The organism is Methylobacterium sp. J-001, from assembly GCF_022829565.1.
Lineage (GTDB): Bacteria > Pseudomonadota > Alphaproteobacteria > Rhizobiales > Beijerinckiaceae > Methylobacterium.
In genome coordinates this window covers 1-56,202 of sequence record NZ_JAKSYN010000093.1, presented here as the reverse complement: position 1 = coordinate 56,202, position 56,202 = coordinate 1, and the positions used below count along the sequence as shown (strand labels likewise).

Here is a 56,202-nt window from a genome sequence, read left to right as displayed (position 1 = left end):
CCAACGTCTGAGCCGCCACGAACGACAGCATCTGACCGGAAGCTGCCGGTCGGCTTCCAAGAAGGTCCACCGGTTGAGCGTACGGACTGCTACTATTTCAACTCGGCCGCTCAAGCTGCCAACGGCGATTCTCCAACGCTGTTGTTCTAGGGGCGACTTTTATCCGGCGTGGAAGGCTACGCTCACCGCAGCCGCGTTGCGTCGATGACCAGGAAGTACTGGCAAGCCTCCGCCCCGAGATTGGTGAAGGCGTGCCCGGCATCGGCCTCGAAATACAGGCTGTCCCCTTCCTCGACCACGAGGGACCGCTCTCCGATGACGGCGCGCAGGCGCCCCTTCAGCACGAAGATGTATTCCGAGACGCCCCTGCGGTGGGCCACAAACTCCCCCGCCGTCGCCCCCGGCGGCAGGGTGTTGAGCACCATGTCGATCCCCCGGCCCGGCAGGACCGGTGAGAGGCAGCGGCGCAGGAAGCCCGATTCCTCGTCCCGCAGCACCGGCTGGCGGGCGGCGGGGATCAGCAGCACCTCCCGGTCGGTGGCCGGCGACATCAGGCGCGAGAAGGTCACGTCCAGGGCCTCGGCGAGCCGCGAGAGCACCGCCGTCGATGGCACCGCCTCGCCTCGCTCCACCTTGGAGATCATCGAACGGCTCACCCCCGAGCGGGCGCTCAGCGCCTCCAGGGAGAGATCTCGCTCCTTGCGCCGCCGCCGGATTTCTTCGGCGAGCACCTGGAGCTGCGAGCGGGCCTCCGCGTCGGCCTGCTCGCGCCGCCCCTCTGTCATGACCGTCATCGGCACGTCGTCCTGGTCCCCCGGCCAGAGCGCTCCCACGTTCCCGGAAGCTCGCGGGAGGGACTTAGCACGACCGGCGCGGCCGTGTCCGCTGGACCGAAGCGTTCGGTTGGCACGCGGCTTGTATCACCTGGAGTGGAAATTCCTCCTGCAAAGTGGATGTCCGACATGCTCGACACCGCCCTCCCGATGGATGGAACCCTGCTGGCCGCGCAGGATCCCGTGACCCCTGCGGACCGCCGCCAGATCGTTTGGTCGAGCGTCATCGGCACCACCATCGAGTGGTACGACTTCCTGATCTACGGAACGGCCAGCGCACTGGTGTTCAATAAGCTGTTCTTCCCCAGCATCGATCCGGTGGTGGGGACCATCGCCGCGTTCGGCTCCTACGCCGTGGGTTTCCTGGCGCGGCCCCTCGGCGGGGCGGTGTTCGGCCATTTCGGTGACCGGGTCGGGCGCAAGGCCATGCTGGCCCTGACCCTGATGATCATGGGCATCGGCACTTTCCTGATCGGCTGCCTGCCGACCTATGGGCAGATCGGCATCCTGGCCCCGGTCCTCCTCGTCGCCCTGCGGCTGGTCCAGGGCATCGGGATCGGCGGCGAATGGGGCGGCGCCGTGCTGATGGTGGTGGAGAGCGTGCCGCAGGAGCGGCGGGGGTTCTACGGTAGCGTCGTCCAGCTCGGATACCCGATCGGGGTGATCCTCTCGATCGGCGCCTTCGCGCTGACCGGCCTCCTGCCGGAGCAGGCGTTCCTGTCCTGGGGCTGGCGGGTGCCGTTCCTGGCGAGCGCGCCGCTGGTCCTCGTCGGCCTGTTCATCCGCCTGCGGCTGCACGAGACCCCTGCCTTTCGAGCGATCAAGGCAAAAGCGGCGACGGCCCGGCTGCCGGTGATGGAGATCCTCACCGAGCATCCGGGCCTGTTCCTGAAGGCGGTGGGCCTGAAGGTCTCGGAGATCGCCTATGTCAGCGTGGTGACCGTGTTCTCGATCTCCTACGTCACCGGCCAGCTCGGGCTGTCACGCGGCGTGATCCTCAACGGGATCCTGATCGCAGCGGTGATCGAACTCTTCACCATCCCGGCCTTCGGCTGGCTGTCGGACCGCTACGGCCGCAAGACCTTGTTCGTGGCCGCCTGCCTGTTCTCGATCGCCTTCGCTTTCCCGATGTTCCAACTCCTCGACACCCGTAACCCGACCACCATCGCCCTGACAGTCGCGGTCGCCCTCAGCTTCGGCCAGGGCATCATGTTCGGGACCGGGGCCGCCTGGATGTCCGAGATGTTCCACGCCCGCTTGCGCTACAGCGGCGCCTCCCTCGGGTTCCAGGTCGGCGCGGCCCTGAGCGGCGGCTTCACCCCGCTGATCGCCGCCGCCCTCCTCACCTGGAGCGGCGGGGCGACATGGCCGATCTCGACCTATCTCATCGTCCTCGCCTGCGTGACGCTCGTGGCCACCTACCTGGCACCCGAAACAGCCCGGCGGCCCATCGACTGAGCGAGGTGACGGCCGCATCATTGATGCAAAACCCTACGACCCTTTTGTGGACATTCGTCCACTGCGGTGGAATATAAATCAGGCAAGAATGCCTCGAAGGAGGGCGGCTTTGACCCGAACGATCATCGCTACGGAGGCCGCCGCGCCGGCGGTGGGACCCTATGCTCAGGCCACCCGGGTGGGCGACCTCGTCTTCGCCTCGGGGCAGCTGCCGATCGACCCCGCCACGGGGGCGTTCCCGGAGGGGATCGAGGCGCAGACGCGCCGCTCGCTTGCCAACCTAGCGGCGGTGCTGGAAGCCGGGGGCGCCAGCCTCGCGAGCGTGGCCAAGACCACGGTGTTCCTGAAGAACATGAACGACTTCGCCGCGATGAACGCCGTCTACGCTGAGCACTTCCCAGAAGCCGCCCCGGCGCGCTCGACCGTAGAGGTGGCGCGCCTGCCGCGCGACGCCCTGGTCGAGGTCGAGGCCATCGCCCTCGCGACAGGACCCGCCCGATGAGCACGACCGCGGCCCCTCCCCATATCGAGGCCTTCGCCCACAAGGTCGGCTCGGTCGCCCACGGCGTGCCCGGTGGCGCCACCGGGTGGCAGGGCAGCCTGCTCCACATCCACATTGCCCCTGCGGCGAGCTACGAAATGGAGGAGCTGACGGAGGCCCGCTGCGTCGCCGGCCGGGGCATCGAAGGCGACCGCTATTGCCTCGGCACCGGCACATACTCGCCCAAGGCCGACACCCGCGAGGTGACGCTGATCGAGCACGAGGTGCTCGACGCCCTCGCGCGCAACGATCCGCCGCTTCAGGATGGGCCGATCCACCTGGCGCCCATCGACCACCGCCGCAACCTCACGGTACGTGGTGTGCCCCTCAACCACCTCGTCGGCCGCCGCTTCCGGGTGGGCGAGGTGATCCTGCGCGGGGGGCGGCTGAACTTCCCGTGCAAATACCTTGAGGAACTGCTCGGCCTCCCCGTCTACCTGCCGCTTTACAACCGCTCCGGCCTCAATTGCGGGATCGAGCGCGGCGGCATCATCCGGCCGGGCGATCCGATCACCCTGGTGGAGTAAGGCGATGTCCGCCCGCATCGTCATGAAGCTGACGGTCGTGGAGGCCCTGGCCACCACACCGGAGGTGGTGCGCCTCACCCTCGTCCATCCGCAGCGCCCTCAGTTGCCCGCCTGGGAGCCCGGCGCCCATGTCGACCTGCGCCTGCCGGACGAGCGGGTGAGGCAGTACTCTCTTTGCGGCGACCCCGCCGACCGGAGCCGGTACGTTCTAGCGATCAAACGCGAGGAGGCGGGGCGTGGCGGTTCGGCCTGGGCGCATGCCCACCTCGCCGCCGGCACAACCGTCCCCATCTCGCATCCGCGCAACCATTTCCCCCTGGCCGCCGGGGCGCGCCACCACGTGCTTATCGGCGGCGGTATCGGCGTGACGCCCGTCGCCGCCATGGCACGGCACCTGGCCGCGACCGGGGGCGACTTCACACTCCACCTCTGCGCGCGCTCTGCCGCGCATGCCCCCCTGCTGGAGGAGCTGCGCGCAGTCTGCGGTGAACGCCTGCACTGCTGGTACACTGCGGAGGGCCGACGGCTCGATCCCGCGACGCTCGGGCCGCCGGAGGACGGCGCCCACCTCTACGCCTGCGGACCCCAGCGTCTGACGGCGGCGGTGCAGGCGCTGGGCTGGCCGGCGGAGCAGGTGCATGTCGAGCATTTCGCGCCTCTGGTCGATGAGGGCTACGTGCCCGAACCCTTCGATGTGCAGATCGCCTCGACTGGCGCGACCCTGCATGTCCCCGCCGAAACCTCGCTCCTGGAGGTCCTGCGCCAGAACGGGGTCAAGATGCCCTCGTCCTGCGAGATCGGCGTGTGCGGCGCCTGCGAATGCGGCTATCGGGAAGGCGACGTGATCCACCGCGACGTCGTGCTGCCCCAGGCCAGACGCCTAGACCACCTGATGCCCTGTGTCTCCCGAGCCCGCGGGACCGTGACGCTCGCCCTCTGATCACTTGCAGCGCGACCCCGGCTCATTGACCGGGGCGCCTCAGCCCCGGCACGGGCCGCTCGTGATGAAGGCCACCGTCTCGGCCATGCCCTGAACGAGAAGATGCAGTGCCACGAGCTGAATCGCCTTGCCTTCAATGAGTGAGCGACCGCCGCTGGCTTTGTCGGACGGGCGCTTCGAAGCGAGTCCGCTTTCAAGTTCGGCGGTGACGCGGTCAGATGGCTGCATTGGGCGCCAAGCCGAACGATCGCTTTTGCGCCCATCGGCGATCCGGCATGGCGTAGTCTGGCCAAAAGCTGTCTGTCCGGTTTCTGGCAACCGGTGGCGTGAAGCAGACGGGTTGAATCGCTCCCGCTTCCAACGCAGCGGCGCCGAGATGTTGCTGTCACGCAGCAGGAACTTGGAGCCACTACGATGCACGGCCCCCCCGCCGGTTGAGGGCCAGCGCCAGGAGCGTGCAGACCGCCCCGGAGAGGAGGTAAGCCCCAACTGAGACCAGCCCAAAGGTGCTTGCCATCAGCAGGGCGACGAGCGGCGCGAAGCCGGCGCCGATGAACCACGCGGCTGTCGCCGTCGTGCCCGCGCCCGTGTAGCGATGCCGAGACGAGAAACTGTCGTTTAACGCACCGGAGGACTGACCGAAGGCGAGCCCCAGAAGCCCAAAGCCGAGCAGCACGTAGGTCCATTCGCCCGCCAAGCCGCTGCCGAGCAACTGGGGGGCGAAGCCGCTGTAGGCGGCGATCAGGATGGCGGACAAACCAAGCACCGTTCGGCCGCCGATCCGATCGGCTATAAGCCCGGACAAGGCGACAGCCAGCAATCCGACGGCCGCCCCGGCAAGCTCGATCACCAGGAAGTTCAGCGGAGCGTCGCTAGACGTGAGGACCACCCACGAGAGCGGGAACACGGTGACGAGATGGAACAGCGCAAAACTCGCCAGGGGAGCGAACGCGCCGAGGATCACAGTCCGCCATTCCTCGCGGAACAGGCCGGCCACAGGGGACGGCTGGAGCTCACGGCTCTGGTACAAGCGTTCGAATTCGGGAGTCGAGATCAGCCGCAGCCTGGCGAACAGCGCCACGACGTTGATCACGAAGGCGACGAAGAACGGGTACCGCCAGCCCCAGTCGAGGAAGTCCGCCGGTCTCAGCGTGAGAAGCAGAAACGCGAACAGGGCGCTGGCCACGAACATCCCGATGGGCGCGCCGAGCTGCGGGACCATTCGGAACCAGCCGCGCCGCTCCGGCGGTGCGCTAAGCGACAGGAGTGCAGGCAACCCGTCCCAGGTGCCGCCCTGGGCGAAGCCCTGCCCGATCCGCAACACGGCCAGAATAACCGCTGCGACACCTCCGACCTGTGCGTAGCCGGGCAAGAACGCCATGGCGGCGGTCGATCCCCCAAGTAGGAAGAGCGCGACAGTCAGCTTGACCCCCCTCCCGTGCCTGCGGTCGACCCACATGAACGCGAGCGCGCCGAAGGGCCGAGCGACGAATGCCGACGAGAAGATCGCGAAGGAGTAAAGCGTGCCGGTGAGCGCGTCGGCGTAGGGGAAGATCAGCGACGGGAACACCAGTACCGAGGCGATCGCGTAGACGAAGAAGTCGAAGAACTCCGACGACCGCCCGATGATGACGCCCACCGCGATCTCGCCGGGCCGGATCCGATGCTCCCGCGCGTTGACGAGGCGGGCGTCGCGCTCCAGCGGCGTCGAGCTCGCGGCACTGGCGGTCGTGGCTGCCATTCGTTCGATCCTCCCCTCCACCCCGCCGCGGGGCCTTGTTCCGGGCGCCCGCAAGACATCAGGGCCGGCCACCAACCATAGCGGCTGAAAATCCAGCGCGGTTTGACCGCGGTCAAAGTCGACCGGAAGCTCGGCGGCTATTCGAAGGGCCATGCCCAGCCCAGCAACCAGCCTCATGAAACGGGCCACCGGCCTCCCACTCCTCGTCCTGCCGCTGCTGCTCAGCGGCTGCGACATGGTGGTGTTGAACCCGACCGGCGATGTCGCCTATCAGCAGCGCAACCTGATCCTGTTCTCGGTCGGTGTCATGCTGCTCATCATCGTGCCGGTGATGGTGCTGACCGTGCTGTTCGCCTACCGATACCGGAGCGGTAACCCGAACAAGATCTACGATCCCAGCTTCGACCATTCGACGACGCTCGAACTGGTGATCTGGTCCTGCCCGCTGCTCATCATCATCGCGTTGAGCGCGGTGACCTGGACGAGCACCCACCTGCTCGACCCGTTCCGCCCACTGGAGCGCCTCGCGCCGGGCGTTCCCGTTCCGCCGAACGCCAAGCCGCTGAACGTCCAAGTCGTGGCGCTCGATTGGAAGTGGCTGTTCATCTATCCCGACCTCGGGATCGCGACCGTGAACGAGCTGGCACTGCCGGTGAACGTGCCGGTGCGCTTCTCGATCACCTCGACGGACCAGTTCAATACCTTCTACGCACCGACCCTCGCCGGCATGATCTACGCCATGCCGACCATGCGCTCGGAACTGAACGCGGTGCTTAACAAGCCCGGCGAAAGCTGGGGGTACTCGGGCAACTACACTGGCCGTGGGTACTCCGACATGCGCTTCAAGTTGCGTGGCGTCGAAGGGGCCGATTTCGACCGCTGGGTGGCGGACGTGAAGGCAGCCGAAAGCGGTTTGGAGTTGTCCACCCTCGTCGAGCTGGTCAAGCCGAGCGAGAAGGTGCCGGTGATGCACTTCGCCTCCCTCCAGAATGGCTTGTTCGACCGCGCGGTCAACCGCTGCATCGAACCCGGCAAACCGTGCATGATCGACGTCATGCGGCGGGACATGCAGGCGAGCGGCGGACATCCGCACCATGCGCACCCGGCCCCCGCCATGCCGCCGGGCCGCGAGGCGCAGCCGCTGACCGGCATCAAGCCGAAGTCTGCGCTGGAGAAGTCACCCGACGAGAAGGGCACGAGCCCGAACGTCACCAAGCCGGTCGAGCCCGAGACCCCCGGCCAGCTTAAGCCGGGCGATGGGCGCAACCGCGACCTCCAGTAGCCCGACATCGAGCTCTTTGCCGCTCCCGGGGCGCAGAGCAGGCCTAATCTCTCGTCCACGGGACCATCATGACCGAAACGACACTCAAGACGATCTTCGGCCGCCTGGGCTGGGAGTCGTTCCCGATCCACGAGCCGATCCTGTTCGGTACCTTCGTCGTCGTCGCGCTGCTGGGCCTCGCCATCGTCTGCGCGGCGACGTGGTTCCGGCTCTGGGGCTATCTGTGGAGGGAGTGGTTCACGAGCGTCGATCATAAGAAGATCGGCATCATGTACGTCATCCTCGGCATCATCATGCTGCTGCGCGGCTTCGCCGACGCACTGATGATGCGGGTTCAACAGGCGATCGCCTTCGGGGCCAACGAGGGCTACCTGCCCGCCCACCACTACGATCAGATTTTTACTGCCCATGGGACGATCATGATCTTCTTCGTGGCGATCCCGCTGGTGGTCGGCCTGATCAACTTCGTGATGCCGCTCCAGATCGGCGCACGCGACGTCGCCTTCCCATTCTTGAACAACCTGAGCTTCTGGCTCACCGCGGCCGGCGCGGTGCTGACGATGATCTCGCTGTTCATCGGCGAGTTCGCCCGGACCGGCTGGCTGTCCTACGCGCCGCTGGCCGAGCTGTCCTACAGCCCGGATACCGGCGTCGACTACTATCTTTGGTCGCTGCAGATCGCGGGTGTAGGTACGACGCTGTCGGCGATCAACATGGTGGCGACCATCATCAAGATGCGCGCGCCCGGCATGACCATGATGAAGCTGCCGGTCTTCTGCTGGACTGCGCTGTGCTCGAACGTGCTGGCGATTGCCATCTTCCCGGCGCTCACGGTCGCGTTCTTCCTGCTGATGCTCGACCGCTACGTCGGGACGAACTTCTTCACCAACGAGCTCGGCGGAGCGCCGATGATGTACTGGAACATGGTCTGGATCTGGGGTCACCCCGAGGTCTACGTGCTCGTCCTGCCCGCGTTTGGCATCTACTCGGAGATCACCTCGACCTTCACCGGCAAGCGTCTGTTCGGTTACACGTCGATGGTCTACGCGACTGTGGTCATCACCATCCTGTCCTACTTGGTCTGGCTGCACCACTTCTTCACGATGGGGGCGGGCCCAGCTGTCAATAGCTTCTTCGGCATCGCCACGATGGTGATCTCGATCCCCACGGGGGCAAAGGTCTTCAACTGGCTGTTCACGATGTACCGCGGCGACATCCGCTTCGAGCTGCCGATGATGTGGGTGGTGGCCTTCATGCTAACCTTTGTGGTCGGCGGCATGACCGGCGTGCTGCTCGCGATCCCGCCGGCGGACTTCGTGCTCCACAATTCGCTCTTCCTCGTGGCGCACTTTCACAACACCATCATCGGCGGCGTCGTGTTCGGGCTGTTCGCCGCCATGGTCTACTGGTTCCCCAAGGCGTTCGGGTTCAAGCTCGACCCGTTCTGGGGGAAGGTCGCCTTCTGGGGTTGGGTGGTGGGCTATTGGGTCGCCTGGACGCCGATCTACGTGGTCGGCCTGATGGGTACCGCCCGCCGCGTCCACCACTTCGACGACCCGAGCATTCAGCCATACTTCGTCATCGCCGCGATCGGGGCGCTCATCATCCTCGTCGGCATCCTCGGCTTCGTGATGAGCATCGTCATGGGCTTCGTGAAGCGCGAGGAGCTGCGCGACACGAAGGGCGACCCGTGGGGCGGCCGGACGCTCGAATGGTCCACCTCGTCGCCGCCGCCAGCGTACAACTTCGCCTTCCTGCCCGTCGTGCACGACCTGGACGCGTGGTACGACATGAAGGCGCGCGGCTACCAGCGGCCCGCGGACGAGTTCCGCCCGATCCACATGCCGCGGAACACCGGCACGGGTGTGATCCTCGCCGGCCTGTCGCTCGCCCTCGGGTTCGGCATGGTCTGGTACATGTGGTGGCTCGCCGCCCTGACCTTCGTCGCCCTGCTCGCCTTGGCGGTCGGACACACCTTCAACTTGAAGCGCGACACCTTTATTCCGGCCGCCGAGGTCGCGGCGACGGAACGCGCGGCAGCCGCTGGCCGTGAGGGCTTGAGATGACCCATCGCACAACCGACGCCCGCGAGGTCGCCATTACCTGGCACCACCTGGATCCGGACGATCACGACCATGGCGGTGGCTCCACGGTCCTGGGCTTCTGGATCTACCTGATGAGCGACGCGCTTATCTTCGCCTCGCTGTTCGCGATGTTCGGCGTGGTGAGCACCAGCTACGCCGGCGGTCCCGTCCCACGGCAGATTTTCGATCTGCCGCTGGTCGCCCTCAACACGGCGCTCCTGCTCGCTTCGTCCATCACCTTCGGACAGGCCATGCCGCACATGGAGGCGGGTCGGATCGGCCCGACGCGGCTCTGGCTCGCGGTGACCGGGCTGCTGGGCGCCGCCTTCGTCGGCGTCGAACTCTACGAGTTCTCGCACCTAATCGCCGAAGGGGCCGGTCCGCAGCGCAGCGCGTTCCTGTCCGCCTTCTTCACCCTGGTCGGGACGCACGGCGCGCACGTCACCGTCGGGCTGATCTGGGTCGTGACGATGCTCGTCCAGATCAGCCAGCACGGGCTCACGAGCGAGATCAGGCGCCGGGTCGTGTGCCTGTCCATGTTCTGGCACTTCCTGGACATCATCTGGATCGGCGTCTTCAACTTCGTCTACCTGTATGGAGTGATCCGTTGAGCACCCGTCCCGTCCATCTCGCACCCGAGGGTCATGGGGCCGCTCACGGGTATGGCAGCCGCCGCGGCTACCGGATCGGCGTCGCGCTCTCGATCCTGCTTACGGTCGTCCCGTTCTGGCTGGTCATGTCCGCGGCGCTGCCTGATCCGGCGGTGACGGCGGCAATCATATTCGCGCTGGCACTCGTCCAGATCGTCGTCCACGTCGTCAGCTTCTTGCACCTCGATACGCAGTCGGAGGACGGCTGGACGTTGCTCGCCTTCTTGTTCACGGCCGTGATCGTGGTGCTGACGATCGGCGGCTCGGTGTGGGTGATGTACCACCTCAACACGAACATGATGCCGATGCCGGATGGCGCCATGTCGACGATGCGCTGAGCCGGTCAGGCGCAGCCGTGACGGGGGAGACTTCTAGTAGCGGCCGAGCTGCGCCCGGCTCATCAAGCATGTATCCGCCGACGCCGGCATGACCACACGAGTGTGCGTCAGGAGATATCGATGATGGCGCCAGACACATCTAGCGACAGCCCGATACACGCCTCGGGACAGTCGTGCGTCATTCAGGAAGCAGACCTGGATCGTATGATGACACGTCACGAGCAGCTAGCGTGCCTATGCGATCTGTTGGAAGCCTGTGCCGACAGCTTGCCCGTCTGGCCGACGGACACACAGGCTGAACGGCTGCGCCTGGCGCTCGGCGCGTTCGTCGAGGGAGAGAGGGAAGGCGATGCGTTCATCACCAGGATCTTTGGGTGGGCGGGGCAGGATCCGCTGGCGGCGGCATTGATGCGCCACGTCGATGCACGCCACACCGATGACCTCGTGCACGCTGAGGACCTGATCGCAGCGCTGCAAGCGGGGCCGGTGCCGAACGGCAGGATCTCGGCCGAGACTTTCGGGTACATGCTCCGCTGCTTCTTCGCGGCGGGCCGCCAATCGATGGTTTTGGACGAGTTTGCGGTCCTGGCACTCGGCCGCGATCACCTGACGGCCAGCGGCCAGTCGCTGCTCTTCGACAGCCTCTGCCGGCGGGCGAGTTGACGCCTATCGGGCCGCCGCCCGAGCACGAAGCGCATGTGTATCTTTGATCGTCACCGTCCGATTGCCCGAGAGGGCGAGCACGCCGGCGCCCTTCAGCTTCGTGAGTTGTCGGCTCACCGTCTCGATCGTCATCCCGAGCACGTCTGCCATATGACCGCGGGTCATCGGCAGATCGAAGGTTGCCGGTTGGTCCGATCCCGGTCGCCGGGCACATCGCTCCGCTCGTGCAGCCATGTCGATGAGGAGTCCGGCCACCTTCTCACCGGCCGAGAGGCGGGCCAAGCTCAGCATGCGACCGCGCGCCTCCTTCAGCGCTCGTAATGTACGCTGGAGCAGGAGGTTCTCCATCGGCGCGTGCTCCTCCAGAAAGTGCTCGAAGGGCCGTCTCTGGACCGTACACAGTTCCACATCGGTCAAGGCCGTGACGGTGAAGGCGTGCTCTTCTGCGTAGGGCTCACCGACGAAATCGGCCGGGTAGAACAAGCCAACAATTTGCTCTCGTCCGTCGGCCGTGGCGGCGACCATCTTCATGACGCCCGACAGCAGATTGGCACAGATCCGGCTCTCGTCGCCCGCCCACATCACGGTCTCGCCCGCCGTGACGCAACGGCGCTGGCACAGACCGGTGAAGGCGATCACACCCTCGTCGTTGAGGCTGCTGCACAGCGCGTGTTCGCGGACGGGGCAGTTCGCGCAGATCTCGGTCGGCACCGATCCAATCCTTGAAGGTGACAGCAGGCAGGCGTGCTGGCCGGGACCTGCGTGAGATGAGATGCGTGGATCGTCGGTCACGAGCTTGCACCCGCACCCCAGGGCGGGTCGACATGGTCACCGAAGTGGGCAGCAGGCTCGCAGTGCCCGGCGCCGCCTACGACAAGCCGAGCTTGCGCGGGGATGGCTGGGACGGTTGGGCTTGCAGGTCGGGCATCGGTGTCTCCGTGATCAATTTCTCCGAACTGATCCCGTCGGGCCGCCGGGTCCTTGTCTCAGATCAAGGCAACAGCTCCAAATGTCAGGGCGTCCGCGCGCCGAAGCATTTTGGCTGCGTTATCCACCGAGGCGTTCAAGTCGGGGCATGTCGAGCAGGCGGACCCCGCCAGGTACGATCAGGATGAGCTTCTCGCGGTCTAGGCGTGTCAGCGTGCGGCTTACCGTCTCGATGGTGAGGCCGAGATGGTCGGCGATGTCCTGTCGGCCCATAGGCAGCTCCAGCGTCACCGAAGTCAGGCCGATGCGCGCGTAGCGTCCGCGCAGGGCAACCAAGAAGCTCGCGACCTTCTCCTCGGCCCCACGTCGGGCGAGCAGCAGCATCAGCTCCTGCGCGAGGCCGAGCTCGTAGCCGGCGCGCTCATGCAGGCGCTGCAGGAGATGGGGCTTTCGGACCATAAGATCTTGGAACGCACGGCGATCGAAACGGCAGACGGTGACGGGTGACAGGGCCTCGGCGGTCACCGTCTGCCGCTCCGTCAGCACGAGGCCGAGGAAGTCCCCGACAAGAGCGAAGCTCATGACGTGGCGGCGTCCGTCCGGAAGCAGGCGCGAGAGGCGTACGGCTCCCCTGGTGACGTTGTAGACGGCCGTGGTTTCCTCGCCCTGCGAGAAGAGAGTCTGACGCGCATCGAGCACGACGTGCCGGCTGAGCAATTCGAGCTCGTTCAGTTCCTCTGGTGTGAGTGCGGAGCAGACGCTCACGAGGCGAACTTGGCAGTGGGTACAGCCACCCTCGGTGCGTCCATGCCGACACGGATGCCGCTCAGGGCCGCAGGTCTCGCTCGGCATCAGCCACGTCTCGGACTTCCTCACGGAATGACGAGCTTACCCGATCCACTCTTGAAGCGCACAATGGAAACCCGCCGCATCATGCGCACGGCACTTATGCACCCTGATCGCGCGCTGTGTCATCCCAAAGCCCCGTCTCTGTCCCAAACGGGTATCTGAGCGGTGCAGTGAAATGCGCCAGCTCCACGACCTCGCAGGTATCGGCTCGCAGCCGCCAGTCCGAGATGCCGAGGGCTCGGCAGAAGAGCGCTTTGGCCTCCCAAACTGCGCTGACGTCCGATCGCGCGCGTAGCCGCGTGCGGCGTTGCACGATGCACCGATCGTGCCCGGCGCCATCCAGGACGATCTTGTGAAATGTGATGAGATATTCGCGCATGAAACCTCCCCGCATGGGACGTTTCAAACCTGCCGAATTTATCTGACTACGCTTTGATCTGAAACAATGCACCCACGGGAAGCAGCCGGCTGAAGTTGGCCGAAAGCGGGAAAATCCGCTTTCAGGCGTAGGGCTACTGGAACCGGACATTCTGGCGTAGTTCGATCGACTGGCTTTGCAGCCCTACGAAGAACGCGATTCTCCAGCAACGTCTGCCACGATCACCGCATGTTCGATTTGCAATTTGGTGGAACGAGCGCTGCGATGGCTGCGGGGCGTTCCCCACAATGAAGAGCCCCCCTGGAGGGTCCGGGAGGGTTGTGGCAGGCTCCTTAGTGGGGAAGCTGCTCATCGGTGAGAGCGGACCACACCATCGCGGCGGCGGCGAGGGCCGCTAGACGCAGTTGCCCCACTGTTACCTTGTCGCGCGTATCGGCCGCCGTCAGAACGTACCTGAGATTGGAGTTTCCTTCATCGAAGCCTGCGACGAGGCGCAGGGCCGGGACGCCGTGCCGCGTGAAGTTGGCGTGGTCCGAGTTGGCCATTGGCGGCAGGAAAGTCCCGACGGGCACGCCCGCCGCGCCGGTGGCTCGCTCAGCCCAGGCCGCAAGGCCTGGAAGGCCGCTGCACAAGGCCGTCAGACGGCCGGAGCCGGCGACCGAATCGAGGTTGATGTTCAAGGCGAGGGTCTCGCGCTCGGCCTCGGGCAGTCGGTCTAGATAGACCCGCGAGCCCGTCAGGGCCCATTCCTCGGCGCTGAAGAAGGCGAGGCGCAGTCCGCGCCGGAAATGCCCCGCATGAGGGGCGAGCGCCCGCGTCACGGCAAGGGCCGCCGCGACACCGGTGGCGTTGTCCATCGCGCTCTCGGCGAGATCGTGTCCGTCGAGATGGGCGCTCAGCACGACAGTCTCGGCGGTTTGCCCCGGCAGGTCGAACAGGATCGCCTCCGTGCTGGCTGCGAACTCCGTTGCGACGATCGTGAGCCGGGCCCGGGCGTAGCCCGCTCCTGTAGGCGCGAGACGTGCAGCGGCCTCTGGCGTGATCCCGAGGGCGGGGATTCCGTCTTCCCGGCCCCGGCCGGATGATCCCGCGACCGGGCGTGTCGGAAGGGGTCCGGCGATTAGGAAGCCCACGGCACCCGCCTCCCGCGCCCAGGCATATTTCAACCGGCGGTGGATGTGCCCAGGCGCGAACATGTATTCGTGCCGTACCAACGCGATGCGGCCCGCCAGGAGGGGAGCAAGCGCGGTGAACTCTGCCTCGGTGCCTCGCCCAACATCCACGACCTCCGCCTCCAGCCCGGAGGGCGGCGTGGCGACGGTGCGCACGAGGGGATGGCAGCCCAGCGGAGCGGTCCGATCCCCCTCGACGCGTTCCAGCGTGGCGGAGGATGACCGCCAGCCGTCATAGGGCGTCGGGACGATCCCGGCCGCGCGCCCCGCCGCCTTCTCGCCCAGGCACCGGAGGAGGGCTTTTGCGGCATCCTCCGATGATGTGCCTGCGAGGCGTCCGCCACAATCACAGATCGCCGCGAACTCGTCCGGCAGGAGGCGGTCTGACAGAATCGAGGCCGCGACGGAGGAGGGGAGAGGCTGCGTCACGAACCGTGCTCCATCAGGTAGGGCCGAACGTGCCGGTCGATCTCCCCAGCGAAGGCCTCAGCGAGACGGGAGAGGCCGCTCTGCGCCGGCTTCAGCACGGCCACCTCGTAGACGATGCGCGGGGTGAACGGCCGGAGGACGATGTCGGGCGCCGCGTAGCACGCCGCGCTGATCGGATCGACCAGGGCGATCCCAGCACCCTCTGCCGCGAGGTTCAGCGCGGTCGCGAAGAACTCGCACCGGACCATGATCCGCAAATCCGCCCCGTGCGCGGCGAAGGCCTGAGCGATCGCGGGAGTGGTGCCGTGCGCGGGAAGCAGCCCGATCATCGGCACGCCGTCGAGCAGCGCGGGGGTCAAAGTCTCGTGCATCGCCAGGGGATGATTCGTCTTGAGAGCTGTGACCGCCGCGAAGCGATACCGGCGGACGACACTGTCCTTTTTGTCGAAGGGCGGCTCGGCGATGCCCAAATCGAAGGCACGGGCCGCAACGAGATCCCGGATCTCGAGCGAGGAGCGAGTCAGCAGGTTCAGGCGGACGTCCGGCCGCGTCCGCTGGAACTCCGCGACGATGCGGGGAAGCCAAGCGATTCCGGGGCTCGGGTTGGTGGCGACCGTCAGCGAGCCGCGGGCGGTGGCGGCTATGGCGGCGGCCGCATCGTCGAGTTGCGCGACGCCGGCGAGGGCGCGGACGGCCTCTCTGTAGAAGAGCATCGCCTCCGACGTGGGCACCACCTGCCGGCCGTCCCGACGGAAGAGAGAAAAGCCGACCGCCCGTTCGAGGCGTGCCAGCCCGGCGCTCACGGCCGGCTGCGTGACGCCGAGAGCGCGAGCCGCCGCCGTCAGGCTGCCGTTCTCGATGATCGCAGTGAAAAGTTCGATCTGGCGAAGATCCATAACTATGATTTATCGAGCGGCAATCGACTCGCTGGCAAGCCTAAAATTCGAGCGTGACAGACGCTCCCTGATCGCCTCAATCTGCCACCATCACGAACGGTGATGAATGATGGTGGCTTCGGCGCGACGGGTTCTGGTGGGTCAGGAGATCGGGAAGGCGTTCGGGACGCACCGCGTCCTCGATGCCGTGGATCTCACCCTGCACGAACGGGAGGTGGTCTGCGTCATCGGGCCGAGCGGCTCGGGCAAGACCACGTTGTTGCGCTGCCTTGCCCTCCTCACGGCACCGGACCAGGGCCGCGTGCTCATGCACGATCAGGTCGTCGCCAGCAGTAAGGCGGACCGCTCCGTCGCGCGGGCCGCCCGCGCCGTGCGGTCGGACGTCGGCATGGTCTTCCAGCACTTCAATCTGTGGCCGCATATGACCGTGCTGGCCAATGTCATCGAGGCCCCGATCCGCGTGCGGGGGCTGATGCGCGACGAGGCCGTCGCCCGGGCCGAGGCGCTGCTCGCCAAGGTCGGCCTGTCCGACAAGCGCGATGCCTATCCGGGCCGCCTCTCGGGCGGCCAGCAGCAACGCGTGGCCATCGCCCGCGCCCTGGCCATGCGCCCGGCCGTCCTCCTGTTCGACGAGCCGACGAGCGCGCTCGACCCAGAATTGCGGCGCGAGGTTCTGGCGGTGATGCGCGACCTCGCCGGCGAGGGGATGACCATGATGGTCGTGACCCACGAGATGGGGTTTGCCGAGAAGGTCGGCAGCCGCGTCGTCTTCATGGATGGCGGCCGGATCATCGAGGAGGGCGAACCTAAGGCCTTCTTCGCCGCGCCCCACACCGACCGCGCGCGCCGCTTCCTGGCACAGTTCGAGGACTGACCGACACCCGCATTCAGACGGAGGATTGCACGATGACACGTCGTTTCACGGGGTTCCTCACGGCCGTCCTGACCGGGATCGCCCTTCTCGGGGCGATTCTTCCCGCTGACGCCCAGCAAACGCAGTCGCATCTCTACGACATCACCAAGTCCGGCAAGCTGCGCGTGTGCACTTGGCCGCTCTACTACTCGATCTCCTTCCGCAACCCCGCGACCGGTGAACTCGAGGGGATCGACGCCGACCTGATGAAGGAGTTGGCAAAGGACATGGGCGTCAAGCTCGAAGTCGTCGAGACGGCTTTCGGCACATTCATCGCTGACCTTCAGGCCAACAAATGCGACATCGGCATGTTCGGCGTCGGCGCGACCATGAAGCGGGCGCAAGCCGTCGAGTTCTCGAGGCCGTACCTCGTGACCAACGTCTATGCGGTGGTGAAGGGGGACGGCCCGATCAAGCAATGGGGCGACATTGACAAGAAGGGGATCACCGCCGCGGTCACCCTCGGCTCCTACATCGAGCCGTTCATGCGCGGCTACTTGAAGAACGCCGCCGTCAACGCCGTGGCGCCGCCGGCCACCAGCCAAGCGGAACTGATGACGAACCGGGCCGACGTCATCATGAGCGACTTCCCCACCGCCCTGCGCATGAAGAAGGAGTTCCCCGGCGTTACCTACCTGCTGCCGCCGGAGAAGCTCGCGGTGACGCCCTACGCCTATGTCGTCGCGCCGGGCGACCAGATCTGGCTCAACTACGTCAATCTGTTCGTCGACACGATCAAGCTCGACGGGCGTCTCGCCAAGTTCGCCGACAAGAACGGGCTCGGCCCGATCGTCGCGCCGTAGGCCGCCGGCGATGGGCACCTATCAATTCCGCTGGGACGTGATTCCGGCGAATCTCCCGTTCCTGCTGTCAGGCGTCCAGACGACCCTCATCATCTCGGGGCTGACCCTCGTCTTCGCGACGGCGGGGGGGCTTCTGGTCGCGGTCATGTCGAGCTCTCGCTTCTGGCCCCTGCGGATGATCGCCCTTGTCTATGGCGAGATCATCCGCAACACCCCGATCCTCGTGCAACTCCTATGGGCCTATTACGTCCTGCCGATCCTTCTCGGGATCCGCCTCGATGCCTTCGCCGCCGCTGTCCTCGGCCTGTCGATCTACTCGTCAGCCTTCATCGCCGAGGTTTTCCGAGCGGGCATCCAGGCTGTCCCGGTCGGGCACCGGGAGGCGGCGCAGGTCCTCGGACTCACGCCGGGCCAGAGCTTCGTCCGGATCGTTCTTCCGCAGGCGGTCCGCCTGATCCTGCCGCCGCTCGCAGCCAATTTCGTGCAGCTCATCAAGTACTCTTCACTTGCCGCGGTGATTTCCGTGGGCGAGATCACCCGAAGGGGTATGGAGCTATCGTCATCGACCTTCCGTCCGCTGGAGATATTTACCTTCATTGCGGTGATTTACTTCATAATTTGCTGGCCGCTGACACAGTCAATCCGCATCTGGGAGCGCCGCCTTGCCGCGCGCTGACATCGCCGCCCGCCGCGCCCTCGCCACCGACCGTGCCTCCGAGGTGGCCGCCATCGCCCGGCGGCTGATTGCGGCCGCGTCCCCGAACCCGCCTGGGGACACCCGCACGGTCGCCGAGGTCGCTGTCGCCTGCATCCGCGAAACGGTGCCCTCGGCCGAGATCGCGCGGCACGAGAGTGCGGAGGGCATCGTGAACGTGGTTGCCCGGGTTCGGGGCGCGGGCCCTGGCCGGCGGGTCATCCTCAACGGCCATCTCGACACCTACCCCGTGGGTGAACCCGGCGCTTGGAGCGTCGATCCGGCCGGCGCGACCATCGATGGGCTCCTGTACGGACGCGGGGCCGCCGACATGAAGGGCGGGATCGCCGCCTCCATCGTCGCCCTCGCCGGGCTTGCCGACGTCGCGGACGCATGGCCTGGCGAAGTCGTTCTCACGCTGGCCGGAGACGAGGAGACGATGGGCCCCCTCGGAACCCGGTGGCTGCTCGACACCGTACCCCACGCGACGGGGGATGCGGTGATCATCGGCGATGCCGGCTCGCCGCGCGTCCTGCGCTTCGGCGAGAAGGGCTTCCTCTGGATCGAGGTCGAGGCGGTGGGCCGGCCCGCCCACGGCGCCCACGTCCACCTCGGGGACAATGCGATCGACCGGCTGCGCAGGGCGCTGGACCGGCTCGGCGCGGCCTTGGCGGCGGTGCCCGTGGTTGCACCGGCCGCCGTGAGCGAAGCGATCGCGCGGTCGCGTCCCATCTCCGAGCCCCTGGCCGGGGCCGGCGAGACGGACACGCTCGGCCGGATCACCGTCAATCTCGGCCGGATCGAGGGTGGCACCTCGCCCAATCTCATCCCGTCCCGGGCCCGCGCCGCCCTCGACATCCGCCTCCCCGTCGGCGTGGCGGCGGAGGCGGTCGAGACCGCGATCCGCGGCGCCCTCGACGATCCGGACCTGACGGTCCGGGTGCTGCGGAACTTCGCGCCGAACCATACCGACCCGAACCATCGCCTCGTGCGCCTGTGCGCCGCCGCCGCCGGGGACGTGGTGGGTGCCCCGGTCGCGGTGAACATGCGGGTCGGCGGCTCGGACGCCCGTTGGTTCCGGATGCGGGGCATCCCCACCGTCGTCTACGGGCCCACCCCCCACGGCATGGGCGGCCCCGACGAGTTCGCCGCCATCGCCGAACTCGGGCAGGTCGCCCGCGTCCACGCGCTCACCGCCTTCGACTTCCTGAGGGACACACAGCCTTGACCGAACCGCTGTTCACCGCGCCGGAAACCTTCATGGGGCTTCCCGCCGGGAGCCCCGGTCCCGGATGCCGGGCGGCGATCCTCGGCGTCCCGTTCGACTGCGGAACGCACGCCTTCCGGGTCGGGGCGCGGCAGGGTCCGACCGCCGTGCGCCGCCAATCCGGCCTCATCCGCCGGTTCCACCCCTCGCTGGCGGATGTCGACGTGCTGAGCCTCCTCGGCGCCGTCGATTGCGGCAACGTCGCCCTCACGCCGGGGCGCATCGACGACGCGCTGCCCCGGATCGAGGCGGCGGCCGGCGCGATCCTCGATGCGGGGGCCGTGCCGGTCGGGATCGGCGGCGACGGTTCGGTATCGCTGGCCCTCATGCGAGCGGCGGGGCGCCGCCACCCGGGGCTCGTCGCGCTCCATATCGACAGCCACACGGACGCCTATCCCTACGAGCCGGACGACCGCTACAACGCCGCGACGCAGTTCACGAACGCCGCGGAGGAAGGCTGGGTCGACGCCTCCCGGTCCTGGCATGTGGGGGTGCGCGGGTTCACCTATTGCAGCGGCGTGCTCACCCACGCGGCCCATCTCGGTTTCCGTGTCGTGACCGCGGAGACGTTGCTGCGGCGGGGCTTCGCGCAGACCATGGCCGAGTTCCGCAGCACCGTGGGCGAACGGCCGGTCTATCTCTGCTGGGACATGGATGTCTTCGATCCGTCCGTCGCCCCCGGCGTCTGCACGCCCACCTGGGGCGGCCTGACGGCGCGGGAGGGAATCGAGCTGATCCGCAGCTTGAGCGGCCTGAACATCGTGGCGATGGACTTCAACACCGTGAGCCCGCCGCAGGACGTGAACGACATGGCCGCGCATCTGTGTGCGCACATGATCATGGAGGGTATGCTTCTGCTGGCCCGCCGGCACGACCTGATCCAGGACATGGCCTGAGTATCGTCGGCCCGACCAGCCGGGTGTGAGAGATCGCCCTTGGGGGCCATGCCCTGAGGAGAGGCGATACCGGCGGCATATGGAGGGGTTGCCCCCTCCCGCAGTGGGCGAGCACGCCTGTCTTCCAGAGCCTGCGGTCCGGCACGGGGGATCGTAGACAAAGCACGGTCCCGCTCGTGCCGCATGCAGCTTACCGATGCGCCGCTTGCGTCCAAGCCGATCCCCGGCCTTCCGGGGGATGACCATACGCGGGGCGCGATCCTTTGCCCTCAGGTCAATGATGCAGGCCGCCATGCGTTCGGACACGCCCTACGATGTCATCGTGGTCGGGATTGGCGGGATGGGCAGTGCCGCGGCCTGGCAGTTGGCCAAGCGCGGTCAGCGCGTGCTCGGGCTGGAGCGATACGACATCCCCCACGCCATGGGTTCGTCCCACGGGATCAGCCGGATCATCCGTCTACCGTACTATGAGGATCCGGCCTATGTGCCGCTCCTGCACCGGGCCTACGCGCTGTGGCGGGACCTCGAGGCGGCGACGGGCGACGAAATCCTGGTGATCACCGGCTCCATCGACGGCGGCGCCGAGGAGAGCGATGTCTTTCAGGGCGCCCTGGCTTCGGCCCGGCTGCACGACCTGCCCCACGAGGTCCTCACTGCCAACGCGGTCAACGAGCGGTTCCCGGCCTACCGGCTCGCGGAGGGCATGCGCGCCGTCTATCAGCCCCAGGGCGGGCTCGTGGCCAGCGAGCGGGCGATCGTCGCCCACGTCCGGGCTGCGCAGGCCCACGGCGCGGAAATCCATGCTCGCGAGCAGGTTCTCGACTGGCAGGCGACCCCTGGGGGCGGGGTCGTCGTGCGGACCGATCACGGCACCTACGAAGCCGGGCGGCTGGTCCTGACGGCGGGGGCCTGGGCGGCGGACCTCGCCGCGCCCCTGGCCGGTCTTGCCGTCCCGGAGCGCCAAGTGCTGGCATGGCTCCAGCCACAGGAGCCCGCTTGGTTCGAGCCGTCGCGCTTTCCGGTCTTCAACCTGCAGGTGCCGGAGGGGCGCTACTACGGACTGCCCGTCTATGAGGTTCCGGGGTTCAAGTTCGGGCGCTACCATCACCTTGGGGAGACCGGCGCCCCCGACGCCGTGCGGCGGGAGCCGGATGCCGCCGACGAGCGCCTCCTGCGCGACTTCGCGGAACGCTACTTCCCCGCCGGCAGCGGACCGACCATGGCTCTGCGCGACTGCATGTTCACCAACACCCCCGACGAGCACTTCATTCTCGATCACCACCCGGAGCATCCGCAGGTCGTGCTCGCCTCGCCGTGCTCGGGGCACGGCTACAAGTTCTGCTCAGTGATCGGCGAGATCTTGGCGGACCTTGCCAGCGGCGACGGGCGGACCCGCCACGAGATCGGCTTCCTCGGCCTCGACCGGCCGGGCCTGCGCCCCGCCGGTCGGTAGTGCCGAAGGCGTCACGGGAAGGGAGCCGGCCGGGAAGGGAAAGAGCCGGGGCCTATACCCGCGGCGTGACCTCGAACAGGCAATGGTCGTGTGTGCCCTCCGCAGCGCAGTAGGCTTCCCGGGCCTGGAGATGCAGCGTCCGGCCCGAGGCCGCCGCCGCGTACTCGAGCGAGCCTTCGAGCCACGCAGCGAACATCGTGCAGACCTTGCGGCCGAGACGTCGGCGCTCCTCGTCCACGAAGGCCGAGTTCCGCAGGCGGACCGAAGCGGTGCCGGCGCCAAGATCGACGTCCAGTACCTCGAACTGACCCCAGCCGCGCTGGGTGATGCGCCGCATGTAGTGGTGGAAGGCCTCGAGGCCGTCCAGCCCGTGATGAGCAGCTTCCTTCTCACACCAATGGTAGGCCGAGCGATGGCCTGCGGGCCGCAGCACCTCGGCCAGCCGTTCGTGCCCCAGCTCCGTCTCAAGGGCAAAGTGGTTGTTGAGGAAGAAGTGCTGCGGCACCAGGATCATCGGCAGCGCATCGACGGACCAGCGCCCGGTGGCGTCGTCGACGTGGATCTCGACCTGCGGCTTGCCCATGGTCCTCACGCTCCCCACACGTCGCGCAGGAGCGCGACCCAGTTGCCGCCGATGACCCGTTCGATACGGGCGTCCGGCCAGCCACGGCGCTCCATCGCCGCCGTCAGGTTGGGCCACTCGCCGATGGTGCGCAGACCCTCGGGGTTGATCACCTCGCCGAAATCAGTGAGCCGGCGGCCATAGCCCTTGTCGTGGGTGATCCAGTCGAAGAACGGCCGGCCGTAACCCTGCGTGAAGTCGGTGCCGATGCCGACCTTGTCTTCGCCGCACAGGTTCAGGACGTACTCGATCGCCTCGACGTAATCGTCGACCGTCGATTCCGGCCCGCGCCTGAGGAAGGGCGGGAACATGGTCACGCCAACGAACCCGTCCCGCTCGGCAATGAAGCGTAGCTGTTCGTCGGATTTGTTACGCGGGTGCGCCTTCAGCCCGGCCGGAAGGCAATGGGAGTAGGCAACCCGTTGCTTCGAGGCGACAATCACGTCCTCGCTGGTCTTGGGACCCACATGCGAGAGGTCGGCTAGGACGCCGAGCCGGTTCATCTCGGCCAGCACATCGTGCCCGAAATCGGAAAGGCCGCCATCCCGGCTCTCGTAGCAGCCGGTGCCGACGAGGTTCTGAGTGTTGTAGGCCATCTGGATGATGCCGACACCGAGTTCCTTGAACAGGCCGAGATAGCCGATCTGGTCCTCGATGCCGGTGATGTTCTGCCAGCCAAGGATGATCCCGGTTTTCCCAGCCTCCTTGGCGGCCCGTATGTCGGCGGTGGTGTAGATTTGCGTGATCAGGTCCGTATGGTCGCGTAAATACGTTTTCCAGCGCATCACGTTGCGCATCGTCTCCGTGAAATTCTCCCAGACGCAGCAGGTGCAGTTCGCGGCGGTGAGCCCAGCCTTCCGCATGTCCTCGAAGACCGGTCGGCCGAAATCAGAGATGATCAGGCCGTCGATGACGATCGATCGGTCGTGCAGGTCGGACGGCATGCGCGGTCTCCGCTGGGGCTTCCGGGGTTTGGGTCGTCCTTGATCGACCCTTCTGTCGCACGACAGCTAGGACGTTTCCGTCATCGCATCGGTACGCACGCGCCTCGCTCCACGGTGGCACCGATGGCGCATCCGTTCAGGGGCCAGCGCGCTTGCGTGCTAGTCTGCTTATGGCCGCGCTGCCTAGTCTGCCCTCGAATTCAGACGGAGAGGCGGAATGGGTCGGATCATGCGGCGGTGCCTCGCGGTGGCGGCGGCGGGCACACTTCTCATTCCAGGATGGGCCGAGGCCAAGGACACGGTGAAGATCGCGTTCGTCGGTCCCCTCACCGGCCCGAACTCTCCGCACGGAATCGGTGCCCGCAACTCTGCCGAACTTGCCGTGAAGCTGTTCAACGCCGATCCGGCCCACACCTACCAGTACGAACTCGTCGTCCAGGATGATGAGTGTAAGCCGAACGTCGGCGTGCAGGTCGTGACAAAGCTCGGGTCAGACCGGAGCATCGCGGCGGCGGTGCCGCACTACTGCTCGGCCACCGCTATTGCCACCGTCGATGTGTTCCACCGCTTCAAGCTGCCGATGGTGGTGTGGGCGGCTGTGCTGCCCGAAATCACCTATGCCCACAAGTACCCAGAAATCCACCGGGTGAGCGGCATCCTGATCGGCCAAAACCGGGTCGGTGCGCAGTTTATGAAGGAAAATGGTTACAAAACCTTCGTCTCATTCGCCGACTCGACCGATTACGGCAAGTCGATGAACAAATATTTCACCGATTTCACCAAGGAAAATGGTGGAACCATTCTCGGAAACTTCGCGGTCGCGCCCGATCAACAGGATCTCAGCGCCGAACTGACGAAGATCAAGGAGCTTAATCCAGAGGTGATATATTTCGGCGGCCTTACGCCGCTGGGAACGCGCTTGCGGACCCAAATGGACAAGCTCGGCATCAAGGCGCAGCTCGAAGGCAATTCGGGGATCATGGGCGATGCGTTCATCAACGCCGTCGGGCCGGATCTCGCCGAAGGCACCGTGACCTTCTTCGATTCGCCGCCCCTCTCCAAGATGCCCGGCGGCGCGGCCTTCACTGAAAACTACAAGGCGGCGGGCTACCGGGAGCCGCCGGAGGCCTACGGCCCCTTCGCCTACATCGCCACCCACCTGCTGATGCAGCAGATCGAGGCGGTGGGGCCTGACCGGGCGAAGATCACCGCGGCGCTCGGTGACGTGAAGGACGTGCCCTCGATCGTCGGGCCGATCACCTTCGACGACCACGGCCAGAACATCACGCCGCTCACCACGAAGTACGTGGTGCAGGACGGAAAGTGGGTGGTCTGGGAGGACAGCGAGTACGCGAGCGGCAAGCGCAAGTTACTGCACCGCTGAGACCGAGCGATCGGAGACATGCGGTGAGCGCGATCGGCCAGTACGTCCTCAACGGGCTCATGCAGGGGACGATCTACGGCCTCGTGGCGATGGGGTTCACGATCTTCTTCGGTGTGATGAACGTCATCAAGTTCTCCCATGGGGACGTGATGACGTTCGGGGCCTTCGGCGCCCTGGTCGCGGCGACTGCCGCCGCCGCCGCAGGGCTGCCGACGAGCGTGCAGATCCTGGCCGCCGTCTCGACGGCCGTAGGTCTCGCCGCGCTCCTCGGCGCCGGGATCTCCCGCCTCCTGATCCTGCCCCTGCGCTCCGCCCCGCCTCTTAACCTGCTGCTGATGACGATGATGGTCGGCACCGTGATCCGCGAGGCGATCCGGCTGTTCTTCCCCAACGGCACCAATTCGCAGCGCTTCCCCGCCCTGCTGCCACCTGGGGGGGCGACCGTCGGTGGTGTCTTCGTCCGCTACGACGGGCTGATCCTGATCGTGGCCGGGCTCCTGCTCATCGCCCTCGTCCACCACATCATCAACCGCACCCGCTTCGGGCTCGCGATGCGGGCGGTGGCGGAGGATCAGGAAACCGCCCGAACGATGGGCGTCAACTTCTTCCGTGTCGTCCCCCTGACTTTCGCTCTCGGTTCGGCGACGGCGGGCTTCGCGGGGGTGATCTCCGGCCTGTACTATAGCGAGATCAACTACGGCATGGGCCTGTTGATCGCGGTGATCGGCTTCAGTGCGGCCATCGTGGGCGGCCTCGGCAATCTCTGGGGGGCGATCCTCGGGGGCTACCTCTTCGCCGGCCTCCAAACGGCGGTCGTCGCCGCCCTGCCGGCCTTCAGCGAATACAAGAACGTCGTCGCGTTCGTCGCCGTCATCGCCCTGATCACGTGGCGCCCCACCGGGCTGCTGGCCGAGCGCGCCAGCGAGCGCGTCTGACCTTTCCTCCCGCCCGGATGACGTACCGATGCTGATGCGCCACCGCTCCACCCAAGACGAGGTCCCCCGGGACGCACTGTCAATGGCGGCCGGGGTGAGAGCCCGGCGGACTTCGGATTTCGCGGTCTTCGCGGCCGTCGTGGCCGCCTGTGCCGGGGCGGTCGCCTTCCTGGTCCATGCGGAGGACCAGAGGCTCGTCCTCTCGACGCTGGTGGCCTGCGGGATTGCGTGGTTCGCCGCCGCCCGGTTCCGGGTGATCGCCGCCGTGGAGCGCGGCGCCGCCGGTCATCCCTGGCCGACGCGGCTCGTGCTGGTAGCGGCCTGCCTCGGCATCCTCGTCGTGCTGCGCGATGACAATTTCGGCCTCCTGATGCTGGCGACGGTGCTGATCTACGCCACGGTGTGTCTCGGTCTGACTATCCAGCTCGGCTATGCCGGCCTCTCGAATTTCTGCGCCGCGGCCTTCCTCGGCTGCGGTGGCTATACCGCAGCGGCCCTCGGCCAGGCCGAGGGAATCGCCATCCCGGACCTCGCGGGCATCCTGCTCGGGGGCGCCGTCGCCGTCGCGATCGGCTCGCTCCTTGTCCTGCCGCTCCTGCGGACACGAGGCCACTACGCCGCCCTGACGACCCTGGCCTTCGGCGTGATGTTCAACGTCTTCCTCGACGCCAACGAGATGCTCGGCGGACCGCAAGGTTTGAAGCTCGCGCCGATCACGTTGTTCGGCTGGGACTTCTCGAACGACCTCAGCCTGTTCGGCATGACGTTCTCGTTCTACGCCAACTACGTCCTGCTCTGCCTCGCCCTCACCGCGGCGGCCCTGGCGCTCGTCGGTCTCCTCGATCGATCGTGGATCGGCGTCCGTCTCGACGCAGTGCGGCTCGACGAGGTCGCCGCCCAGGTCTTCGGCCTGCGGATCGCCCGCTGGAAGATCCTCGCCTTCACCCTGGGTAACGTGCTCGCCGGGATGGCCGGGGCGATCTACGCCAAGATGACCGGATTCATCGCCCCCAACAATTTCACCCTCGGCGACTCGCTGATGATGGTGTCGATCGTCATCCTAGGCGGGATTGGCAACCGCTGGGGGGTACTGCCGGCCGCGCTGATCGTCGTCCTGCTGCCGGAGAAGCTGCAATTCATCCAGGAATACCGGCTTCTGCTCTTCGCGGTACTGGTGATCCTCGTCCTCGTCCTCAGCCCCGGCGGCCTGTTGCCCCGCCGTACCCGGACCCTCGTCGCGGGGCGTCGGGCATGAGCGTCCCGGCGGCAGCCCCCGCGATCCTGGAGGCGAAGGGCCTGTCCGTCCGCTTCGGCGGCCTCTTTGCCCTCAACGCCCTTGACCTGACGGTCCGGCGCGGCGAGGTGTTGGGTCTGATCGGCCCGAACGGCTCGGGCAAGACCACCTTCTTCAACGTGACGAGCGGCATCTACCCGGCGGCGGCCGGCACCATCGTCCTCGATGGCCGCGACATCACCCGCGAGCCCGCCCACGCGCTCGCCGGGCTCGGTCTCGCCCGGACCTTCCAGCGTTCGCGTCTGTGCCTGCCGCTCTCCGTCTTCGACAACATCGCGCTCGGCGCACAAGAGCGTCTACCGCAAGGTGTGATCGACAATCTTCTGCGCCGCCGCACTCTGGCGCGGACTGTCGCGGCCCTCGCCGAGGAGGCACGGGATCTAGCCCGGTTGTTCAACCCGGACCTCGCCCAGCGTCTCGACGAGCCGGCAGTCGCCCTCGGCATGATCGACCGCCGCCGGGTCGAGATCTGCCGGGCCCTCATCGGACGGCCGAAAATCCTGCTCCTCGACGAGCCCTCCGCCGGCATGACCCACGACGAGACCAACCAGCTCATCGACGAAATCCTCGACGTGCAGCGCAGCCGTGGCGATCTGACCGTTATCATCGTCGAACACGAGATGGGATTGATCGAGCGCATCACCGACCGCTGCGTCGTCCTCAACTACGGCCGCAAGATCTGCGAGGGCCGCTTCCGCGAAGTGGCCGCCGACCCGACCGTCCGCGAAGCCTATCTGGGGCATTCATGACCGCGCGCCTGACCATCGACGGCGTCTTCACCACCTACGACCGTGTCGATGTCCTCGACGACATCACCCTCGAGGTGGCCCCTGGGCGGATCACCTGCATCCTTGGCTCAAACGGCGCCGGCAAGACCACGCTGATCCGTTCGATCCTGCGTCTCACACCGCCGCACCGGGGCTCCATTTCCTTCGATGGGCGCAAACTCGACGGGATGCAGACGCACGATGTGGTCAGCCTCGGGATCGGCTGCATTCCCGAGGGCCGGCGGATCTTTTCCAAGATGACCGTCGAGGAGAACCTGCGGCTCGGCGCCTACCGCGTGTCGTCCGAGCGGGAGATCCGGCGTCGGCTCGACGGCGTGCATGCCGTCTTCCCGCGTCTCGCGGAACGGGCACGTCAGCTCGCCGGGACGATGTCCGGCGGCGAGCAGGCCATGGTGTCGATCGGCCGGGGGCTGATGACCGATCCGAAGCTCCTCGTGATCGACGAGCCCTCGCTGGGGCTGTCGCCGCTCTTCGTGCAAGAGAACTTCAATGTGATCGCCCGAATCAATGCGACAGGCGTCACGGTCCTGCTCGTCGAGCAGAACGTGAACCAGACCCTAGCGATCGCCCATTACGGCTATGTCCTATCCGGCGGGCGCATCGTGGCGCAGGGCTCCTCCGCGACGCTGCGGGACGACCCCGAACTACAACGGGCCTATTTCGGCGCTGTGAACTGACGCCAGCGTCCCGCTGTTCGCTCGCCCCTGGTCCGCCTCTTGCAGCAGGAGGCCGACCGGATCACAGTCCGGGCAAACGCACCGGATGGCATGACCACACCCCGGACAAAGCCGACCACACCCCTGCAGGCGGCGAGCCGTCGCAAGCTGTCGCTCGGTTTCGTGTTGCTGCCCCACTTCACCCTCGTGGCCTTCTCGACCCTGATCGACATCCTGCGCCTCTCCGCGGACGAGGGGGATCGCAGCCGACCCGAGCGCTGCTCATGGAGCTTGCTGGCCCCGGACCTGGAGCCGGTGACGTCGAGTTGCGGGATCCAGGTGAAGCCTTGGGAGACGTTCTCCGATCCGACCCGGTTCGATTACATCGTCGTCGTTGGCGGGCTGCTTGACCGGGAGCCATACAACTCCCGGACCCTCGCCTTCATGCGAGAGGCCCATTCTGCCGGGGTGCGCCTCATCGGCATCTGCACCGGCGGCATCGCCCTGGCCGAGGCGGGGCTGATGCGCGGCCGCCGCTGCTGCGTTAGTTGGTACCACTTCACCGATCTCGTCGCGCGGCATGACGATGTGATCCCAGTTGCGGACCAACTCTTCGTGGAGGATGGCCCGTTCATCACCTGCGCGGGCGGTCTCGCCAGCCTGGATCTCGGGGCTTGGCTCATCGACCGGCACCTTGGTCCGGGACATGCTCAGAAGAGCTTGCATATTATGGTCACCGACCGGGCTCGTCCCGCAGCCGGGGCTCAGCCCCAGCCGCCGAGCGCCGGGATCGTCGAGGACAACCGGGTCCGCCGGGCGATGCTGCTGATCGAGCAGAATCTCAGCACGCCTCAGCGGGTCGAGAAGATCGCGCAAACCGTGGGACTGTCGAAGCGACAGCTCGAACGGGTCTTCCGCAAGCTCGTCGGCAAGAGCGTCCAGGAATACTCACGAGACCTTCGCGTCCTCTATGGACGCTGGCTCCTGGCGAACTCGCCGCAGACCATCACGGAGGTCGCCACGGAATGCGGGTTCTCGGACGTATCCCACTTCAACCGCCTGTTCCGTCGCAGCTTCGGATGTTCGCCATCGACCATGCGTCGGGGTGACAGCCAAAGTTCGGCGCAGGCGTCGGAGGAGTGGGACAGCCTGCGGGCGTTTGCCGGATCTCCCGACAGCCAGGGCGATTTCCACCGTTACCTAAACGACGAACCGGCCGGGGTTCTCGGGATCGATCGGTTCCTGAGCTGTGAGCGGCGTCCCTACGCCCAGTAGCCCCCAGGCGGGGCTGGCGATTGGCTGGACGGGGTCGCCGCCGGCGCATCCGACGTCGGCACACAATCAAGGTCCCGACATGCGGACGGCGCTGCAGTGGCAATCTGCGATCCTGTCCTGCGCCCCCCTGGTGAGCCTGAGCAACTCCGCTTGGGCGCAGCGCGTGCTGCGGATCGGCATGACCGCCTCCGACTTTCCGCTGACCACGGGACAGGCCGAAGTACGGCGGCGAGAACGGTAGCTCATGGTGAGCTCAAGTCTGCTTAGGAGACGCCGCGGAAAGCGAGCGAATGGCCGGGATGGGCGCAAAGCGGAACGACCGGTTTTGCGCCCATCGGCGATCCGGCATGGCGTAGGTTGGCCGTAAGCGGCCCGTCCGCTCCTGAGAGGCTCTTCTGTAGAAGCAGACACCCTCCTATCGATCCCACTCGTCGAGGTTCGCCGAAGACTAGAAGAGGATCCCTCATCAGATTCGATCCCGGCCGGCCATTAAGTCTGGGCCGGCCGGGACTGAGCCTCACCCCTCCTTGAAGCCGTATTCCGGCGTGTCATCGTCGTTGCCATAATACTTGTACGGTAGGAACTTGCCCGACATGGTCAGCTTCACCCGGTCGCCCTTGTTGTTGGCCTCCCGGGCCATGTCCATGTTGAAGTCGATCGCCGACATGATGCCGTCGCCGAATTCCTCCTGGATCAGCTCCTTGAAGGTGGTGCCGTAGACCATCACCAGCTCGTAGAACCGGTAGATCAGCGGGTCGGTGGGCGGCATGGACGGGATCGAGCCGCGATAGGGCGCCTCGTTCAGCATCCGCTCCTCCGCGACGGTGAGGCCGAAGAGCTCGGCCGCCCGCTTGGCCTGGGCCTTCGGCAACTTCATCTGGCCCATGCAGGCCGCGGTGATCAGGAACGGCGAGAGGCCGCCGATCGCCTCGTGGATATGGGCCCAGCTCCAGCCCTTCTCGCGCTTAATGTCGAGGAGCTTCTCGGTGAGGTCTTCACGCTTCATAGGTTCTCTCCGGCTTGGAGCCGCCCCGGTGGAGCGACGCGTTTCTGAGGTCAGCATCGGACGGCCAAGGCGCGACGAAGCGCCTGTTCCCGTCCCGCTTCACGTGAGAGCGCGGTCCCGGGCCCAGGCCGTTGAGGGGCAGCGCGGTTTTGTGCCCGTGGACCGGAAGGGGTAAGCTGGCGTGGGTCAGGCCCGGCGGGCGGGTGGCTCGGCCGTGATCGCCGCGGCATCCGCATCGCTGAGCGCGGGCCGCACGACGGGCGGGTGGCGCGGGTCGTAATCCGCCGGCATCGCGTCGCGCAGGGTCTTAGAGCGCGTCACGAGGAAGTCGATTAGGTGGTTGCGCAGGGCGTAGTAGCCCGGCGCGTGGTGGAGCTGCGTGCGGTCGCGGTCTTTCGGCAGAGGGTTCTCGACGATCTCGGCGACCTTCGCCTCCGGCCCATTCGTCATGAGTACGATCCGGTCGGCGAGGTAGATCGCCTCGTCCACGTCGTGGGTGATCATGAACACGGTCTGCCCGGTCTCGACGCAGATCCGGCGCACCTCGTCCTGCAAGGTGCCGCGGGTGAGCGCGTCGAGCGCCGAGAAGGGCTCGTCCATCAGCAGGATCTTCGGCTCGATCGACAACGCCCGGGCGATGCCGACGCGCTGCTTCATGCCGCCTGAGAGTTCGGAGGGACGCTTGTGCTCGGAACCGGCCAGACCCACCGTCGCGATGGCCTTCCGTGCGCGCTCCTCGACCTCGGCCTTCGAGGCGTTGCGCCAGCGCGAGGCCACCGCGTAGGCGACGTTGCCGAGTACCGTCCGCCACGGCAGCAAGGCGTGGCCCTGGAAGATCACCGCGCGGTCGAGGCTGGTGCCCTCGATCGCCTCGCCCGCCGCGATCACCACGCCCTCGGTCGGCGCCTCCAGGCCGGCGAGTATGTTGAGCACCGTTGTCTTACCGCAGCCCGAGTGCCCGATCATGCACACGAACTCGCCCCGCCGCATTGGCAGCCATAGGTCCTCGAACACAGTCGAGGTCTTGCCGCCGGGCGCCGGGTAGCGCCGGGCGATCCCCTCGATCGAGATAAATTTGTCGTCGGACATGGTGCGGGTTCCCGCGGCGACGGCGCTCGCGGAGCGCTGGAAGGGAATGATGCTCATCGCTTCACTCCGGAAAAGTTACGAGACGCTGGGCGCGGGCGAGCAGCTGGTCCAGGATCATACCGACGAGGCCGATCACCAGGATCGAGACGATCACGTTGTTGATTGAGAGGTTATTCCACTCGTTCCAGACAAAGTAACCGATGCCGGTACCGCCCACGAGCATCTCGGCGGCGACGATCACCAGCCACGCGATGCCGATGGAGATCCGCATGCCGGTGAGGATCGTCGGAGCGGCTGCCGGCAGAATGACGGTAAAAGCGCGGCGGATCGGCCCGACTTCCAAGGTCCGCGCGACGTTCAGCCATTCCTTGCGCGTGCCCGAGACGCCGAAGGCGGTATTGATCAGCATCGGCCAGAGCGAGCAGATGAAGATTACGAAGATCGCCGAGAGCCCGGAATCCTTGATCGTGTAGAGTGCGAGCGGCATCCATGCGAGCGGCGAGACCGGCTTGAGGAGCTGGATGAACGGGTCGAGCGCCCGCCCCATCAGGGGCGACATGCCGATGAGGAAGCCTACCGGGATCGCGACGATCACCGCGAGCAGGTAACCGAGCGCCACGCGACCGATCGAGTAGGCAAGTTGGATGCCGAGCCCCTTGTCGTTGGGACCGCGGTCATAGAACGGGTCCTTGAGATGCCTCCAGATCGTGGTGCAGACATCGAGCGGCCCCGGCATCGCCGACTTGCCGGTGGTGGCGGCCTGCCCCATCAGAGCGGCGTATTCGGGGTCCATGACCTGGGTCTTGCTGACCCCGCTGACAGCGACTTGCCAGATCAGCAAGAAACCGACGAGGAGCGAGAACGACAGCAGGGCTGCGCGCAAGGGAAGTCCGCGGGACATGATCAGCCGGCCTTCTGGATCTTGAACGATTCGAGGTAGTCCTTCGGCTTGTCCGGATCGAAGGTCTTGCCCATTACCACGAAGGTCTTGCTGGTCGCGGTTGGCGGGGTCTGACCTTCTTGCTTCATCAGCTTGGCGGCGTCTGTAGCGAGGAAAACCTTGTCGGCAACGGCCTTGTAGTCGACCTCGCCCTTCACCTGACCCCAGCGCTGCATCTGCGTCATGATCCAGATGGCGAAGGATGACCATGGGAACGGATCGAAATCGACTCGATCGGGCACCTTCTTCACGTTACCGAGGCCGTCGGCGAAGGTGCCGGTCAGCACCTGCTCCACCACCGTCACCGGTTGGTTGAGGTAGTTCGCCGGTGCGATCTGCGCGGCGATCTCCTTGCGGTTCTCCGCCTTGGAGGCATAGGCGGTGGCCTCGATGATCGCGCGGAGCAAAGCGGCGTAGGTGTTCGGAGTCTGGGTGATGAAGTCGTTCGAGGCCGCGAAGGCGCAGCACGGGTGTCGGTCCCAGATGTCCTTCGACAGGATGTGGATGAAGCCGACGCCGTCGTAGACCGCTCGCTGGTTCACCGGATCGGGCGCTAGGAAGCCGTCGATGTTGTCGGCGCGGAGGTTGGCGACCATGTCCGGCGGTGGCACGGCACGGATCTGCACGTCGGTGTCAGGGTCGATGCCGGCTTCCGCGAGGTAGTAGCGCAGCAGGTAGTTGTGCATCGAGTAGTCGAACGGCACTGCGAGCTTGAAGCCCTTCCAGTTCTTCGGATCTCGACGGTCCTTGTGCTTTATAGCCAGCGTGATCGCCTGGCCGTTCACGTTCTCTATCGCGGCCGCCGTGTACGGCGTTGGGTTCGAGCCGACGCCGAGCGAGATCGCGAGCGGCATCGGCGCCAGCATGTGCGCGGCGTCGTATTCCTTGTTCAGGGTCTTGTCGCGGATCACCGCCCAGCCGGCGGTTTTCACGACATCGACGTTCAGGCCCTGCTTCTCGTAGAAGCCCATCGGTTTCGCCATGATGATCGGCGTGGCGCAGGTGATCGGGATGAAGCCGACCTTGAGGTCCTTTTTCTCGGGCACGCCCGCAGCAGCGAAGGCCTCGGCGGCGAACTTCGTCGGGAAGAACTGGGCCACGGCCGCCATCGCGGTCGCCGCGCCGACGCTGCGCAGGAAGGCCCGGCGTTGGGCATCCTGAGGGAACAGCGCGCGTATCAACGCGCCGTCCACCACCCGCTGGATCTCGGCATCGCCGGAGAGCGAGGCTTCGTGCGCCGCCTGGCTCGCATGCTCGCCGCAGGTGCAGCCGCCTTGCGACAGGCGCCGCTTCGCGTCGAAGGGATTGTCGAACAGGGCCATGGGGTCCTCGCGCAGACGGTGATGCTATGCCCCATCTGCGCAAGCGGTGTGCCAGCACCATAAATTCGCGAAAGCCTTTTCAATTCAAAGCGTTGGCGTTGTTCGTACGAATCACGAAATCTCGTGTAGTCTTAGATCTCGTAGCGTAATAACGATTTTTCGTAGTCGGAGCTGCTGATTTGGCGAATGAAACAGGCCATGACCTCGGACCGGTCTTTGAGCAGCACCGGGAGCCGATGCTGGTTCTCGATCCGGTGGGTGACCGGATCGTCGATGCCAACCCGGCCGCGGTGCGACTGCTCGGTTACGACCGCGTGGTGCTGCGGGCCATGGCTGCGAGCGCTCTGCACCCGGGTCAGTTGCCGGCGCTGATCGTGTTCACGCAAGGGGCACTAGCCAAGGGGCAATGGTGGTCGCAGTCTCTCATCCCCCGTCACGCGGATGGGAAGAGCCTGCGTCTCGAATACGCCGCGAGCCCGCTCGGCGACGGCCAGCTCCTCGTGACGCTGTTCGACCTCGACGCCCGCCGCCGCCGGGTGATCGACGGGCAGGCCGACCAGCACATGCGCGCCGGCATCGCCGAATGGCAGCGGATGGAGCGGATCTTCCGCGACATCGAGCGCGAGAACCAGCTGATCCTGCGGGCTGCCGGCGAAGGCATCTACGGGGTCAACGCCGACGGGGTGACGACCTTCATCAACCCTGCCGCCGAACGCATGCTCGGCTGGCTCGCCACCGACCTCGTCGGAAAGGACATGCACACCACCGTACACCACACCCACCCCGACGGGGCGCAGTACCACCACCACGATTGCCCGATCTACGCGGCTTTCCGCGACGGGGCGGTGCATCAAGTCGACAGCGAGGTCTTTTGGCGCAAGGACGGTACGGCATTTCCCGTCGAGTACACGTCGACGCCGATCCGCGACCGCGGGCGGCTGCTGGGCGCGGTGATCGTGTTCCGCGACATCAGCCAGCGGCGCGAGGCCGAGGAGCGGCTGCGTAGCGCGCTCGCCGAGGTCGATTCCCTGCGCGAGCGGCTGGAGTTGGAGAACGCCTACCTAAAGGAGGAAATTAGGCTGGAGAGCCACCACCAGGGCATCATCGGTCGCTCGCCGGCCATTGAGGCGACGTTGCGCCAGATCGACCTCGTGGCCGGCACCGACGCCACCGTGCTGATCACCGGCGAATCGGGCACCGGTAAGGAGCTGATCGCCCGCGCGATCCACGAGGCGAGCCGCAGGCGCGACCGCCCGCTGATCCGCGTGAACTGCGCGGCGGTGCCACGCGAACTGTTCGAGAGCGAGTTCTTCGGCCACGCCCGCGGCGCGTTCACCGGTGCGCTGCGCGATCGCGTCGGGCGCTTCGAACTCGCCGACGGCGGCACGCTGTTCCTCGACGAGGTCGGCGAGATCCCCCTCGACCTGCAGGGCAAGCTGCTGCGGGTGCTGCAGGAGCGCTCGTTCGAGCGCGTCGGCGAGGAGCGCACCCGTGCCGTGGACATCCGGCTCGTGGCCGCGACCAACCGCAACCTCAAGGAGGAGGTGCGCCGCGGGCGGTTCCGAGAGGACCTGTATTTCCGCCTCAACGTCTTCCCGCTAGCCGCAAGTCCGCTGCGCGAGCGCCCCGAGGACATCGCGCTGATCGCCCAACACTTCCTCAAGGGTGCCGCCCGCCGCCTCAACATCCCCGAGCCGCGTCTGACCGAAGGCGACGCCCGCCGCCTCGCGCGCTACGCCTGGCCCGGCAACGTGCGCGAGCTTGAGAACGTCATCGAGCGCGCCGCCATCCTGGCCGTGCGCGGCCGGCTGCGCTTCGATCTGCCCGAGACCGAGCCCCCGGGCCGGGCGGAGGCCGCGCCGCCCGCGCTGCCCGCCGACCGGCCGCTGACGGAGGTTGATCGCCGGGCGCGCGACCGCGCCGAGATCGCCGCCGCCCTGGCGCTCACCGGCGGCAAGGTGTTCGGCCCGGGCGGCGCGGCCGAACTGCTCGGCCTACGGCCGACGACCCTGGCTTCGCGCATAAAGATGCACGGACTTAAACAATGAAGGATAAATGACTAAGTCTCTGCAAATCTTAAAAATCAATTTATCATTGCAAAAAACCATAATTGTACTGATTCTGGCGTAATAACAATATTTTATTGCAAATACTTCATCGATCCGGATATCGAATTGTGATTATTGTCATATTTGCAGCAGACAGCCTTATTTACCTTGTTCTCAAGATGAAGTTCTGCATTTTTCTTGCTATACCCCAATAGCAATCTGGTATAGGATGACCCGTTTTGTTTGCATGTCCTCGCCTATCAGACGACCTTCAAGCGGCCATTTCCAGAGTCCGCGAAGGTCATGAGCGGGCGTAGCGGCAACGCCCGCTTTGATGTATCGCCGTCCAGAAGCAGATTATCTACATTCCAACCACCCCGGACATTCAACGAACCTACCTATGGGACTGGATCTGGCCGAAAGCGGAACGACCGCTCTCAAATCGAGGAGTCGTCGAAGGAGACGTCGACATCATCGTTTGCTGAGACGAGTTAGATCGCATCGGCCAGTCGGATCTCCAGATATCTTTCCCGCAGCTGCCTAGAGATCGGTCCGGCTCGGCCGTCGCCCACCGGCGTGTCGTCGATCCGCGTGACCGGCAGAACGAAGTTCGTGGCCGAACTGATGAAGGCCTCCGCGGCGGCTTTCGCCTCATCGGGGGTGAAGGCCCTTTCCTCCACGGGGATGCCTTCGGAGTGGGCGATGTCGAGGAGGCTAGCGCGGGTGATGCCGTGGAGCAAAGCGCTCGAGAGGCCCCGGGTCACCAAGGTCCCGTCCCGGGTCACAATATGCGCTGTGGCCTCACTCCCCTCGGTGATAAAGCCGTTCTCGACGAGCCATGCGTCGTCGGCGCCCCGCCGAACCGCTTCTATCTTGGCCATAGAGGCTGGCAGGAGCTGTAACGTCCTGATGTCGCGCCGGGCCCAGCGTTGGTCCGGCAGGAGGGCGATCGTAATTCCTGTGGCCACGCGGGGGTTCTCCAAGACTGGCTTGGACTGCGTGAACAGGACCAAGGTAGGATCGACTCCGGTCGGATAGGCGAAATCACGGTCGGCCACTCCGCGGGAGATTTGGAGGTAGATGAGACCTTCGCGAAGGTCGTTGCGGCGCACAATCTCCTGATGAATGACCAGTAGCGCCTCGGGTTCGAGGGGACAGGAAATACCGAGCTCGGCCATGGAGCGCTGCAGTCGTGCGGCGTGGCCGTAATAGTCGATCAGACGGCCACCGATCACCGCCGTCACCTCGTAGATCGCGTCGGCGAACAGGAAACCGCGGTCGAAGATCGAGACCTTCGCCTCGGTCTCCGGTAGCCAGTCGCCGTTGAGGTAGACGGTCCGGGGCATCGCGCGATCCTTGTTGTCGGAATGAGTCTCGCCTCACCGCAGCGTCAGGGCGCGGGGCAGATCGGAAAGGGGTTCGGCGCCGTGCGGCGTCACGATCACGGTCTCGGAAGCGCCGACCGTCCAGAACCCGTAGCAGCGCAGGGTCGCGGGCAGGTGGAACACCATGCCTGGCTCAATCGGCCGGTCGATCTCGGTGAACAGGCTCAGCAGGCTGCCCTCTCCCCAATCCGGAGCGAAGGCGATCCCCATCGAGTAGCCGATGCGCTTGCGGAAGGCCGGGCCATAGCCCGCCGCGTCGATGACGGCCTGGGCCGCCTCGTGCGGCGCGGAACAGGGTCGGCCGGGCCGGATCGCGCTGATAGCCGCGTCCAGCGCGCGCAGGGCGCAGTCCATCATTCGCTGCGCCTCGACCGGCGGCGCGCCGATCCAGACACTGCGCATCAGCGCCGCGTGGTAGCGCGCATGGCTGCCCGCGAGTTCGAGGAACACGGCATCCCCCAATTCCAGGCGGCGCCGACGCCACGTCATGTGCGGCAGCCCGCTACGGGGCCCTGACGAGACCAAGGGCTCCATTGCCATTGCCTCGGAGCCGGCCGTCGTCGCGGCGGCGAGCATGGCCGCGGCGACGGCGTTCTCATCGGCACCTGCGCCGCAGGCGGCGACGCCGGCGGCGAGCCCGGCCTGGGCGTAACGGGCGGCCTCCCGGATTGCCTGAAGTTCGGCCGCCGACTTCACGATGCGCAGGGGCCCAAGGAGCCCCGATCCATCGGGCAACGGGTCGGTGCCGAGCGCCGTGCCGATCCGCGCAGCGAGGGCGGCCGAGACGAACCAGCCGTCCCGCTCCATCGCCGGGCGGACGAAGCCGCGCCGCCGCACCAGAACCGCCAGGGCGTCGGCCGGGTCGGTCCCGTCCGGGTAAGCCTGGATGTCGTCGAGCCAGGTATTGGCCGTCGCTCCAGGCAGTTCGAGTTGGCGCACCAGCAGGGAGAGCTCGCCCTCGGCAGGAACGAGGAGGGCCTGGAAGGCGAAGTAGCCAGCAGTCTGGCGGCCGGTCAGCCAGTAGATCGTCTCTGGGCCGGTCACCACCAGTGCCTCGTGGCCGGCGGCGGCGATCGCGGCCCGGGCCGCCGCCTGCCGGACGGCGAATTCTTCCAGCGGGAAGGCAGCCTCGCAGCCACGCAGGTGGGCAAACTCGTGCATGGCTTGGGCCCCCGCCTCAGAACTCGCTCAGGCGGCGGATGATGCCCTGCTTGAAGTTCTCGAGGTGGGCCGCGATGGCATCCGCCGCCGCCGCCCCGTCCCCGGCTCGCAGGGCTGCAACGACCGCGAGGTGCTCGCGATGCACCGCCTCGAACCGCTCTGGCATCCGGCTCAGGTTGAACATCTGCGTCTTGAGCCGCAGGTCCTTAATCGTCTTGGCGAGGATCGCGTTGCGGCTGCTGTCGGCGATCAATTCGTGGAAACGGCGGTCGACCTCCCAGTTGCCCGGCGCATCGGGATCGCCCGCCGCGAGCAACGCCTCGCTGAGCTGCTCCAAATCCGCCAACGCGGCATCGGGAATCCGGCCGGTGGCGAGCATCACGCTCTCCCGCTCCAGCAGGCGGCGGACATGCAGGATCTCGATCAGTTCGCGGAGGGAGAACTCCTTCACGACGAGCATCCCGCCGGGCTGTCGCTCGACCAGCCCCTCGGTCTCCAGGCGTGACATCGCCTCACGGGTCGGCGTGCGCGAGATGTCGAGGAGTTCCGCGAGGCGGCGCTCGTGCAGCACGGTCCCGGCGGGAAGATCACGCCGCACGAGCATGTCGAGCAGCCTGTCATAGGCCATCTGGCCGAGGCTCTGCTCCCGACGGGCGCCGAGCGCGGTCGTGTAGGACGAGGCGTCGAGGGTTTTCATTGGCTTCCTCCCGGGACGGCCCACCGGGCCGCCCCCGCTCATTTCTTGTTGCGCCTTCCCCTATCCGCTCACATCGCGGGCGTCTTGATCGGCTCCTTCGGCGCCGGGTCGTAGCCGATCAGGGGGGTGAGCAGTTTGGCGTAGGTCCCGTCGGAGACCATCTCGGCCAGCGCCTTGTTGACGGCAGCGTGCAGATTCGGCTTGCCCTTCTTGATCGCGAAACCCTTCTGGATGGTGCTGAGCGGGGTCTCGATCATCACCAGCGGCAGCTTGCGCGCCTTAATCGCGTAGTTGCCGGCTACCGCGTCGTTGATCACCGCATCGATGTTGCCGCCGACGAGGTCCTGCATGGCGTCCGCGGCGGTCTTGTAGCTCTTGAGGTTGGCGCCGTGCTCTTCGGCGAGCTTGCCGAAGGTCGAGGCCGAGAGGGCGCCGACATTGCGGCCCTTGAGGTCCTCCGGTCCCTTGATCCCGGTATCCTTGCGGGTGACGATCCGCGCACCGGACTCGAGCCACCCGTCCGCGAAGGCGACCTGCTTCTGCCGGGTGGGGGTGATGTCCATCGACTCGCTGGTGATGTCGTATTGGTCGGCCATCAGGCCCACGAGCAAGGCGTCGAACTTGATGTTGACGGGGTTGTATTCGAGCCCGATCCGTCGGCAGATCTCGCGCATCACCCGGACTTCCAGCCCGTCGAGTTCGCCGCTCGGCGTGCGCATGCTGAAGGGCGCGAAGGTGCTGTCAGTGGCCACGATCAGCTTGCCGGGCTCGATCAACTCCAGCTTGCCGTCGGCCGCCCGGACTGACGGGGCGGCGAGAAGGCCGGTGCAGAGGGCGGCGAGGGCGAGGAGGTGGCGGCGGTTCATGGCGATCTCCGGTACGGGCGAGGGGGCAGAAGGTGTCGGCCGCGGCCCGTACCGCGGCGGGGGGAAGGTCACGACAGGCGGGCGTAGCGCCGCTCGAAATAGGCAGAGAGTTGTGACAGGATCGACGTCAGGCCAAGGTAGATCAGCGCCGCCGCGATGTAGAAATCGAACGGGCGGAACGTCGTGGCGATCATCAGCTGCGCGTAGAGCGTCAACTCGACCACCGTGATCGTCGACAGGAGCGAGGTGTTCTTGACCGCCGAGATCGCTTCGTTGGTCAGCGAGGGCAGGATCATGCGGAAGACCTGCGGCAGGACGATCCGGACCATCATGATCCGCGGGTTCATGCCGAGCGCGAGCGCCGACTCGATCTGACCCCGGGGGATCGCCGCAAGGCCGGCGCGGATGGTCTCGGCCACGTAGGCACCGCTGCTGACGCCGAGCGCGATGATGCCGGCGGTGACCGGGGATAGCTTCACGCCGATCTGCGGCATGCCGAAATAGACGATGAAGACTTGGATCAGGGTCGGCGTGCCGCGGATGAACCAGACGTAGAAGCTCGCAAGCGCCCGGAAGGCCGCGAAGGTGGAGCGCTTGCCCAGCGCCCCAAGCAGGCCGCAGACCCAGCTGACCAGGATGCTTGCCACCGTCACGCCGAGCACGACCAGCGTCGCCGAAATGAAACCGGGGCCGTAGGTGAAGAACTCCTCCGCGACGGTCTGCCACCAGTCCTGCCATGCCGTGCCGCTCATCGCCGTCCGAACTCCATGATGGCTCCAAGGCGACTCATGCCGGTTGCCCGAGCCCGGCCGGCTCGTGCAGCACGCGGCGGAGGAACTGGCGCAGCCGCTCGCTCCGGGGCGCGCCGATGATCTCCGCGGGCGGGCCGTCCTCGGCGATCACCCCGCCGTCGAAGAACAGGGTGCGGGTGCCGACGTCCCGGGCGAAGGCCATCTCGTGGGTGACGACCAGCATCGTCATCCCGTCCGCCGCGAGGGAGCCCATCAGCGCCAGCACCTCGCCGACCAGTTCGGGATCGAGGGCCGAGGTGACCTCGTCGAACAGCATCACCTTGGGCGCCATGGCCAGGGCGCGCACGATCGCCACGCGCTGCTGCTGCCCGCCCGAGAGCTTCGACGGGTAGGCGTGCCGCTTCTCGTAGAGGCCGATGCGCTCGAGGAGCGCCTCGGCCTCCGCCACCGCCTGCCTGCGCGGCATCCGCCGCACCCGGATCGGCGCCTCGATGACGTTCTCCAGCACCGTCATGTGCGGCCAGAGATGGTAGCTCTGAAACACCATGCCGATCCGCGACCGCAATTCGCAGAGCTGCTGCGGAGTCGGCTGACGGCGGGCGCCCTCCTCGTAGTCGAAGGCGAACCGCTCGAAATCCATGAAGCCGGAGGTAGGCGTCTCCATGAGGTTGAGGCAGCGCAGGAACGTGCTCTTGCCCGAACCGCTCGCGCCGATGATCGACACGACCTCGCCCTCGTGGATGTCGAGGGAGATGCCCTTCAGCACCTCGTTGGCGCCATAGCTCTTGTGCAGCTTCCTGATCTTCAGGAGCGGCGATAGAACAGTCTCGACCTGAGTCATCGTTCGACCTGACTGATCTCAATTCTAATCCGAGATAATAGCCGCATTTATGCCATCTATACGACGCGATACATCGAAAAACAGGAATGTATCCCGTTGTTTTGCTTGACTATCGGATCGATAATCGTCTTTTGATGTTGCCAGCACTGCGGCATTGAGCTAGCTTCTGCGGTATACCACCGGCATTCAAGCGGTATTTTTTAGCAGGGTTGCCTCGAACGTGTTCACCGAGCCTTCCGATCCGGTCCGCCCCTTCGCAGGAGCGCCGGGCATCTGCCTCATTGTTCAGCCGATCCATGCGGCCGGGCTCGCGCAGCTTCGGATGGCGGGGCTCGAGATCCGGGCCGCCACCGGCCTCGCCTCGGCGATTCTCGCCCGCGAGGCGGCCGATTGCGTCGCGGTCGTCACCCGCAACGGCGGCTTTCCCGCCGAAGCGGTGCTGGCCGCGCCCCGGCTGAGGGTGATCGGGGTCCACGGCACCGGAACCGACCCGGTGGCCGTGCCGGAGGCGACCCGGGCGGGGATCGCGGTCGTCAACACGCCGGGCGCCAACGCCCTCTCCGTCGCCGAGCATGCGATCGGCCTGATCTTCGCCCTCGCCAAGGCGATCCCGCAGGCCGACCAGGCCATGCGGGAGGGCGACCACGATTTCCGCTATGGCGCGCGCCTCGTCGAACTCGCCGGCCTGACGCTGGGTGTCGTGGGGTTCGGGGCCATCGGGCAGGCGACCGGCCGGCTCGCGGCGGCGCTGGGCATGAGGGTGCTCACCTACGGCCCGACGCGGCCGGCTTCCGACTTCGCGGCCCTGAACGCCGAACGCGCCGCCACCTTGCCGGACCTCCTCGCCCGGGCCGACGTCGTCTCCCTGCACCTGCCTCTCACGGCGCAGACCCGCGGCCTGATCGGTCGGGATGAACTGAGCCGGATGAAGCGCGGCGCCTTCCTGATCAACACCGCCCGGGGCGCCCTGGTGGACGAGGACGCCCTGGCCGAGGCGCTGGCCGCGGGCACCATCGCCGGCGCGGGGCTCGACGTGGTGTCGGGGGATGCGCTCGCGCACGACCATCCCCTGCACCGGGAGCGGCGGGTGATCCTCACCCCCCACGTCGCCGCCTCGACCGAGGCCGCCCTGATCCGCGCCGCCGAGCGGGTCGCGGGGCAGGTGATCGACGTTCTCGCCGGGCATCGTCCGCCGAACCTCGTCAATCCGGAGGTCTGGGATCGCCGGCGGCAGGGTGCGCATAAGGCGGAGTTCCCGGCATGAGCGGGGTCGGCGCGGCCACCATTGCGGACTCAATCGCCATCGATCCGGATTTCTGCGCCGGCCTGTTCGCGCAACTCCTTTCCTTCAGCCGCGACGAGCCCGGAGTCACCCGGGCCGCCTACGGCGAGGGGGAGGAGCGGGCCCACGCCCTGATGCGCGAGACCGGGCTTTCGCTGGGCCTCACCCCCGAGACCGATGCCGCCGGCAACCTCTTCCTGACCCTCCCAGGGCGCGACCCGGCGCTGCCGGCCTGGATGGTCGGCTCCCACGTCGACACCGTGCCGCATGGTGGCAACTTCGACGGGGCGGCCGGGGTGATCGGCGGTCTAGCGGCCGTTCAAGCCCTGCGCCGGTCGGGCCTCGTGCCCGCACGCCCCGTGACGGTGGGCGTGTTCCGGGCCGAGGAAAGCGTGTGGTTCCCCGCCTCCTATGTCGGGAGCCGGGCCGCCTTCGGCCTGCTGCCGCTCGAGGCCCTCGATTTGCCCCGCACCGATTCCGGACGGAGCCTGCGCGAGCACATGGCCGCGCTCGGCCTGCGGCCCGATGCGGTGGCACGAGGGGAGGCGCTGCTCGATCCGAAGCGGATCCACGGGTTCGTGGAAATGCATATCGAGCAAGGGCCGACCCTGGAGGCCGCCGAAATCCCCGTCGCCTTCGTCACGGCGATCAGCGGCAGCGTCCGTTACCGGAAGGCCGCCTGCTTCGGGCGCTACGGCCATTCCGGCGCCGTCGCGCGATCCGAGCGCAGCGACGCCGTCTTCGCCCTCGCCGACCTGATCGCCGGCCTCGACGGCCTGTGGGGCAGGCTGGAACAGGAGGGGCTTCCCGCCACACTCACCCTGGGCGAGGTCGCCACCGACCCGGCCCAGCACGCCTTCGCCAAGATCCCGGGGGAGGTCCGCTTCTGTCTCGACGTGCGCAGCACCGAGCCGGCGGTGATCGCGCGCATCGAGGCGGCCCTGGCCAACCTCGTCGCCGGCATTGAGGTCGCCCGCGGTGTGCGCTTCGCCCTCGGCGAACGGACGGGCAGCACCCCGGCCCAGATGAGCCCCACACTGATCGAGGCCCTGTCCGGCCATGCCCGTCGGCTCGGGATGCCGTTCCGGACCATGCCGAGTGGAGCGGGACACGACACCGCGACCCTCGCCGGGCAGGGCGTGCCGAGCACGATGATCTTCGTCCGCAACCAGAATGGCAGCCACAACCCGCACGAGGCGATGCGGATCGAGGATCTCTGCGCCGCCGCGACCCTGGTCGCCCACCTCGTCGCCTCCGAGTGAACCCACGCGAAAGGATGCACCGATGATCGTCGATCTGAACTGCGACATGGGCGAGGGCTTCGGCGTCTACCGCCTCGGCGACGACGCGGAGATGCTGGCCCTGGCCACCTCGGCCAACATCGCCTGCGGCTTCCACGCCGGCGATCCGCTGGTGATGCACGAGACGCTGCGCCTCGCCGCCGCGAACGGCGTGCAGGCGGGCGCCCATCCGAGCTTCCTCGATTTGTGGGGGTTCGGCCGGCGGCCGATCCACGGCGAGCGCCCGGCCGACATCGAGAAGGCGGTGCTCTATCAGGTCGGCGCCCTCCTGGCCCTGGCCCAGGATGCCGGCTGCCCCGTGCGCCACGTGAAGACCCACGGGGCGATGGGCAACATGGCCAACGAGGATGCCGACCTCGCCCTGGCCGTCGCCCGGGCGATCCGGACGCTGGACCGGAACCTGATCTTCGTCGTGATGCCCGGTCTCGAAACAGAACGCGCGGGCGAGCGGCTCGGTCTGCCCATCGCCCGCGAGGTCTACGCAGACCGGGCCTATGCGGATGATGGCACCCTCGTCTCTCGCAAGCTCCCCGGCGCTGTCCTGCACGAGCCCGAGGCCGTCGCCGAGCGCGTGGCGCAGATGCTCGATGACGGGGCGATCACCTCCCTGTCCGGGCGGCGCATCCCGACGCGGATCGACACGATCTGCGTCCACGGGGACACGCCCGGCGCCGTCGCCATGGCCCGCCGCCTGCGGGACGACGTCGCCGCGAAGGGCATCGCCCTGCGCCCGATGGCGGAGGTGCTCGGTGTCTGAGCCCGGCTACCGGCTGCTCGATTGCGGCGACCGGGCGCTGACGGTGGAGCTCGGCCGCGCGGTCGATCCTGTCGTCAACGCGCAGGTGGTCGCCCTCGACGAGGCGATCCGCAGCGCCGGACGGCCCGGCCTGCTGGAAACGGTGCCGACCTATCGCTCGCTCCTCGTCCTCTACGATCCCGACCTACTGCCCCGGGCCGACCTCGCGGCGCTGATCGCCGCCCACTGGCCGCCTCCGGTCGCGGCGACCGGAGCGATCCGCCGTTGGCGGGTGCCGGTGCTCTACGGCGGCGAGCACGGCGTCGACCTCGCCGACCTCGCGGCCAAGACCAAGCTGAGCCAGGATGAAGTGATCGCCCTCCATGCGGGATGCGACTACCGCGTCCACATGATCGGCTTCGCCCCCGGTTTCGCGTATCTCGGCGGTCTCGATCCCCGCATCCACGCGAGCCGGCGCACGGATCCGCGCCCCACGATCCCGCCGGGCAGCGTATCTATCGGCGGCAACCAGACCGGCGTCTCGCCGCCCCTCGAACTGCCGAGCGGCTGGCAGCTCATCGGCCGCACGCCCGCACGCTCCTACGACCCGGCGCGGGCCGAGCCGTTCCTGTTCGCGGCCGGGGATCTGATCCGGTTCGAACCGATCGACCGTGCCGCCTTCGATGATCTCAGCGCGGCGGCTCAGGCCGGGGAACGCGTCGCGACGATGGAGCGGGTCCATGGCTGACGGCTTGCGGATCGTCGCGCCCGGCGTGGCCACCACCCTTCAGGATGCCGGGAGGCGGGGATACCTGCGCTTCGGCATTTCGGGTTCGGGGGCGATGGACCTGGATCTGCTGGCGCTCGCCAACGCCCTGGTCGGCAACCCAGCCGACGCGGCAGGCATCGAGATGGCGATGCTCGGCCCGACCCTGGTCTGCGAGGCGGAGGTGTGCCGAGTCGCCCTGGCCGGCGCGTCGTTCGCGATGGCCCTGAACGGGCGAGCGGTCGATCCCTACACCGCCTACGACCTGCGCCGCGGCGACCGGCTCAACCTCGGGGCCCCGAGCCGGGGGCTGCGCGCATGGCTCGCCGTGGCCGGGGGCTTCGCAGTGGCGCCGATGCTCGGCAGCGTCTCGACCCATACCCGCACCCGCCTCGGCGGCCTCGACGGCACTCCCCTCGCGGCAGGCGATCTGCTGCCGCTGCGAGCGCCAGAGCCCGTGGGAAGACCCCCGACCCTGCCTCATGCCCACAGGCCCCGCTTCGGCAGTTCGATCCGGGTGGTGCTTGGCCCCCAGGCCGACAGCTTCATGGAGGAGGGGCTGCGCACCTTTCTGTCCGCGCCCTACACGCTGACGGCGCGTGCCGACCGGATGGGCTGCCACCTCGACGGGCCCCCGATCGCCCATGCGGATGGCTTCAACATCGTCTCGGATGGGATCGTGAACGGCTCGATTCAGGTGCCCGGCCACGGGCGGCCCCTCATCCTGCTCGCCGATCGTCATACCACGGGCGGCTATCCGAAGATCGCGACGGTCGTCTCCGCCGATTTCGGCCGCCTCGCGCAGGTGCGGCCGGGGGAGACGATCCGGTTCGAGTCCGTCACCGTCGACGAGGCGCAGTCCCTCGCCCGGGACGCGAAATCTGCACTCACGGCGAGGCTCGCCGCCCTCGTGCCGGCCGGCGGCGGTGATCTCGACAGCGGATTCCTGCTGTCCTGCAACCTCATCGGCGGCGTCGTCTCGGCGAACCACATTGGATCGGTGGCCTGAGGCAGGCCGCGCCCATCACGCACAACGGAGAGACCCGACGATGCCGACCCCGTTCCACCTCGCCTACCACGTGACCGACCTCGACGCGGCGCGCCGCTTCTACGGCGGCGTCCTCGGATGCCACGAGGGGCGCAGCACAGAGACCTGGGTGGATTTCGATTTCTTCGGCCACCAGATCTCGCTGCATCTGGGTGAGCCCTTCGCGACGACCCGGACCGGAAAGGTCGGCCACCACATGGTGATGATGCCCCATCTCGGGGTGGTGCTGCCCCTCGACGCCTGGGAAGCGCTGGCCGCTCGCGTTGAGGCCGAGGGCATCGCCTTCGACATCCCGCCGGTGGTCCGCTTCCCGGGCCAGCCCGGCGAGCAGCGGACCATGTTCTTCTTCGACCCGAGCGGGAATCCCATCGAGATCAAAGGCTTCCGAGATCTAGACGGTGTCTTCGAACACTGAAAGGCTTTTGCGGTTAGGCCCGGCGCCTCAATGCCAGCCCGCTCGTCGCACGGAGTGGTTGAGTCCGTGGAACTCGAAGAGTCGAGGCGCTTCTCTGTTGAATGTCAGCTCTTAGGAGGACCAATGGAAGCACTCGCGTGACTGCAATGGGCGCAAAGCCGAATGACCGATCTTACGCCCATTGGCGATTCAACATGGCGTGGTCTGGCCAGAGCCGTCCGGCCGCTTTGTGAAATGGCAATGGCGAAAACGTACATCGACGCTTCGTCAACAGCAGCCTTTGATCTAGCGCTGGCGCTGGCGCTATGAGTGCGGAGATCAGAATGGTGTCGTTCCGGCTAGGGAGCGCCTATGAAGAACGTGGCGTAGCCGTCCGTGTGGACGCGATCGAGATGTGCGCGATAGGCAGCATAAGTCGGCGCATGCGGTGCAATGCGGCCGTAACAGAGTTCAGCCGCAGGGCGCTCCGGAACCAGGGCGAGCGGTGCCGTAGCGGGCGTGAGCTGCGTGCCTCGGCCGGCGTGCAGCGTGGTGAGAATCCCGTACATCTCGCCTCGGATATTGGGACGGCACAGCACCGCGAGTCGATGCTGCCCGTGCCAGTTGGTTACGAGATAGATCATGCCTGATTGGCTCGGGACGGCGACGCTACCGGACTGCGCAAAGGGGGCATCGACCCGCTCAGCCTCGCGGAACACCAAGCGCGCGCTGCCCGCATCCCAGGCGATCTCGGTGCGGTAGGCGAAAATCGCCCCCGCTGTCTCGAACGACGGACGCAGGGTGAGATAGCGGCCCTCCAGCCAGGACACGCCCTCCCGCGCGTAGGCCCCGAGTTCGTCAGGGGCATGACGCTGCAGTTCCGGAGCCGAGGCCTGCCCCGTCGGCTGCCGGAGGGATTGGCCCAACGCCTCCTCCAGCCGGATCGTGGTCGCCAGGGTGAAGGGCCGGCGGCCGGCGAGTGCCTTCTCCAGGGTCGAGAGGCTGATCCGGGCCTCCTCGGCCAGCGTCTGGCGGGAGATGCGCCGGCGGGCCAGCGCCTCGCGCACGATCTGGGCAATGGCGCGGCTCTGCGCCTCGGACAGTTCGATCTCGCTCACAGGCACGGCTCGCACGGGCTTGACCCGCACAGATCCGCACGGAACCGCACATTTGCGCAAGCGCGGCCCAGCTGGCCATCCGCACCGACCCGTCAGGAGCGCCACGCCTCCGAGGCCAGCTCGGTCTCGACGATCAGGCGCAGCGGGCCGGCCTGCAGCGCCTCCAGAGGCCAGCAGGTGACGAGGTCGAGGTGCCGACCGGGGGCCTGCGGGTCGATGCCCGAGGCGTCCCAACGCGCCACCCGGGTGCCGGTGACGCGGAAGCGCAGGGTCCGGCCGTCGCGTCCCGTCACGGTGACGGGATCGCCAGAGCCAAGCCGTCCCAGCACCCCGAACTGCGTGTCGCGGTGGGCAGCGATGACCGCGGTGCCGGGCGCGCCGGCCTCCGGGGTGCCATCCAAGTGGCCGGGGCCGAAGGCCAGGGCCTGGCCGCTCCCGCCCCGGAGCACCACGAAGCTGCGGCCCGCGACGGCGAGCCGGGCGACCGGCTCGGTGTCGGCCCAGGGCCAGGGCCGGGCGGGCCGACCCTCGGCCAGGGTGCGGGCGAAGGCGTGCTCCAGCAGCACCTGCGCCACGGCGGCCTTGGCGGGGATCCAGGCGGCCTGCGTCGCCAGCCCGAGACCCATTAAGGTGAGGAGGGCCGCGAGGGCCCTCCCCAGCTCGGTTCCGAGACGGCGGCTCATCGCGCGTCCCCGGTCCGCCGGTCGCCGACCGTCGGGCCGGCGCCCAGCACGAGGCCCAAGAGACCCAGCAGAGCGAGGAGCAGGCCCAGGTCGAGCTTCGCCAGGATCCCGGCCCCGGTCTGCGGCAGGTCGACGGCCGCGCCGGCGGCATTGATCGGAACGATCCGGGCCGCCTTGTCGGCTGGCGCTTCGCCGCTCCGCTCCGTGCCGAATACCTTGGCGAAGTCCCAGCCCGCCGGCAGGTTCAGCGGCAGGTCGGCAGCGACGAGGGGCGTGCGCGGCGCGCGGCGCGGGGTGGCGTCGACGGCCACGAGGCTGGTCAGCCGCGTCGTTAGGCCGTGCTCCAGGGCGAGCGCCAGGACGACGGCGTCGGCCGCGTCCGCACCGAGGCGCCCGGTGATGCGCGCCGTCTCGGTCTCGCCGATCCGGGAGCGCGCCCAGACCTTGGAGATACCGGCGCCTGCGCCGGCCTGGGCGAGGGGTAGAGTCCGCGTCCAGCTCCGGGCGCCCACCCGGCCCGAGACCGTTACGGTACCGCTCGCCGCTTCCGGCAGCCGCGCGGCGAAGACCAGCGGCTCGCCGCGGTACAGATCGGGTAGCGCGCCCGGCGTGACCGCGACGCCTGGGACCGAGAAGGTCGCGGTCAGGTCGGTGACGGCGGGGGATTCCAGCTTCTCGTAGAGCGCGCGGGTCCGCTCGCCGACCTGCGCGAGGTCGCGGATCTCCGTGAAGCTGCCGCGGCCGATCTCGGCGGCGTGGCGCATTAGGTGGCCGTTGGGCGCCGAGCCGATGCCGACCATGAACAGGCGCGTGCGCCCGAGATTGCCGTGGATCGCCGCGAAGATCCGCTCCTCGTCGCCGACGGCGCCGTCGGTGAGGAACACGACCTGGCGCACGCGCCCGTCCTCCGGGTGGGGATCGGCCAGGGCCGCCTTGAGCGGCGCCAGCATCTCGGTGCCGCCTCGGGCCTCCAGGGCGGTCACGAAAGCTTCAGCCTCCGCGAGCGCCGCCGATGTCGCCGGGACCGGCTCGGGATGCAGCGCGTCCCAGGTGTCGTCGAAGCGGATGACGTTGAAGCGGTCCTGCGCGGTCAGGCGGCCGAGCCCGGCCAGCAGCCCGGCCTTGGCCTGCCGCATCGAGGCGCCCGACATCGAGCCGGAATTGTCGATGACGAAGGTGACGTCGCGCGCCGGCCGAGCGGCCGCGACGGCCTCGATCGCTGGCGGGTTCACGGCGGCCAGCAGGTAGATCCGGCCGGCCACGGTCTCGCGGAACAGTCCGAGGCCGGGCACCCGGCTCGGGACCGGCGCCCAGGTCAGCTCGAGATCGCGGTCGGCCGGCACGACGCCGTGGGCGAGCGTGATGGTTCGCGATTCCGGGCCGGTCTCAGTCACACGGATCGCGTGGGTCGCGCTGCGGACGGCGCCGACCGCGAAGCCCGCCTGAAGCCGCACGGTGACGGCGACCGGGTTGGTCGGCGGGGACAAGGCCGGGTCGAGCACCGGCGGGCTGATCCGGGCGCGATCCGGAACTGGGTCGCGGGCTGCCTCGGCCACGCCGTCGAGGGAGACCGCGTCCAGGGAGGCCGGGGCGGGATTGTAGAGTGGTGCGACCACCAGGGGCAGGCGCAGCGTCCGGGTCTCGCCGGAGACGGGGATCGTCTGCTGATAGGTGATCTGGACCAGCACCGTCTCGCCGGGACCGATATTGGCGACCGCGTTGGTGAAGATGTTGGGCCGCTCCTGCGCGGTCAGGGCCGCCGACTGCCCGGCCGCCTTCGCGGCCTCGTAGGCCCGCTTGGCCGCCGCCCGCTCGCGGATCTCGGCGACGATCACGCGGGAGCCGACGACGAGCTTCATCCCGTCGACGGCCGCGTCCTCCGGCAGGGGGTACACGTAGGTGCCCTCGACCCAGTCCGCCGTGGTGTTGCGGAAGGCCTGGGTGACGGTGGCCCGGGCGGTCGGGCCGCTGACATCGACGCTGACGTCGATCGCGAGCTGGACAGCCTCGACCGGCGCGGTGCCGGCCGGCCCGCGCAGCGTGAGGCCGCCCCGCTCCGACCCCGGCGCCGCGTGGGCCGGGGTGAGCATGACGAGGAGTGCCAGCAGCGCGAGGAAGAGCGGCGACAGCGCGGCGTTGCTGGGGGGCTCGATCGCAGATCGTGGAGCGAAGAACGGCATCGGGGAAACTTCCTGCGCCGGCGGATCGGTGCCGGCTCGCCGACGAAGCTCCCGCGCCCGCCGCTGCGCCGCCACGAGAAGCTTCGCCCTTTTCCAGGCTTGGACCGCACCCGCCGGCCGCCCCGGGGCGGATCGGTACGGAGCCGGTGCGGCGCTGTGCGCCCCGCGGCGCTTCCTAACGGATCCGCCCCGCTCCTTGACCTATGCGCAATCCGCACCTTATTTATGCTCAACATGAGTATAAACTTACCGATGGCCGAATCCGAGTTCCTGGCAGGCTACGATCCTGCGGCCTACGCGCGGCCCACCCTGGCGGTGGATCTCGTCCTGCTGGGGATCCGGGCCGGACAGCTCGCCGCTCTGCTGCTGCGGCGGTGCCAGCATCCGCAGGCCGGCCTCTGGGCCCTGCCGGGCGGGTTCGTGGGCATCGCCGAGACCCTCGACGCCGCCGCGGAGCGGGTCCTGCGCGACAAGGCCGGGATCGAGCGGGCGCGGCTCGAGCAGCTCTACACGTTCGGCGCCGTGGACCGGGATCCGCGGATGCGCATCATCTCGGTCGCCTACCTGGCGCTGCTGCCGGAGGCGGCCTTCGCCGAGGCCCTGGCGGGCGGCGCTGCGCTCACGGTGACGACGCTGGCCGTGTTCCGGGCAGGCGAGGCCGGCGGCCCGGTCTCGACCGTCACTGAGGACGGCGCCCCCCTCGCCCTTGTCTTCGACCACGCCGACATCCTCGCGCTGGCCGTGAAGAGGCTGCGCGGTAAGCTCGACTACACGGATGTCGGCTTCGCGCTGCTCCCGGAGCACTTCACCCTCCGGCAGCTTCAGGACGTGCACGCGGCGATCCGCGGCGCGCCCCTGAACAAATCCGCCTTCCGCCGCCGCATGCGCGACCGGGGCTGGATCGCGCCGACCGGCGCCCGCGAGGCCGGGACGGCGTTTCGCTTCGCCGAACTCTTCCGCTTCGACAGGTCGGGTCAGTTCTGAGGAGACCATCATGGCCACTCTCCGCAACATCGGTGTGATCGCCCAGCTCCGTAGCGAGGCGAGCAGCCACATCATCCGCTTCCGTAACGGCCGGGTCCGGCAGAGCGGACGGGGGCTGGTCTTCTGGTTCCGGCCCGAGACCGCCAGCATCAGCGAGGTGCCGGTGGACGACCGCGAGATGACCCTGTTCGTCCGCGGCCGCAGCCGGGACTTCCAGACCGTCGTGGTCCAGGGGACGATCGGCTGGCACGTCGTCGATCCGGAGCTGCTGGCGAACCGGGTCGACTTCTCGATCGACCTTCACACCGGGCGCCTGCAGGGCGAGCCGATCGAGCGGATCGAGGGCCGCCTCGGCGGCATCGCCGGCCAGGCGGTGCTACAATATCTCGGGGCGAGCCCGATCGGCGCCCTACTCGACGCGGGGCCGGAACCGCTGCGCGCCGTCCTGGAACGGGTGCTGTTCGCCGCCCCGGCGCTGGCCGAGATCGGCGTCGCGGCCGTTTCGGTGCGCCTCACCAACCTCGCGCCGACCAGCGAGCTGGAGCGCGCCCTGCAGACGCCGACCTTCGAGGCCCTGCAGCAGAAGGCCGACGAGGCGACCTTTTCCCGGCGCGCCCTCGCGGTCGAGAAGGAGCGCGCCATCGCGGAGAACGAGCTCGCGACGAAGACCGAGCTGGCCCGGCGAGAGACCGTGCTGATCACCCAGGAGGCCGAGAACGCCCGTGACCGCGCCGCCGGCGTCGCGGAGGCGCAGGGCCTGGAGGCGGCCGCGGAGGCCGAGCGGATCCGGCTCATCGAAGGGGCCCGGGCCGAGGCGGAGCAGCGCCGCGCCGCCATCTACCGAGACATGCCGCCCGCCGTCCTGCTCGGGCTGGCGGCCCGGGAGCTCGCCGGCAAGCTGGAGGCCATCGAGCACGTCAACGTCACGCCGGACCTGCTGGCGGCAATCCTCGGCGAGGTCCGGGGCGCGCTTCCCGCGCGGCTCGCGCCGCGCTGAGGAGGCTCGCCGTGCCGGCCATCACCCCCCGCGTGGTCTTCGTGATCCGCGACACGGATTACGAGTTGCTCATCGCCCGGCACGCGACCCGCGGCCAGGTCCGGTTCTTCCTGGAGACCCGGGGCCAGGCGCTCGCCGAGGTCGAGGCGCGCCACGCCCGGTTCCAGGCCGTGCTCGCCGAGGCCCGGGCCTCCGTGCCCCTGGACTGGCGGCAGGCCCTGGTGCGGCGCCCCGACCTCGACCGCTTCCTGTTCGCCCCGGAGGACGTGGTCGTGGCCGTGGGGCAGGACGGGCTCGTGGCCAACGTCGCCAAGTACCTCGACGGGCAACCGGTGGTCGGCGTCAACCCGGCGCCCGACCTCTACGACGGTGTGCTGGCTCGGGCCCGGGTGCAGGCCCTCCGCACCCTGCTGCCCGCCAGCGCGGCCGGCGCCGCGCCCCTGCAGCGGCGCACCATGGTGCAGGCGACCTTCGACGGCGGCGAGCGGCTGCTCGCCCTGAACGAGATCTTCGTCGGCCACCGCAGCCACCAATCGGCGCGCTACCTCATCGACGACGGGGCGCGGGCAGAGGACCACTCGTCTAGCGGGCTAATCGTGGCCTCGGGCACAGGCCTGACGGGCTGGGCGCGCTCGATCAGCGAGGCGACGCACCTCACCGTGGAGGTGGGCATCGAGGAGGCGGCCTTTGGCTATTGGGTGCGCGAGCCGTTCCCGAGCGTCGCCACCGGCACCGACCTGCGCGGCGGCAAGTTCGCCGGATCGCCCCTCACCGTGGTGTCGCGGATGAACGAGGGGGGCGTAGTCTTCTCCGACGGGATCGAGCAGGATTTCGTCGCTTTCGACTGGGGACGGCGCGTCGTGATCACGCCAGCATCACGGTCGCTAAATCTTGTCTTAACATAACGCAGTAGGCTTTCGCTCGGCCCGCTGCCGCAGCACACACGCCTTTGCCAGGGCTACAACACGCTCACTGGGTGCTGTGAACTTCGGGGCTTCAACATACTCTGAGCGGCTGGATCTGGCCGAAAGCAGCTGGTCCGTTTCAGCGAAGGTTGGCCGGAAAAGCGGACGATCTAGGATCGACCCAACGTCGTTGTTCCATCGATTTATCTGGCTACCAAGAAGCAATCGAGTTGGCACGTGTCGAGATCACCGAGAAACCGTCATAGCGATGTTTTTCCGCGTCCGACACAACCAGGTCACTCTTCGACCCAGCGTACGGCGTCGATCCACGCACGAAGCGCCGGTGTCGCCTGACCACTCGGATGGTAAAGGTGTTAACCAGAGAATGGCGTGCAACAGTCCGTCAGAACCTGCACGAGGTTTCCCGCTGCGATGTCGTCCACGACATCATCCTCCAGCATGTAGCCGAGCCAGGCACCGGCCCGCACAGCAGCACCCGACAGGGCCGCATCGTTGGCGATGAGTTGGCCACCAACGCGCACGCGCATGTCCTGGACGTCGCGCGAGAATTCCCAAGGCAGCAAACCACTTCCGCCGATCAACCGATAGTTGACGCAGTTGTGCGCCTCCAGATCGGCCGGCGTCTCGGGTCGTGGATGGCGCGCGAAGTAGGCGGGTGTGCCGACCACCACGGTGCGTAGGTTCCGTCCCAGCCGCACTGTCACCATGTCGCGTTCCACCGTCTCTCCGAAGCGGATGCCGGCATCGAACCGGGCGGCGACGATGTCGGTGAGGCGATCGTCGACGACGACCTCGACGGAGACGGCCGGATGTCTGCTTCATCTTCGCTCCTCAGGGGCTACGATGAACCAGCCATCCTCCGTTCGTGAAGACCCTCATTCTGTCCCACAGGTGCTGACGTCGGACAGGATCAGCCTAGTACTGGGCAATGCCCTGCCACTTGGCACCGAGACCTTCCGCATAGGCGTTGGCGTTCTGAACGATGAGCGCGCTGACCTGCTCAGGATGAGCCAGCGCCATGCGAAAACCCACGGGCCCGCCGTAATCCTGCAGAAAGAGCGTGTACCGCTCTATGCCGAGGTGGGCGACCAACCTCTCCATCTTCGTAGCAAGGTTGTCGAAGGTGTAGGTGTACTGCGCCAGCGACGGTGCATCGCTCTGGCCGAAGCCGGGGTAGTCGGGCGCAATCAGGTGATATCGGTCGGCGAGCAGCGGTAGCAGCGGCTCCCACTGCCGGGACGACGACGGATAGCCGTGCAGCAGCAGGATCGTGGGCGCATCACGCGGCCCTGCCTCGCGGTAGAAGATGCCAACACCGTCCACCTCGACCCGATGGTAAGTCGTCTTGGCCTAGGTGGAGGGAAGTGGCTGCGGCGTTCCTTGTCCAAGCGCCAGGGCCGTAGCGGTGACCGAGACTGTCTGTGTCGGCATAAATCATCTCCTCTCGGGGGAGAGATAGGACATCCTCGCCGGATAGGCGGCAACAGTCTGGTACCAGTCCAATGGTGGACCGCTGCACGCAGGGCCGTCGGATCCGTCTGCCGAACGCTTCGGTGCGTCATAGCCGACGAGCGACATCGCTGCGCCGAGAGATCAATTTTTGGATGGATAATGTCGCACCCGATGACGGCTCTAGAGCCGTGTCCGGCTGGGTTGAATCGTTGGGGGTAGCGGGCAGTCTGCGGATCTGATTCGATGATGGGCTTTCCGAGGAGGTCGGGATGCCGTCAGCGCTATCGATGGATCTGCGAGAACGCGTGATCGCGGCGCTTGAGGCGGCCGCTTCGCCTCGCCCGGCGGCCCAGCGCTTCGGGGGCGGCCCCTGCAGCGCGGTCCGCCGGTATGGACGCTTCCAGGCGGAGGGCGCCAGCGCCCCCCGGCCCCCGTGCGGGGAGCGTCCCGCCCCGTCCAGCGAAGCGCACGCCGAGCGGTCCCTTCCGGGCGATCGGGAGCAGCCGCCGGCGCACCTGCACGAGGTGCGTGGGATCGTCGCCATGGCGGGCGTCCGTCCGAGCGCCAGGTGACTCTCGGGGTTCTTGCCTCGGCC

General features: G+C 67.5%; 55 protein-coding genes and 1 pseudogene. 31 read left to right on the top strand and 25 right to left on the bottom strand.

The genetic code is table 11. The features are described from left to right. Positions 1-182 precede the first annotated feature (182 nt). Positions 183-794, bottom strand: coding sequence for a helix-turn-helix domain-containing protein (locus MKK65_RS10120; protein WP_050735884.1), 612 nt, complete (start codon positions 792-794; stop codon positions 183-185). A gap of 168 nt (positions 795-962) precedes the next feature. Between MKK65_RS10120 and MKK65_RS10115 the strand changes: the two genes are divergently transcribed. The 4 genes from MKK65_RS10115 (at position 963) to MKK65_RS10100 (ending at position 4,299) form a co-directional block, all read left to right on the top strand. Further along, positions 963-2,291, top strand: a complete 1,329-nt coding sequence (locus MKK65_RS10115; protein ID WP_409565392.1) for an MFS transporter — start codon at positions 963-965, stop codon at positions 2,289-2,291. 109 nt (positions 2,292-2,400) lie between these two features. Further along, the gene (locus MKK65_RS10110; RefSeq protein WP_050735886.1) at positions 2,401-2,793 is read left to right on the top strand and encodes a Rid family detoxifying hydrolase; all 393 of its coding nucleotides are present in this window, start codon (positions 2,401-2,403) and stop codon (positions 2,791-2,793) included. Then, positions 2,790-3,359 carry an MOSC domain-containing protein gene (locus MKK65_RS10105; protein WP_243957449.1) on the top strand — a complete coding sequence of 190 codons (570 nt, stop codon included), beginning with the start codon at positions 2,790-2,792 and terminating at the stop codon, positions 3,357-3,359. The genes MKK65_RS10110 and MKK65_RS10105 overlap by 4 nt, the downstream gene beginning before the upstream one ends. A gap of 4 nt (positions 3,360-3,363) precedes the next feature. Further along, the gene (locus MKK65_RS10100; protein ID WP_243957448.1) at positions 3,364-4,299 is read left to right on the top strand and encodes a PDR/VanB family oxidoreductase; all 936 of its coding nucleotides are present in this window, start codon (positions 3,364-3,366) and stop codon (positions 4,297-4,299) included. Between the two features lie 39 nt (positions 4,300-4,338). Here MKK65_RS10100 and MKK65_RS10095 read toward each other — a convergent pair whose 3' ends face one another. Both MKK65_RS10095 and MKK65_RS10090 read right to left on the bottom strand, forming a co-directional pair. After that, entirely contained in the window at positions 4,339-4,719 is a 381-nt protein-coding gene (locus MKK65_RS10095; protein WP_243957447.1) for a hypothetical protein, read from the bottom strand. Further along, positions 4,709-6,040: an MFS transporter gene (locus tag MKK65_RS10090; protein WP_243957459.1), complete on the bottom strand. Its 1,332-nt coding sequence runs from the start codon at positions 6,038-6,040 to the stop codon at positions 4,709-4,711. The genes MKK65_RS10095 and MKK65_RS10090 overlap by 11 nt, the downstream gene beginning before the upstream one ends. 175 nt (positions 6,041-6,215) lie before the next feature. Between MKK65_RS10090 and cyoA the strand changes: the two genes are divergently transcribed. From cyoA to MKK65_RS10065, 5 genes are all read left to right on the top strand, one after another. Continuing rightward, positions 6,216-7,322 carry a ubiquinol oxidase subunit II gene (cyoA, locus tag MKK65_RS10085; RefSeq protein WP_243957446.1) on the top strand — a complete coding sequence of 369 codons (1,107 nt, stop codon included), beginning with the start codon at positions 6,216-6,218 and terminating at the stop codon, positions 7,320-7,322. A 68-nt stretch (positions 7,323-7,390) separates the two neighbouring features. Further along, positions 7,391-9,388: a cytochrome o ubiquinol oxidase subunit I gene (gene cyoB, locus MKK65_RS10080; protein WP_243957445.1), complete on the top strand. Its 1,998-nt coding sequence runs from the start codon at positions 7,391-7,393 to the stop codon at positions 9,386-9,388. Then, positions 9,385-10,017 carry a cytochrome o ubiquinol oxidase subunit III gene (gene cyoC / locus MKK65_RS10075; RefSeq protein ID WP_243957444.1) on the top strand — a complete coding sequence of 211 codons (633 nt, stop codon included), beginning with the start codon at positions 9,385-9,387 and terminating at the stop codon, positions 10,015-10,017. The genes cyoB and cyoC overlap by 4 nt, the downstream gene beginning before the upstream one ends. Continuing rightward, positions 10,014-10,394, top strand: a complete 381-nt coding sequence (gene cyoD / locus MKK65_RS10070) for a cytochrome o ubiquinol oxidase subunit IV (protein ID WP_243957443.1) — start codon at positions 10,014-10,016, stop codon at positions 10,392-10,394. Before cyoC ends, cyoD begins: the two co-directional genes overlap by 4 nt. Positions 10,395-10,514: 120 nt before the next feature. Beyond that, complete coding sequence (locus MKK65_RS10065; RefSeq protein WP_243957441.1) at positions 10,515-11,057, top strand: hypothetical protein; 543 nt, start codon at positions 10,515-10,517, stop codon at positions 11,055-11,057. 3 nt (positions 11,058-11,060) lie between these two features. Here the strand turns inward: MKK65_RS10065 and MKK65_RS10060 are convergent, their stop codons facing one another. The 5 genes from MKK65_RS10060 to MKK65_RS10040 all read right to left on the bottom strand — a co-directional run bounded on the left by MKK65_RS10060 (position 11,061) and on the right by MKK65_RS10040 (position 15,709). After that, a complete protein-coding gene (locus MKK65_RS10060) occupies positions 11,061-11,768 on the bottom strand; it encodes a Crp/Fnr family transcriptional regulator (RefSeq protein WP_243957439.1) in 708 nt (235 codons plus the stop codon). A 336-nt stretch (positions 11,769-12,104) separates the two neighbouring features. Continuing rightward, positions 12,105-12,836: a Crp/Fnr family transcriptional regulator gene (locus tag MKK65_RS10055; protein WP_243957437.1), complete on the bottom strand. Its 732-nt coding sequence runs from the start codon at positions 12,834-12,836 to the stop codon at positions 12,105-12,107. 94 nt (positions 12,837-12,930) lie between these two features. Beyond that, on the bottom strand, positions 12,931-13,212 hold the full coding sequence (locus MKK65_RS10050) for a hypothetical protein (protein WP_313899043.1): 282 nt from the start codon (positions 13,210-13,212) through the stop codon (positions 12,931-12,933). 332 nt (positions 13,213-13,544) lie between these two features. Next, positions 13,545-14,813 (bottom strand): M28 family metallopeptidase, encoded by a 1,269-nt coding sequence (locus tag MKK65_RS10045; RefSeq protein WP_243957435.1) that lies wholly within the window; start codon positions 14,811-14,813, stop codon positions 13,545-13,547. Next, positions 14,810-15,709: a LysR family transcriptional regulator gene (locus tag MKK65_RS10040; protein ID WP_243957433.1), complete on the bottom strand. Its 900-nt coding sequence runs from the start codon at positions 15,707-15,709 to the stop codon at positions 14,810-14,812. Before MKK65_RS10040 ends, MKK65_RS10045 begins: the two co-directional genes overlap by 4 nt. A gap of 109 nt (positions 15,710-15,818) precedes the next feature. On the opposite strand from MKK65_RS10040, the gene MKK65_RS10035 reads away from it, so the two are divergent. From MKK65_RS10035 to solA, 6 genes are all read left to right on the top strand, one after another. After that, a complete protein-coding gene (locus tag MKK65_RS10035) occupies positions 15,819-16,583 on the top strand; it encodes an amino acid ABC transporter ATP-binding protein (RefSeq protein ID WP_243957457.1) in 765 nt (254 codons plus the stop codon). A gap of 32 nt (positions 16,584-16,615) precedes the next feature. Continuing rightward, positions 16,616-17,425: an ABC transporter substrate-binding protein gene (locus tag MKK65_RS10030; protein ID WP_243943951.1), complete on the top strand. Its 810-nt coding sequence runs from the start codon at positions 16,616-16,618 to the stop codon at positions 17,423-17,425. Positions 17,426-17,435: 10 nt separating this feature from the next. Then, a complete protein-coding gene (locus tag MKK65_RS10025) occupies positions 17,436-18,101 on the top strand; it encodes an amino acid ABC transporter permease (protein WP_243957432.1) in 666 nt (221 codons plus the stop codon). Continuing rightward, complete coding sequence (locus MKK65_RS10020; protein ID WP_243957431.1) at positions 18,088-19,347, top strand: M20/M25/M40 family metallo-hydrolase; 1,260 nt, start codon at positions 18,088-18,090, stop codon at positions 19,345-19,347. The genes MKK65_RS10025 and MKK65_RS10020 overlap by 14 nt, the downstream gene beginning before the upstream one ends. Further along, positions 19,344-20,282 carry an arginase family protein gene (locus MKK65_RS10015; RefSeq protein WP_243943945.1) on the top strand — a complete coding sequence of 313 codons (939 nt, stop codon included), beginning with the start codon at positions 19,344-19,346 and terminating at the stop codon, positions 20,280-20,282. Before MKK65_RS10020 ends, MKK65_RS10015 begins: the two co-directional genes overlap by 4 nt. A gap of 292 nt (positions 20,283-20,574) precedes the next feature. Further along, on the top strand, positions 20,575-21,735 hold the full coding sequence (gene solA / locus MKK65_RS10010) for an N-methyl-L-tryptophan oxidase (protein ID WP_243957430.1): 1,161 nt from the start codon (positions 20,575-20,577) through the stop codon (positions 21,733-21,735). 52 nt (positions 21,736-21,787) lie between these two features. Here the strand turns inward: solA and MKK65_RS10005 are convergent, their stop codons facing one another. Next, positions 21,788-22,318, bottom strand: a complete 531-nt coding sequence (locus MKK65_RS10005) for a 4-vinyl reductase (protein WP_243943940.1) — start codon at positions 22,316-22,318, stop codon at positions 21,788-21,790. A 5-nt stretch (positions 22,319-22,323) separates the two neighbouring features. After that, positions 22,324-23,301 carry a dipeptidase gene (locus MKK65_RS10000; protein ID WP_243957429.1) on the bottom strand — a complete coding sequence of 326 codons (978 nt, stop codon included), beginning with the start codon at positions 23,299-23,301 and terminating at the stop codon, positions 22,324-22,326. Positions 23,302-23,518: 217 nt separating this feature from the next. On the opposite strand from MKK65_RS10000, the gene MKK65_RS09995 reads away from it, so the two are divergent. The 6 genes from MKK65_RS09995 (at position 23,519) to MKK65_RS09970 (ending at position 29,633) form a co-directional block, all read left to right on the top strand. Next, positions 23,519-24,685 carry a branched-chain amino acid ABC transporter substrate-binding protein gene (locus MKK65_RS09995; protein ID WP_243957428.1) on the top strand — a complete coding sequence of 389 codons (1,167 nt, stop codon included), beginning with the start codon at positions 23,519-23,521 and terminating at the stop codon, positions 24,683-24,685. A 23-nt stretch (positions 24,686-24,708) separates the two neighbouring features. Next, positions 24,709-25,620 (top strand): branched-chain amino acid ABC transporter permease, encoded by a 912-nt coding sequence (locus tag MKK65_RS09990; RefSeq protein ID WP_091782159.1) that lies wholly within the window; start codon positions 24,709-24,711, stop codon positions 25,618-25,620. A 28-nt stretch (positions 25,621-25,648) separates the two neighbouring features. Continuing rightward, a complete protein-coding gene (locus MKK65_RS09985) occupies positions 25,649-26,875 on the top strand; it encodes a branched-chain amino acid ABC transporter permease (protein WP_243957427.1) in 1,227 nt (408 codons plus the stop codon). Then, positions 26,872-27,663, top strand: a complete 792-nt coding sequence (locus tag MKK65_RS09980; protein ID WP_243957425.1) for an ABC transporter ATP-binding protein — start codon at positions 26,872-26,874, stop codon at positions 27,661-27,663. The genes MKK65_RS09985 and MKK65_RS09980 overlap by 4 nt, the downstream gene beginning before the upstream one ends. Continuing rightward, complete coding sequence (locus tag MKK65_RS09975) at positions 27,660-28,379, top strand: ABC transporter ATP-binding protein (RefSeq protein ID WP_243957423.1); 720 nt, start codon at positions 27,660-27,662, stop codon at positions 28,377-28,379. Before MKK65_RS09980 ends, MKK65_RS09975 begins: the two co-directional genes overlap by 4 nt. A gap of 90 nt (positions 28,380-28,469) precedes the next feature. After that, positions 28,470-29,633, top strand: a complete 1,164-nt coding sequence (locus MKK65_RS09970; RefSeq protein ID WP_243957421.1) for a GlxA family transcriptional regulator — start codon at positions 28,470-28,472, stop codon at positions 29,631-29,633. A 517-nt stretch (positions 29,634-30,150) separates the two neighbouring features. Here MKK65_RS09970 and cynS read toward each other — a convergent pair. The 4 genes from cynS to MKK65_RS09950 form a co-directional block, all read right to left on the bottom strand. Beyond that, a complete protein-coding gene (gene cynS / locus MKK65_RS09965) occupies positions 30,151-30,639 on the bottom strand; it encodes a cyanase (protein ID WP_243957418.1) in 489 nt (162 codons plus the stop codon). A 186-nt stretch (positions 30,640-30,825) separates the two neighbouring features. Next, positions 30,826-31,728: an ABC transporter ATP-binding protein gene (locus MKK65_RS09960; RefSeq protein ID WP_243957455.1), complete on the bottom strand. Its 903-nt coding sequence runs from the start codon at positions 31,726-31,728 to the stop codon at positions 30,826-30,828. A 61-nt stretch (positions 31,729-31,789) separates the two neighbouring features. Further along, positions 31,790-32,629: a nitrate ABC transporter permease gene (gene ntrB / locus MKK65_RS09955; protein ID WP_243957417.1), complete on the bottom strand. Its 840-nt coding sequence runs from the start codon at positions 32,627-32,629 to the stop codon at positions 31,790-31,792. Between the two features lie 2 nt (positions 32,630-32,631). Then, positions 32,632-33,990, bottom strand: a complete 1,359-nt coding sequence (locus tag MKK65_RS09950) for a CmpA/NrtA family ABC transporter substrate-binding protein (protein ID WP_243957416.1) — start codon at positions 33,988-33,990, stop codon at positions 32,632-32,634. A gap of 236 nt (positions 33,991-34,226) precedes the next feature. On the opposite strand from MKK65_RS09950, the gene MKK65_RS09945 reads away from it, so the two are divergent. After that, the gene (locus MKK65_RS09945) at positions 34,227-36,038 is read left to right on the top strand and encodes a sigma 54-interacting transcriptional regulator (RefSeq protein WP_243957415.1); all 1,812 of its coding nucleotides are present in this window, start codon (positions 34,227-34,229) and stop codon (positions 36,036-36,038) included. A gap of 491 nt (positions 36,039-36,529) precedes the next feature. On the opposite strand, the gene MKK65_RS09940 is transcribed toward MKK65_RS09945, so the two are convergent. From MKK65_RS09940 to MKK65_RS09915, 6 genes are all read right to left on the bottom strand, one after another. Next, complete coding sequence (locus tag MKK65_RS09940; protein WP_243957414.1) at positions 36,530-37,384, bottom strand: D-amino-acid transaminase; 855 nt, start codon at positions 37,382-37,384, stop codon at positions 36,530-36,532. 33 nt (positions 37,385-37,417) lie between these two features. Further along, positions 37,418-38,584 (bottom strand): M24 family metallopeptidase, encoded by a 1,167-nt coding sequence (locus tag MKK65_RS09935; protein ID WP_243957412.1) that lies wholly within the window; start codon positions 38,582-38,584, stop codon positions 37,418-37,420. Positions 38,585-38,600: 16 nt separating this feature from the next. After that, a complete protein-coding gene (locus MKK65_RS09930; protein ID WP_243957410.1) occupies positions 38,601-39,281 on the bottom strand; it encodes a GntR family transcriptional regulator in 681 nt (226 codons plus the stop codon). A 68-nt stretch (positions 39,282-39,349) separates the two neighbouring features. Further along, the gene (locus tag MKK65_RS09925; RefSeq protein WP_243957408.1) at positions 39,350-40,147 is read right to left on the bottom strand and encodes a transporter substrate-binding domain-containing protein; all 798 of its coding nucleotides are present in this window, start codon (positions 40,145-40,147) and stop codon (positions 39,350-39,352) included. A gap of 68 nt (positions 40,148-40,215) precedes the next feature. Next, positions 40,216-40,899: an amino acid ABC transporter permease gene (locus MKK65_RS09920; protein WP_243957406.1), complete on the bottom strand. Its 684-nt coding sequence runs from the start codon at positions 40,897-40,899 to the stop codon at positions 40,216-40,218. A gap of 34 nt (positions 40,900-40,933) precedes the next feature. Further along, complete coding sequence (locus MKK65_RS09915) at positions 40,934-41,740, bottom strand: amino acid ABC transporter ATP-binding protein (protein WP_243957404.1); 807 nt, start codon at positions 41,738-41,740, stop codon at positions 40,934-40,936. 220 nt (positions 41,741-41,960) lie between these two features. Here MKK65_RS09915 and MKK65_RS09910 point away from each other — a divergent pair, with 220 nt between their 5' ends. From MKK65_RS09910 to MKK65_RS09885, 6 genes are read left to right on the top strand one after another with little or no spacing between them, the layout of a single operon-like run. Then, complete coding sequence (locus MKK65_RS09910) at positions 41,961-43,004, top strand: hydroxyacid dehydrogenase (protein WP_313899044.1); 1,044 nt, start codon at positions 41,961-41,963, stop codon at positions 43,002-43,004. Further along, on the top strand, positions 43,001-44,284 hold the full coding sequence (locus MKK65_RS09905) for a Zn-dependent hydrolase (RefSeq protein ID WP_243957400.1): 1,284 nt from the start codon (positions 43,001-43,003) through the stop codon (positions 44,282-44,284). The genes MKK65_RS09910 and MKK65_RS09905 overlap by 4 nt, the downstream gene beginning before the upstream one ends. Positions 44,285-44,306: 22 nt before the next feature. Next, positions 44,307-45,080, top strand: a complete 774-nt coding sequence (locus MKK65_RS09900; protein ID WP_243953603.1) for a LamB/YcsF family protein — start codon at positions 44,307-44,309, stop codon at positions 45,078-45,080. Next, positions 45,073-45,807 carry a 5-oxoprolinase subunit PxpB gene (pxpB, locus tag MKK65_RS09895; protein ID WP_243957398.1) on the top strand — a complete coding sequence of 245 codons (735 nt, stop codon included), beginning with the start codon at positions 45,073-45,075 and terminating at the stop codon, positions 45,805-45,807. The genes MKK65_RS09900 and pxpB overlap by 8 nt, the downstream gene beginning before the upstream one ends. Continuing rightward, the gene (locus tag MKK65_RS09890) at positions 45,800-46,834 is read left to right on the top strand and encodes a biotin-dependent carboxyltransferase family protein (RefSeq protein WP_243957396.1); all 1,035 of its coding nucleotides are present in this window, start codon (positions 45,800-45,802) and stop codon (positions 46,832-46,834) included. Before pxpB ends, MKK65_RS09890 begins: the two co-directional genes overlap by 8 nt. 40 nt (positions 46,835-46,874) lie before the next feature. After that, entirely contained in the window at positions 46,875-47,288 is a 414-nt protein-coding gene (locus MKK65_RS09885) for a VOC family protein (RefSeq protein ID WP_243957394.1), read from the top strand. Positions 47,289-47,626: 338 nt separating this feature from the next. Here MKK65_RS09885 and MKK65_RS09880 read toward each other — a convergent pair whose 3' ends face one another. The 3 genes from MKK65_RS09880 to MKK65_RS09870 all read right to left on the bottom strand — a co-directional run bounded on the left by MKK65_RS09880 (position 47,627) and on the right by MKK65_RS09870 (position 51,248). Continuing rightward, complete coding sequence (locus MKK65_RS09880) at positions 47,627-48,385, bottom strand: multiprotein-bridging factor 1 family protein (RefSeq protein ID WP_243957392.1); 759 nt, start codon at positions 48,383-48,385, stop codon at positions 47,627-47,629. A 92-nt stretch (positions 48,386-48,477) separates the two neighbouring features. Beyond that, on the bottom strand, positions 48,478-49,068 hold the full coding sequence (locus tag MKK65_RS09875; protein WP_243957390.1) for a class GN sortase: 591 nt from the start codon (positions 49,066-49,068) through the stop codon (positions 48,478-48,480). Then, the gene (locus tag MKK65_RS09870; RefSeq protein ID WP_243957388.1) at positions 49,065-51,248 is read right to left on the bottom strand and encodes a marine proteobacterial sortase target protein; all 2,184 of its coding nucleotides are present in this window, start codon (positions 51,246-51,248) and stop codon (positions 49,065-49,067) included. Before MKK65_RS09870 ends, MKK65_RS09875 begins: the two co-directional genes overlap by 4 nt. Before the next feature lie 252 nt (positions 51,249-51,500). Between MKK65_RS09870 and MKK65_RS09865 the strand changes: the two genes are divergently transcribed. The 3 genes from MKK65_RS09865 to MKK65_RS09855 are packed head-to-tail and all read left to right on the top strand — an operon-like array spanning position 51,501 to position 54,134. Then, positions 51,501-52,232, top strand: a complete 732-nt coding sequence (locus tag MKK65_RS09865) for an NUDIX hydrolase (RefSeq protein WP_243957386.1) — start codon at positions 51,501-51,503, stop codon at positions 52,230-52,232. A 10-nt stretch (positions 52,233-52,242) separates the two neighbouring features. Continuing rightward, positions 52,243-53,229 carry an SPFH domain-containing protein gene (locus MKK65_RS09860; RefSeq protein ID WP_243957384.1) on the top strand — a complete coding sequence of 329 codons (987 nt, stop codon included), beginning with the start codon at positions 52,243-52,245 and terminating at the stop codon, positions 53,227-53,229. Between the two features lie 11 nt (positions 53,230-53,240). Beyond that, positions 53,241-54,134 carry a hypothetical protein gene (locus MKK65_RS09855; protein ID WP_243957382.1) on the top strand — a complete coding sequence of 298 codons (894 nt, stop codon included), beginning with the start codon at positions 53,241-53,243 and terminating at the stop codon, positions 54,132-54,134. 374 nt (positions 54,135-54,508) lie between these two features. On the opposite strand, the pseudogene MKK65_RS09850 reads toward MKK65_RS09855, so the two are convergent. Next, positions 54,509-54,958: pseudogene (locus MKK65_RS09850) on the bottom strand (LysR substrate-binding domain-containing protein); the annotation flags it as partial. 112 nt (positions 54,959-55,070) lie between these two features. Then, entirely contained in the window at positions 55,071-55,478 is a 408-nt protein-coding gene (locus tag MKK65_RS09845) for an alpha/beta fold hydrolase (protein ID WP_313899045.1), read from the bottom strand. Between the last annotated feature and the right edge of the window lie 724 nt (positions 55,479-56,202).

Bases quoted from the DNA above. Each gene is read 5' to 3' on its own strand.
- MKK65_RS10120 (WP_050735884.1), bottom strand. From the start codon at position 794: ATGACGGTCATGACAGAGGGGCGGCGCGAGCAGGCCGACGCGGAGGCC.
- MKK65_RS10115 (WP_409565392.1), top strand. From the start codon at position 963: ATGCTCGACACCGCCCTCCCGATGGATGGAACCCTGCTGGCCGCGCAG.
- MKK65_RS10105 (WP_243957449.1), top strand. From the start codon at position 2,790: ATGAGCACGACCGCGGCCCCTCCCCATATCGAGGCCTTCGCCCACAAG.
- MKK65_RS10100 (WP_243957448.1), top strand. From the start codon at position 3,364: ATGTCCGCCCGCATCGTCATGAAGCTGACGGTCGTGGAGGCCCTGGCC.
- MKK65_RS10090 (WP_243957459.1), bottom strand. From the start codon at position 6,040: ATGGCAGCCACGACCGCCAGTGCCGCGAGCTCGACGCCGCTGGAGCGC.
- cyoA (WP_243957446.1), top strand. From the start codon at position 6,216: ATGAAACGGGCCACCGGCCTCCCACTCCTCGTCCTGCCGCTGCTGCTC.
- cyoB (WP_243957445.1), top strand. From the start codon at position 7,391: ATGACCGAAACGACACTCAAGACGATCTTCGGCCGCCTGGGCTGGGAG.
- cyoC (WP_243957444.1), top strand. From the start codon at position 9,385: ATGACCCATCGCACAACCGACGCCCGCGAGGTCGCCATTACCTGGCAC.
- MKK65_RS10065 (WP_243957441.1), top strand. From the start codon at position 10,515: ATGATGGCGCCAGACACATCTAGCGACAGCCCGATACACGCCTCGGGA.
- MKK65_RS10055 (WP_243957437.1), bottom strand. From the start codon at position 12,836: ATGCCGAGCGAGACCTGCGGCCCTGAGCGGCATCCGTGTCGGCATGGA.
- MKK65_RS10050 (WP_313899043.1), bottom strand. From the start codon at position 13,212: ATGCGCGAATATCTCATCACATTTCACAAGATCGTCCTGGATGGCGCC.
- MKK65_RS10040 (WP_243957433.1), bottom strand. From the start codon at position 15,709: ATGGATCTTCGCCAGATCGAACTTTTCACTGCGATCATCGAGAACGGC.
- MKK65_RS10035 (WP_243957457.1), top strand. From the start codon at position 15,819: ATGGTGGCTTCGGCGCGACGGGTTCTGGTGGGTCAGGAGATCGGGAAG.
- MKK65_RS10030 (WP_243943951.1), top strand. From the start codon at position 16,616: ATGACACGTCGTTTCACGGGGTTCCTCACGGCCGTCCTGACCGGGATC.
- MKK65_RS10025 (WP_243957432.1), top strand. From the start codon at position 17,436: ATGGGCACCTATCAATTCCGCTGGGACGTGATTCCGGCGAATCTCCCG.
- solA (WP_243957430.1), top strand. From the start codon at position 20,575: ATGCGTTCGGACACGCCCTACGATGTCATCGTGGTCGGGATTGGCGGG.
- MKK65_RS10005 (WP_243943940.1), bottom strand. From the start codon at position 22,318: ATGGGCAAGCCGCAGGTCGAGATCCACGTCGACGACGCCACCGGGCGC.
- MKK65_RS10000 (WP_243957429.1), bottom strand. From the start codon at position 23,301: ATGCCGTCCGACCTGCACGACCGATCGATCGTCATCGACGGCCTGATC.
- MKK65_RS09995 (WP_243957428.1), top strand. From the start codon at position 23,519: ATGGGTCGGATCATGCGGCGGTGCCTCGCGGTGGCGGCGGCGGGCACA.
- MKK65_RS09985 (WP_243957427.1), top strand. From the start codon at position 25,649: ATGCTGATGCGCCACCGCTCCACCCAAGACGAGGTCCCCCGGGACGCA.
- MKK65_RS09980 (WP_243957425.1), top strand. From the start codon at position 26,872: ATGAGCGTCCCGGCGGCAGCCCCCGCGATCCTGGAGGCGAAGGGCCTG.
- MKK65_RS09975 (WP_243957423.1), top strand. From the start codon at position 27,660: ATGACCGCGCGCCTGACCATCGACGGCGTCTTCACCACCTACGACCGT.
- MKK65_RS09970 (WP_243957421.1), top strand. From the start codon at position 28,470: ATGACCACACCCCGGACAAAGCCGACCACACCCCTGCAGGCGGCGAGC.
- cynS (WP_243957418.1), bottom strand. From the start codon at position 30,639: ATGAAGCGTGAAGACCTCACCGAGAAGCTCCTCGACATTAAGCGCGAG.
- MKK65_RS09960 (WP_243957455.1), bottom strand. From the start codon at position 31,728: ATGTCCGACGACAAATTTATCTCGATCGAGGGGATCGCCCGGCGCTAC.
- ntrB (WP_243957417.1), bottom strand. From the start codon at position 32,629: ATGTCCCGCGGACTTCCCTTGCGCGCAGCCCTGCTGTCGTTCTCGCTC.
- MKK65_RS09950 (WP_243957416.1), bottom strand. From the start codon at position 33,990: ATGGCCCTGTTCGACAATCCCTTCGACGCGAAGCGGCGCCTGTCGCAA.
- MKK65_RS09945 (WP_243957415.1), top strand. From the start codon at position 34,227: ATGCTGGTTCTCGATCCGGTGGGTGACCGGATCGTCGATGCCAACCCG.
- MKK65_RS09940 (WP_243957414.1), bottom strand. From the start codon at position 37,384: ATGCCCCGGACCGTCTACCTCAACGGCGACTGGCTACCGGAGACCGAG.
- MKK65_RS09935 (WP_243957412.1), bottom strand. From the start codon at position 38,584: ATGCACGAGTTTGCCCACCTGCGTGGCTGCGAGGCTGCCTTCCCGCTG.
- MKK65_RS09930 (WP_243957410.1), bottom strand. From the start codon at position 39,281: ATGAAAACCCTCGACGCCTCGTCCTACACGACCGCGCTCGGCGCCCGT.
- MKK65_RS09925 (WP_243957408.1), bottom strand. From the start codon at position 40,147: ATGAACCGCCGCCACCTCCTCGCCCTCGCCGCCCTCTGCACCGGCCTT.
- MKK65_RS09920 (WP_243957406.1), bottom strand. From the start codon at position 40,899: ATGAGCGGCACGGCATGGCAGGACTGGTGGCAGACCGTCGCGGAGGAG.
- MKK65_RS09915 (WP_243957404.1), bottom strand. From the start codon at position 41,740: ATGACTCAGGTCGAGACTGTTCTATCGCCGCTCCTGAAGATCAGGAAG.
- MKK65_RS09905 (WP_243957400.1), top strand. From the start codon at position 43,001: ATGAGCGGGGTCGGCGCGGCCACCATTGCGGACTCAATCGCCATCGAT.
- MKK65_RS09900 (WP_243953603.1), top strand. From the start codon at position 44,307: ATGATCGTCGATCTGAACTGCGACATGGGCGAGGGCTTCGGCGTCTAC.
- MKK65_RS09890 (WP_243957396.1), top strand. From the start codon at position 45,800: ATGGCTGACGGCTTGCGGATCGTCGCGCCCGGCGTGGCCACCACCCTT.
- MKK65_RS09885 (WP_243957394.1), top strand. From the start codon at position 46,875: ATGCCGACCCCGTTCCACCTCGCCTACCACGTGACCGACCTCGACGCG.
- MKK65_RS09875 (WP_243957390.1), bottom strand. From the start codon at position 49,068: ATGAGCCGCCGTCTCGGAACCGAGCTGGGGAGGGCCCTCGCGGCCCTC.
- MKK65_RS09870 (WP_243957388.1), bottom strand. From the start codon at position 51,248: ATGCCGTTCTTCGCTCCACGATCTGCGATCGAGCCCCCCAGCAACGCC.
- MKK65_RS09865 (WP_243957386.1), top strand. From the start codon at position 51,501: ATGGCCGAATCCGAGTTCCTGGCAGGCTACGATCCTGCGGCCTACGCG.
- MKK65_RS09860 (WP_243957384.1), top strand. From the start codon at position 52,243: ATGGCCACTCTCCGCAACATCGGTGTGATCGCCCAGCTCCGTAGCGAG.